At 44.3% G+C, this 57,671-nt stretch carries 60 protein-coding genes and 2 other annotated features (2 of these 62 cut by a window edge); of the genes, 10 read left to right on the forward strand and 50 right to left on the reverse strand.

From position 1 onward, the window contains the following. Positions 1–233 carry the beginning of a TrmH family RNA methyltransferase gene (locus ABHN01_RS18270; protein WP_429876701.1) on the reverse strand. The gene continues 532 nt to the left of window position 1, outside the view, so the window shows 233 of its 765 coding nt (coding positions 1–233); its start codon is at positions 231–233; its stop codon lies off the left edge, out of view. Positions 234–368: 135 nt separating this feature from the next. On the opposite strand from ABHN01_RS18270, the gene sspI reads away from it, so the two are divergent. Further along, positions 369–575 (forward strand): small acid-soluble spore protein SspI, encoded by a 207-nt coding sequence (sspI, locus tag ABHN01_RS18275; RefSeq protein WP_290399065.1) that lies wholly within the window; start codon positions 369–371, stop codon positions 573–575. A gap of 85 nt (positions 576–660) precedes the next feature. Here the strand turns inward: sspI and ABHN01_RS18280 are convergent, their stop codons facing one another. After that, positions 661–1,146, reverse strand: a complete 486-nt coding sequence (locus tag ABHN01_RS18280; protein ID WP_429876702.1) for a dUTP diphosphatase — start codon at positions 1,144–1,146, stop codon at positions 661–663. 69 nt (positions 1,147–1,215) lie between these two features. Beyond that, complete coding sequence (locus tag ABHN01_RS18285) at positions 1,216–1,812, reverse strand: TVP38/TMEM64 family protein (RefSeq protein ID WP_429876703.1); 597 nt, start codon at positions 1,810–1,812, stop codon at positions 1,216–1,218. Positions 1,813–1,972: 160 nt separating this feature from the next. Between ABHN01_RS18285 and ABHN01_RS18290 the strand changes: the two genes are divergently transcribed. Both ABHN01_RS18290 and ABHN01_RS18295 read left to right on the forward strand, forming a co-directional pair. Continuing rightward, positions 1,973–3,319, forward strand: a complete 1,347-nt coding sequence (locus tag ABHN01_RS18290; protein ID WP_290398757.1) for a cytochrome ubiquinol oxidase subunit I — start codon at positions 1,973–1,975, stop codon at positions 3,317–3,319. A 20-nt stretch (positions 3,320–3,339) separates the two neighbouring features. Next, positions 3,340–4,365, forward strand: coding sequence for a cytochrome d ubiquinol oxidase subunit II (locus ABHN01_RS18295; protein WP_429876704.1), 1,026 nt, complete (start codon positions 3,340–3,342; stop codon positions 4,363–4,365). A gap of 7 nt (positions 4,366–4,372) precedes the next feature. Here ABHN01_RS18295 and ABHN01_RS18300 read toward each other — a convergent pair whose 3' ends face one another. The 28 genes from ABHN01_RS18300 to ABHN01_RS18435 all read right to left on the reverse strand — a co-directional run bounded on the left by ABHN01_RS18300 (position 4,373) and on the right by ABHN01_RS18435 (position 31,842). Then, the gene (locus ABHN01_RS18300) at positions 4,373–4,627 is read right to left on the reverse strand and encodes a DUF1294 domain-containing protein (protein WP_429876705.1); all 255 of its coding nucleotides are present in this window, start codon (positions 4,625–4,627) and stop codon (positions 4,373–4,375) included. Positions 4,628–4,715: 88 nt separating this feature from the next. Then, the gene (rplT, locus tag ABHN01_RS18305; protein ID WP_290398754.1) at positions 4,716–5,075 is read right to left on the reverse strand and encodes a 50S ribosomal protein L20; all 360 of its coding nucleotides are present in this window, start codon (positions 5,073–5,075) and stop codon (positions 4,716–4,718) included. A gap of 34 nt (positions 5,076–5,109) precedes the next feature. Next, complete coding sequence (rpmI, locus tag ABHN01_RS18310) at positions 5,110–5,313, reverse strand: 50S ribosomal protein L35 (protein ID WP_290398753.1); 204 nt, start codon at positions 5,311–5,313, stop codon at positions 5,110–5,112. Positions 5,314–5,337: 24 nt separating this feature from the next. After that, positions 5,338–5,841 (reverse strand): translation initiation factor IF-3, encoded by a 504-nt coding sequence (infC, locus tag ABHN01_RS18315; RefSeq protein WP_290398752.1) that lies wholly within the window; start codon positions 5,839–5,841, stop codon positions 5,338–5,340. Positions 5,842–5,906: 65 nt separating this feature from the next. Then, positions 5,907–6,031 (reverse strand) — a sequence feature (ribosomal protein L20 leader region). A 158-nt stretch (positions 6,032–6,189) separates the two neighbouring features. After that, positions 6,190–8,121: a threonine--tRNA ligase gene (gene thrS, locus ABHN01_RS18320; RefSeq protein ID WP_429876706.1), complete on the reverse strand. Its 1,932-nt coding sequence runs from the start codon at positions 8,119–8,121 to the stop codon at positions 6,190–6,192. 56 nt (positions 8,122–8,177) lie between these two features. After that, positions 8,178–8,402, reverse strand: a binding site (T-box leader). Positions 8,403–8,461: 59 nt separating this feature from the next. Beyond that, a complete protein-coding gene (ytxC, locus tag ABHN01_RS18325; protein ID WP_429876707.1) occupies positions 8,462–9,319 on the reverse strand; it encodes a sporulation protein YtxC in 858 nt (285 codons plus the stop codon). Between the two features lie 108 nt (positions 9,320–9,427). Next, a complete protein-coding gene (locus ABHN01_RS18330; protein ID WP_290398749.1) occupies positions 9,428–10,084 on the reverse strand; it encodes an amino acid ABC transporter permease in 657 nt (218 codons plus the stop codon). A gap of 25 nt (positions 10,085–10,109) precedes the next feature. Next, positions 10,110–10,904, reverse strand: a complete 795-nt coding sequence (locus ABHN01_RS18335) for a basic amino acid ABC transporter substrate-binding protein (protein ID WP_429876708.1) — start codon at positions 10,902–10,904, stop codon at positions 10,110–10,112. A gap of 128 nt (positions 10,905–11,032) precedes the next feature. Next, on the reverse strand, positions 11,033–12,139 hold the full coding sequence (gene mqnC / locus ABHN01_RS18340; protein ID WP_429876709.1) for a cyclic dehypoxanthinyl futalosine synthase: 1,107 nt from the start codon (positions 12,137–12,139) through the stop codon (positions 11,033–11,035). 160 nt (positions 12,140–12,299) lie between these two features. Then, positions 12,300–13,088 carry a glucose-1-dehydrogenase gene (locus ABHN01_RS18345; RefSeq protein WP_429876710.1) on the reverse strand — a complete coding sequence of 263 codons (789 nt, stop codon included), beginning with the start codon at positions 13,086–13,088 and terminating at the stop codon, positions 12,300–12,302. Between the two features lie 15 nt (positions 13,089–13,103). Then, positions 13,104–13,958, reverse strand: coding sequence for a GRP family sugar transporter (locus ABHN01_RS18350; protein ID WP_429876711.1), 855 nt, complete (start codon positions 13,956–13,958; stop codon positions 13,104–13,106). Between the two features lie 119 nt (positions 13,959–14,077). After that, positions 14,078–15,016 (reverse strand): primosomal protein DnaI, encoded by a 939-nt coding sequence (gene dnaI, locus ABHN01_RS18355; RefSeq protein WP_290398744.1) that lies wholly within the window; start codon positions 15,014–15,016, stop codon positions 14,078–14,080. A 15-nt stretch (positions 15,017–15,031) separates the two neighbouring features. Then, positions 15,032–16,411, reverse strand: a complete 1,380-nt coding sequence (locus ABHN01_RS18360; RefSeq protein ID WP_290398743.1) for a replication initiation and membrane attachment family protein — start codon at positions 16,409–16,411, stop codon at positions 15,032–15,034. A gap of 68 nt (positions 16,412–16,479) precedes the next feature. Next, entirely contained in the window at positions 16,480–16,941 is a 462-nt protein-coding gene (nrdR, locus tag ABHN01_RS18365) for a transcriptional regulator NrdR (RefSeq protein ID WP_290398742.1), read from the reverse strand. Positions 16,942–17,016: 75 nt separating this feature from the next. After that, complete coding sequence (locus ABHN01_RS18370) at positions 17,017–17,412, reverse strand: cytosolic protein (protein ID WP_290398741.1); 396 nt, start codon at positions 17,410–17,412, stop codon at positions 17,017–17,019. Positions 17,413–17,502: 90 nt separating this feature from the next. After that, positions 17,503–17,883, reverse strand: coding sequence for an adenosylmethionine decarboxylase (gene speD, locus ABHN01_RS18375; protein ID WP_290398740.1), 381 nt, complete (start codon positions 17,881–17,883; stop codon positions 17,503–17,505). A gap of 310 nt (positions 17,884–18,193) precedes the next feature. Then, complete coding sequence (locus ABHN01_RS18380; RefSeq protein WP_429876712.1) at positions 18,194–19,234, reverse strand: glyceraldehyde-3-phosphate dehydrogenase; 1,041 nt, start codon at positions 19,232–19,234, stop codon at positions 18,194–18,196. 129 nt (positions 19,235–19,363) lie between these two features. Then, the gene (gene coaE, locus ABHN01_RS18385; RefSeq protein ID WP_429876713.1) at positions 19,364–19,957 is read right to left on the reverse strand and encodes a dephospho-CoA kinase; all 594 of its coding nucleotides are present in this window, start codon (positions 19,955–19,957) and stop codon (positions 19,364–19,366) included. An 18-nt stretch (positions 19,958–19,975) separates the two neighbouring features. Then, positions 19,976–20,608 carry a sporulation membrane protein YtaF gene (gene ytaF, locus ABHN01_RS18390; RefSeq protein WP_429876714.1) on the reverse strand — a complete coding sequence of 211 codons (633 nt, stop codon included), beginning with the start codon at positions 20,606–20,608 and terminating at the stop codon, positions 19,976–19,978. A 59-nt stretch (positions 20,609–20,667) separates the two neighbouring features. Next, on the reverse strand, positions 20,668–21,489 hold the full coding sequence (mutM, locus tag ABHN01_RS18395) for a DNA-formamidopyrimidine glycosylase (RefSeq protein WP_429876715.1): 822 nt from the start codon (positions 21,487–21,489) through the stop codon (positions 20,668–20,670). Between the two features lie 52 nt (positions 21,490–21,541). After that, positions 21,542–24,184, reverse strand: coding sequence for a DNA polymerase I (gene polA, locus ABHN01_RS18400; RefSeq protein ID WP_429876740.1), 2,643 nt, complete (start codon positions 24,182–24,184; stop codon positions 21,542–21,544). Between the two features lie 204 nt (positions 24,185–24,388). After that, complete coding sequence (pnpS, locus tag ABHN01_RS18405) at positions 24,389–26,128, reverse strand: two-component system histidine kinase PnpS (protein ID WP_429876716.1); 1,740 nt, start codon at positions 26,126–26,128, stop codon at positions 24,389–24,391. After that, entirely contained in the window at positions 26,128–26,838 is a 711-nt protein-coding gene (locus ABHN01_RS18410; protein WP_290398735.1) for a response regulator transcription factor, read from the reverse strand. The genes pnpS and ABHN01_RS18410 overlap by 1 nt, the downstream gene beginning before the upstream one ends. A 284-nt stretch (positions 26,839–27,122) precedes the next feature. Further along, a complete protein-coding gene (locus ABHN01_RS18415; RefSeq protein ID WP_429876717.1) occupies positions 27,123–27,599 on the reverse strand; it encodes a MaoC/PaaZ C-terminal domain-containing protein in 477 nt (158 codons plus the stop codon). A gap of 93 nt (positions 27,600–27,692) precedes the next feature. After that, entirely contained in the window at positions 27,693–28,634 is a 942-nt protein-coding gene (gene mdh / locus ABHN01_RS18420) for a malate dehydrogenase (RefSeq protein WP_290398733.1), read from the reverse strand. 77 nt (positions 28,635–28,711) lie between these two features. Next, the gene (gene icd / locus ABHN01_RS18425; protein ID WP_429876718.1) at positions 28,712–29,980 is read right to left on the reverse strand and encodes an NADP-dependent isocitrate dehydrogenase; all 1,269 of its coding nucleotides are present in this window, start codon (positions 29,978–29,980) and stop codon (positions 28,712–28,714) included. A gap of 98 nt (positions 29,981–30,078) precedes the next feature. Next, positions 30,079–31,194, reverse strand: coding sequence for a citrate synthase (gene citZ / locus ABHN01_RS18430; RefSeq protein ID WP_429876719.1), 1,116 nt, complete (start codon positions 31,192–31,194; stop codon positions 30,079–30,081). A gap of 189 nt (positions 31,195–31,383) precedes the next feature. Then, the gene (locus ABHN01_RS18435; RefSeq protein ID WP_429876720.1) at positions 31,384–31,842 is read right to left on the reverse strand and encodes a DUF441 domain-containing protein; all 459 of its coding nucleotides are present in this window, start codon (positions 31,840–31,842) and stop codon (positions 31,384–31,386) included. 53 nt (positions 31,843–31,895) lie between these two features. Here ABHN01_RS18435 and ytvI point away from each other — a divergent pair, with 53 nt between their 5' ends. Further along, complete coding sequence (gene ytvI, locus ABHN01_RS18440) at positions 31,896–33,008, forward strand: sporulation integral membrane protein YtvI (protein ID WP_429876721.1); 1,113 nt, start codon at positions 31,896–31,898, stop codon at positions 33,006–33,008. A 42-nt stretch (positions 33,009–33,050) separates the two neighbouring features. Here ytvI and ABHN01_RS18445 read toward each other — a convergent pair whose 3' ends face one another. The 8 genes from ABHN01_RS18445 to ABHN01_RS18480 all read right to left on the reverse strand — a co-directional run bounded on the left by ABHN01_RS18445 (position 33,051) and on the right by ABHN01_RS18480 (position 43,719). Beyond that, entirely contained in the window at positions 33,051–33,446 is a 396-nt protein-coding gene (locus ABHN01_RS18445; RefSeq protein ID WP_290398728.1) for an FxsA family protein, read from the reverse strand. Positions 33,447–33,521: 75 nt separating this feature from the next. Beyond that, on the reverse strand, positions 33,522–35,273 hold the full coding sequence (gene pyk / locus ABHN01_RS18450; protein WP_429876722.1) for a pyruvate kinase: 1,752 nt from the start codon (positions 35,271–35,273) through the stop codon (positions 33,522–33,524). A gap of 47 nt (positions 35,274–35,320) precedes the next feature. Then, entirely contained in the window at positions 35,321–36,280 is a 960-nt protein-coding gene (gene pfkA / locus ABHN01_RS18455) for a 6-phosphofructokinase (protein WP_429876723.1), read from the reverse strand. 116 nt (positions 36,281–36,396) lie between these two features. After that, positions 36,397–37,374 carry an acetyl-CoA carboxylase carboxyltransferase subunit alpha gene (locus ABHN01_RS18460; RefSeq protein WP_429876724.1) on the reverse strand — a complete coding sequence of 326 codons (978 nt, stop codon included), beginning with the start codon at positions 37,372–37,374 and terminating at the stop codon, positions 36,397–36,399. 2 nt (positions 37,375–37,376) lie between these two features. Continuing rightward, positions 37,377–38,231 (reverse strand): acetyl-CoA carboxylase, carboxyltransferase subunit beta, encoded by an 855-nt coding sequence (accD, locus tag ABHN01_RS18465; protein WP_290398724.1) that lies wholly within the window; start codon positions 38,229–38,231, stop codon positions 37,377–37,379. 30 nt (positions 38,232–38,261) lie between these two features. Next, positions 38,262–38,891, reverse strand: coding sequence for a FadR/GntR family transcriptional regulator (locus tag ABHN01_RS18470; protein ID WP_429876725.1), 630 nt, complete (start codon positions 38,889–38,891; stop codon positions 38,262–38,264). 25 nt (positions 38,892–38,916) lie between these two features. After that, a complete protein-coding gene (locus ABHN01_RS18475) occupies positions 38,917–40,155 on the reverse strand; it encodes an NAD(P)-dependent malic enzyme (RefSeq protein ID WP_429876726.1) in 1,239 nt (412 codons plus the stop codon). 171 nt (positions 40,156–40,326) lie between these two features. Beyond that, positions 40,327–43,719: a DNA polymerase III subunit alpha gene (locus tag ABHN01_RS18480; protein WP_429876727.1), complete on the reverse strand. Its 3,393-nt coding sequence runs from the start codon at positions 43,717–43,719 to the stop codon at positions 40,327–40,329. Positions 43,720–43,836: 117 nt separating this feature from the next. Between ABHN01_RS18480 and ABHN01_RS18485 the strand changes: the two genes are divergently transcribed. From ABHN01_RS18485 to ABHN01_RS18495, 3 genes are all read left to right on the forward strand, one after another. Next, the gene (locus ABHN01_RS18485; protein ID WP_053357578.1) at positions 43,837–44,166 is read left to right on the forward strand and encodes a YtrH family sporulation protein; all 330 of its coding nucleotides are present in this window, start codon (positions 43,837–43,839) and stop codon (positions 44,164–44,166) included. 1 nt (position 44,167) lies between these two features. Further along, on the forward strand, positions 44,168–44,671 hold the full coding sequence (gene ytrI / locus ABHN01_RS18490; protein ID WP_290398720.1) for a sporulation membrane protein YtrI: 504 nt from the start codon (positions 44,168–44,170) through the stop codon (positions 44,669–44,671). A gap of 113 nt (positions 44,672–44,784) precedes the next feature. Next, positions 44,785–44,967: a hypothetical protein gene (locus ABHN01_RS18495; protein ID WP_290398719.1), complete on the forward strand. Its 183-nt coding sequence runs from the start codon at positions 44,785–44,787 to the stop codon at positions 44,965–44,967. A gap of 40 nt (positions 44,968–45,007) precedes the next feature. Here ABHN01_RS18495 and ABHN01_RS18500 read toward each other — a convergent pair whose 3' ends face one another. After that, positions 45,008–45,958 carry a DHH family phosphoesterase gene (locus ABHN01_RS18500; RefSeq protein ID WP_429876728.1) on the reverse strand — a complete coding sequence of 317 codons (951 nt, stop codon included), beginning with the start codon at positions 45,956–45,958 and terminating at the stop codon, positions 45,008–45,010. A 96-nt stretch (positions 45,959–46,054) separates the two neighbouring features. On the opposite strand from ABHN01_RS18500, the gene ABHN01_RS18505 reads away from it, so the two are divergent. Next, positions 46,055–46,363: a YtpI family protein gene (locus tag ABHN01_RS18505; protein WP_290398717.1), complete on the forward strand. Its 309-nt coding sequence runs from the start codon at positions 46,055–46,057 to the stop codon at positions 46,361–46,363. 50 nt (positions 46,364–46,413) lie between these two features. Here the strand turns inward: ABHN01_RS18505 and ABHN01_RS18510 are convergent, their stop codons facing one another. From ABHN01_RS18510 to ABHN01_RS18520, 3 genes are all read right to left on the reverse strand, one after another. Continuing rightward, a complete protein-coding gene (locus ABHN01_RS18510) occupies positions 46,414–47,730 on the reverse strand; it encodes a DRTGG domain-containing protein (protein ID WP_429876729.1) in 1,317 nt (438 codons plus the stop codon). 84 nt (positions 47,731–47,814) lie between these two features. Next, the gene (locus ABHN01_RS18515; RefSeq protein WP_429876730.1) at positions 47,815–48,069 is read right to left on the reverse strand and encodes a hypothetical protein; all 255 of its coding nucleotides are present in this window, start codon (positions 48,067–48,069) and stop codon (positions 47,815–47,817) included. A 60-nt stretch (positions 48,070–48,129) separates the two neighbouring features. Next, positions 48,130–48,807: a metal-dependent hydrolase gene (locus ABHN01_RS18520; RefSeq protein WP_429876731.1), complete on the reverse strand. Its 678-nt coding sequence runs from the start codon at positions 48,805–48,807 to the stop codon at positions 48,130–48,132. Positions 48,808–49,011: 204 nt separating this feature from the next. On the opposite strand from ABHN01_RS18520, the gene ABHN01_RS18525 reads away from it, so the two are divergent. Beyond that, entirely contained in the window at positions 49,012–50,112 is a 1,101-nt protein-coding gene (locus ABHN01_RS18525; protein ID WP_429876741.1) for a M24 family metallopeptidase, read from the forward strand. A gap of 42 nt (positions 50,113–50,154) precedes the next feature. Here the strand turns inward: ABHN01_RS18525 and ald are convergent, their stop codons facing one another. From ald to ABHN01_RS18550, 5 genes are all read right to left on the reverse strand, one after another. Next, positions 50,155–51,273, reverse strand: coding sequence for an alanine dehydrogenase (gene ald, locus ABHN01_RS18530; RefSeq protein ID WP_290398713.1), 1,119 nt, complete (start codon positions 51,271–51,273; stop codon positions 50,155–50,157). Positions 51,274–51,366: 93 nt separating this feature from the next. Beyond that, a complete protein-coding gene (locus ABHN01_RS18535) occupies positions 51,367–52,128 on the reverse strand; it encodes an SDR family oxidoreductase (RefSeq protein WP_429876732.1) in 762 nt (253 codons plus the stop codon). Positions 52,129–52,289: 161 nt separating this feature from the next. After that, positions 52,290–52,448 (reverse strand): hypothetical protein, encoded by a 159-nt coding sequence (locus ABHN01_RS18540; protein WP_290398711.1) that lies wholly within the window; start codon positions 52,446–52,448, stop codon positions 52,290–52,292. Positions 52,449–52,524: 76 nt separating this feature from the next. Then, positions 52,525–53,898 carry an argininosuccinate lyase gene (argH, locus tag ABHN01_RS18545; protein ID WP_429876733.1) on the reverse strand — a complete coding sequence of 458 codons (1,374 nt, stop codon included), beginning with the start codon at positions 53,896–53,898 and terminating at the stop codon, positions 52,525–52,527. Beyond that, a complete protein-coding gene (locus ABHN01_RS18550) occupies positions 53,895–55,100 on the reverse strand; it encodes an argininosuccinate synthase (RefSeq protein WP_429876734.1) in 1,206 nt (401 codons plus the stop codon). The genes argH and ABHN01_RS18550 overlap by 4 nt, the downstream gene beginning before the upstream one ends. A 225-nt stretch (positions 55,101–55,325) precedes the next feature. On the opposite strand from ABHN01_RS18550, the gene ABHN01_RS18555 reads away from it, so the two are divergent. Further along, complete coding sequence (locus tag ABHN01_RS18555; RefSeq protein WP_290398708.1) at positions 55,326–55,640, forward strand: hypothetical protein; 315 nt, start codon at positions 55,326–55,328, stop codon at positions 55,638–55,640. Between the two features lie 53 nt (positions 55,641–55,693). Here the strand turns inward: ABHN01_RS18555 and ABHN01_RS18560 are convergent, their stop codons facing one another. Next, a complete protein-coding gene (locus tag ABHN01_RS18560; protein WP_429876735.1) occupies positions 55,694–56,527 on the reverse strand; it encodes an EcsC family protein in 834 nt (277 codons plus the stop codon). Positions 56,528–56,728: 201 nt separating this feature from the next. After that, positions 56,729–57,671, reverse strand: the 3' portion of a protein-coding gene (locus ABHN01_RS18565; protein WP_429876736.1) for an acetate kinase. The gene runs 245 nt beyond the window's last position; the window shows 943 of its 1,188 coding nt (coding positions 246–1,188); the start codon falls outside the window, past its right edge; the stop codon is at positions 56,729–56,731.

Here is a 57,671-nt window from a genome sequence, read left to right on the forward strand (position 1 = left end):
ATTATTTTTTTAGTAACGATCCATGGATCAAGGCGCATCTGTTCCCATTCAGCAGGAAGGCGATATGATTCCTCTACTATCAAATGGGCGATCTGGACATTATGATTGATCGCTTCTTCAATAAGATGCGGCCCCTCAATGATAAATTGCCCGGATTTATCCCGTTCTTTTCTTGTGTATAGCTTTTTCCATTGTTTAATGGAAGCATTTTGTTCTGATTCAATCCGTTTCATCCGATCTAACCATCCTTTAATCTCTCTCAACTTTTTTTATTATATCTTCAAAATGATACATAATCCATCGGCCCTTAATAAAAACTAGGAAATAGGCACAAACTTTATGAAATAAATCTGTTTGAGGTGATAATGATGGATATCGATATCCGTAAAGCAGTTCTGGCCAACGTGTCTGGAAACAACAAAGAACAATTGGAGAGTACGATCATTGACGCGATCCAGAGCGGTGAAGAAAAAATGCTTCCTGGTCTCGGCGTACTGTTTGAAGTGATCTGGAAAGAATCAGACAACCAGAAAAAGGAAGAGATGCTTTCTACCTTATCCAACGGTTTAAAATAACAAGAATCCCGGGTGTCGCTTCCCGGGATTTTTGTTATTGTTTAGCTACAGCTCCGAGGGCTGAAAACGAACTTCAGTTTTCAGCCTAATAACCTTCATCCTGCCTTTGGTGGTTGACTTGGTTTTTGGAATAATACCCTTTGAAGATTGTTTCTTCCGTAAAACCGAGGAGATGTCCAAGCCCGAGGTATTCAGAAAATAATCGGCTGAACAGTTGGGTATCTTTTTTACCTTGAAGCTCGCTGATTGTGCGGTAAAGGCACAGGAACTGGGACGTCAGATCTTCGCTGACAACTGTTCCTTCCTTTATCGCATCCTGCAGGCCGTGATCGAGTCCGACAGACAGCACAAAGTGCAGCCCGTCCACATATTCCTCTAAAATGACGCTGTCCGAAGACGGTGGCTTTACACTCCAATATTTAAAACACCGGGTTTCGTTCGCCAACTCCCCAAGCTCGACAAGCAAGGCGAGAAGTCTCTTATCGTATAAATCTTCGTTATGTAGAGCGTGCTCCTGAACAATTCGTTCATTCAGCTGATTCTGCATTTCAAATAATTCTTTAAAACCCACGTTATCCACTCCTTTCGCTCATTATAACAAAAACCCCAGGTGAGTGTCCCTGAGGCTGTTTCCACATGATCATGCACTTTTGGCTGGAGTTTTTCCTTTTTCTTTTTCAAAGAAATCCTCCCATTTTACGATCCATTCTTTCGTTCTCAAGAGATGAAAGAAGACGAGCATCATGGCAGCAATTCCGATTCCCCACACGACGGAGAGATGAAAGATGTAATGACCGAACGTAGAGTACATGAAGGCAAGCGGAACGTTGGACACCACGCTTGCTTTAGTATATTCCTTAAAACCTTTTGTTATCTCCAGAACCAAAAGGGAAAGCAGAGAAAAATGGATGAAAGGGATAAGCTTTAATATAGCAATCTGGCCGATCGAGAACGGCATTCGTTTGCCTACGATTTTCCGCTTGATTTTCATAAACCGGTTGAGTGAATTCGGCATTCTTTTCAGCAGTCCGTAGAACAGCAGGCTGGACAGGGTGATGCCGATGATGGAATAGAGCGTTCCATAGACCGATCCGAACAGAACCCCGCCTGCCATACAGATCAAACCTACAGGCAGAAAAAGAAACTGCCTCATCATATGGAGCAGAATAAAAAAGACAGGAGCAAAAATACCTGCAAACTTCAGAATATTAAGGATTTCTGCGAGCTCATGCTGCATGTTTCAACCCCCCTTTATCGCCATCTTATGACATAAGACGAGCAGTTATTCTCTTCCTACTCCCAAATCCATGAATATTTACATGTCTTTTATGACAAGTTAAAGATTAGAAAAGATGGTTTTATTTTACATGAAACCATTTGTTTGAGGAGTGGTTTATTTGGATACAGTTGTGCTGGCTCGTGCTTTTTTCGGTACGTCTCTTGCCTTTCATATCATTTTTGCAACTCTTGGCGTTGGAATTCCCCTGATGATCGTAATCGCGGAAATCCTTCATCATGTAAAAAAAGACAATGATTATGCCATTATGGCCAAGCGCTGGACAAAAGCTTTTGCTGTGCTGCTCGGTGTCGCTATTCCCTCAGGTACGATCGTCGGTGTACAGCTGTCCTTGCTTTGGCCGGGATTTATGGAGATTGTAGGAAAGGTCATCTCCCTCCCCTTCCAAATTGAACTGTTTGCCTTCTTTATCGAAGCCTTGTTCATGTCCATCTACGTTTACGCAGCGGACAGGCTGCCGAAGTATTTCAGGATCATCTCTGTGATCCTTGTAGCATTTGGCGCAGTAGCATCTGCCATTCTGATCACCGCCGTTAACACGTGGATGAATACCCCTGACGGCTTTAAGATCACGAAGGACGGCACGATTTTTGATGTTCATCCCTGGGACGCCTTTTTCAATCCAAGCTTCCTTTCATCTGCCTTCCACGTATCGGTGACCGCCTATATGACCGGTGGTTTTGCCGTAGCATCTGTAGGAGCTTATAAGCTTCTGAGAGGAAAACTCTCCAAGAATGAATCCGCTTATCATAAAAAGGGATTTTTACTCGCCCTTATTGTAGGTTTGACTTTTTCATTGATTTCAAGTTTTTCAGGCCACCACTCTGCACAGATTCTGCATGAGCATTCACCTGAGAAGCTTGCTGCCGCTGAAGGATTATTTAAAACCCAGCGGTATGCACCGCTTGCGATCGGAGGGTTCACTGATCCGAAGACGGAGGAAGTAAAATATGGTATAGAACTTCCATGGATGCTCAGCTGGCTCGCGGCCGGCAAGTTCGATACAGAGGTTAAAGGACTCTATGAATTCCCGCGTGAGACCTGGCCGCCTTTTTATGTTCACACCCTCTTTAATGTTATGGTAGGCATCGGTTTTCTTTTGCTGGCCCTGGCTGCTGTCGCCCTGTTTTTCTGGTGGTATTACGGCAAGAGAAAACAGAAGCCATTTCCTAAATGGCTTCTGTTCATCTTAATCTTTTCAGGTCCCCTATCCATGCTGGGCATCGAATTCGGGTGGATATTCAGCTGCAGCGGAAGACAGCCGTGGACGATCTACAGAGTTCAGACCACTGCAGAGGCGGCTACACAATCTGAAAACCTTGCCCCACTGTTTCTCCTGTTCATCGGTCTCTACCTGCTGCTCAGCGTCCTGACCATCCTGATTCTTACAAGCTACTTTAAAAGACACCCGGTTTCCAAAGACTTTGAAAAATACCCTGGCTATTAATTGATGAAAGAGGGAGCATTATGAACGAAGAAGTCATTGCCATATTGGTCTTATGGACCTTTATCTTTATCTATAGCATTTTTGGATCCATTGATTTCGGAGCAGGGTTCTGGGCGATGGTTTACAACGAGCACCGGTCTTTTGCCGGAAAAATTGCGAACCGGTTCCTTTCACCGACCTGGGAGATTACAAACGTCTTTCTCGTCCTTCTCGTCGTCGCCTTCGTTGGCTTCTTTCCGAAGGGAGCATTTACACTTGGAACCGTTCTCTTGATTCCGATTTCTCTGATCTTATTTTTGCTTTCTATTCGGAGTGCTTTTATGGTATTTTCCTTTTCCGTTCAAGGATACCGCAAAACGATGTTTATTATCTCCGGTTTGTGCGGTGTTTTGATTCCCGCCTTGCTAATAACGGTACTGCCTGTTAGCCAGGGCGGATTTATTGAAGGAATGAACGGAAGAGATACACTTCTCCTTGGAAAGCTGTTTTCGAGTCCTTCTTTATATATGTACATTTTGTTTGGACTCACGTCTGAGCTGTTCCTCTCTTCCTTGTTTCTTGCGGATTACTCAAGGGTTTCAAAGCAGGAAGATGCCTATAGGCTCTACAGGAGAAATGCATTGCTGCTCGGCCCTTCTACCCTTCTGGCGGCCGTGATCACCCTGCTGGTGATACAGCCTGAAGCCGGCTGGCTGCTCGATAATCTGTATGATCAACGAATTTGGTTCATCCTCTCCCTCATAGCATTTGTCGTCGGCTATTGTTCTCTTTGGCTGAGGAACAAAGACGGACAAACAAGGGGTAAACCGCGTGTTACCCTCCTGGCCATTGTTGCTCAATACGGCTTTGCCAGCTATGGATACGGCATGGCCCACCTGCCTTATATTGTTTATCCGAACCTGACCATTTACGATGCGTTTACGGCAAAGGAAACGTTCTATTCACTCATGATCATGTATGCGGTCGGTTTAGCCATCCTGACACCTGGCTTCTATGTATTCTGGAGGCTTTTCCTTAAAGATAAACGTTATCTGCAGCAGGATTGAAATATCGTTAGATGAAGTACCTGGCAACGATGAAAAAATCGGCCAGCACGAGCAGGGGCACCCCGATCTGAAAGCTTGGATGCTTGGTTTTATGCCGGAATTGTGCCATACCGGCCCAGATGCCGCAGGCACCTCCAATGATCGCCACCAGCCAAAGCCGGCGTTCTGGCGTCCGCCACTTTCCTGCCTTTGCCGCTTCTTTATCATGATGCATCAGCCAGAAGGCAATGATATTAATAAGTACCAGATAAATGTAGATCATACCAATCAATTCTCCTTTATTCTATGAAAGCTGAATCTAATTAAAAAAGCCATTTCCTTCATGGAAAATGGCTTTTTGGGTGCTTAACTTATGCTTTTAGGCTGTCTTTTGCTTTAGAAGCAAGTTCAGCGAATGCTTTTTCATCAGAAACAGCGATTTCAGCAAGCATTTTACGGTTGATGTCAATGCCTGCAACTTTTAGGCCATGCATTAAACGGCTGTAAGAAAGACCGTTTGTGCGAGCCGCTGCGTTGATACGAGTGATCCAAAGTTTACGGAAATCACGTTTCTTTTGACGGCGGTCACGGTATGCATACATAAGAGATTTGAAAACTTGCTGTTGAGCAACTTTAAATAACTTATGTTTGGATCCGAAATAACCTTTAGCTAACTTCAATACTTTTTTACGACGACGACGTGACACATAGCCACCTTTTACTCTTGGCATTTTAAAACCCTCCTAGATATATGTGAATCGATTCTTATTTTTTCTTGTAAGTCAATAGTGTACGGATACGTTTGAAGTCTCCGCTTGTAACAATCTTAGCTTTACGAAGTTTACGCTTAGCTTTTGTAGATTTGTTAGCGAACAAATGGCTTGTAAACGCACGAGCACGCTTAAGTTTACCTGTACCAGTCTTTCTGAAGCGCTTTGCAGCACCTTTATGTGTTTTCATTTTAGGCATGATTGGATTCCTCCCTGATAATGATTATTTTTCGGTTGTTGGTGCTAAAATGAGGAACATGCTCCGGCCTTCCATCTTAGGTCGAACTTCAACCGTAGCAACGTCTTCACATTCTTTAGCCAATTTTTCAAGCACAGTTTTTCCGATTGAGGAGTGCGTGATCGCACGGCCACGGAAACGAATGCTTGCTTTCACTTTATCGCCTTTTTCAAGGAACTTGCGGGCATTTCTAAGCTTTGTGTTAAAATCATGTTCCTCAATTGTAGGGCTCAAGCGAATTTCTTTCGTTGTAACAATCTTTTGATTCTTACGCGCTTCTCTGTCTTTCTTTTGCTGCTCAAACTTAAACTTACCGTAGTCCATGATTCGGCATACCGGCGGTTTTGCGTTAGGAGCAACAAGCACAAGATCAAGATTGGCATTTGCCGCAATATCAAGAGCTTCATGACGTGTTTTAATCCCTAGCTGGCTGCCATCAGCCCCGATAAGTCTTACTTCACGAGCACGGATGCCCTCATTGACAGACATGTCCTTACTAATAGTAAGTCACCTCCAAGAATTTATGTGAGTCAGTTCCACTCAGCATTTTGTAAACAAATAAAAAAGCGTCGGCGCATACTGCACCCACACTACCTCATCATCATTTCTGAAAGTTCGGTCGACCAGCCAACTGCGTACGCGTTGGACAGGTGAGAAGCGGGTGCTTCTGCTTTGGTTCGAAACTCAACTATTTAATTACCTAAGTTAATATACCATTGTCAAGAACACCTTGTCAACTACTGTTCTTATTTTTCACAACAGAGTTTATTTTACATGAACCTTTTGAACATTGCAAGTAAAAAAAGAACTGCGAATGGACTTCGCAGTTCTGCTGAACTATCCTCTTTTATTCACTTGCTCAAGTATACTTGATTTGAACGCTTCAAAAGAAACAGTTTCTGATTTTTGCTCACCATACTTGCGGACGTTTACAGCTTGATCTGCGATTTCCTGATCGCCAAGTACGAGCATGTACGGTATTTTTTGCATTTGAGCTTCACGGATTTTATATCCAAGCTTTTCGTCACGATTGTCGACTTCCACGCGAATGCCTTCTTCCAGCAATTCATCGCTGATCTTTCTCGCATACTCTTCATGAACAGCGGATACAGGGATAATCTGAACCTGTACAGGTGCAAGCCATACCGGGAATGCGCCTTTGTATTCTTCAATCAGGAAGGCAACAAAGCGTTCCATTGTTGAAACGACACCGCGGTGAATGACAACAGGGCGGTGATCTTTGCCGTCGCTGCCTTTATACGTTAAATCGAAGCGCTCCGGCAAATGGAAGTCAAGCTGAACGGTAGAGAGCGTCTCTTCTTTTCCGAGAGCTGTTTTTACCTGAACATCAAGCTTCGGACCATAGAATGCCGCCTCTCCTTCTGCTTCTACATAATCCAAATCCATATCTTCCATTGTTTCTTTAAGGAGAGCCTGTGCTTTTTCCCACATCTCATCGTTGTTTACATATTTTTCCTTATCTTCAGGATCGCGGTATGAAAGACGGAACTTATATTCAGTAATGCCGAAGTCTTTGTACACGCGCTGAATAAGCTTTACTACGCGGATGAACTCATCTTTTAATTGGTCAGGACGCGCAAAGATATGAGCATCGTTCAATGTCATGGAACGAACACGCTGTAAGCCAGCCAATGCTCCAGACATCTCATGGCGGTGCATCGTGCCAAGCTCCGCTATCCGGATCGGAAGGTCACGATAGCTGTGCATGCTGTTCTTGAACACCATCATATGGTGCGGACAGTTCATCGGGCGCAGAACGAGCTGCTCGTTGTCCATCTCAATGGCAGGATACATGTCTTCTTTATAGTGATCCCAGTGGCCTGATGTTTTATAAAGCTCTACGCTTCCCAGGTGAGGTGTGTATACATGGTCATAGCCAAGTCTTACTTCTGTATCTACAATATAGCGCTCGATGATACGGCGGATGGTCGCACCCTTGGGAAGCCAAACGGGCAGGCCTTGTCCAATTTTTTGGGAAACGGTGAAAAGATCGAGCTCTTTCCCGAGTTTACGGTGATCGCGCTCTTTTGCCTCCTGAAGGTAGACAAGATGCTGATCCAGCTCTTTTTGGTTAAGGAACGCAGCCCCATAAATACGCTGAAGCATCTGGTTGTCGCTGTCCCCTCTCCAATATGCCCCTGAAATGCTCATCAGCTTAAAGGATTTGATCTTCCCTGTGGAAGGAACATGTGGCCCGCGGCAAAGGTCAAAAAATTCGCCTTGCTCGTAGATTGTAATTACGGCATCCTCCGGAAGGTCACGAATAAGCTCCAGTTTCAGGTGATCGTTAATGCCTTCAAAGATGGCGATCGCTTCTTCCCTGCTGACTTCTTTACGAACAATCGGAAGGTTTTCGCTTACGATCTTTTTCATTTCCTTCTCAATCTTCGGAAGATCTTCGGGTGTCAGCGCTTCTGCGAGATCGATATCATAGTAAAACCCGTTTTCAATAACAGGCCCAATACCTAGTTTTACATCCTTATAGATGCGTTTAATCGCTTGTGCCATTAAGTGTGCTGTACTGTGGCGTGTCATCTCAAGCCCTTCCGGTGAATCTTGAGGAACGATCTCAATGGATGCATCCACCTCAATCGGACGGGTGAAATCATACAATTCCCCGTTTACTTTACCGGCAACCGATTTTTTCTTCAGACTGGAACTGATGGACTCCGCTACTTGTTCTGCAGTGATTCCTTTCGGGTACTCACGGACAGAGCCATCAGGAAATGTAAGCTTAATGTCTGTCATTGTTTATCTCTCCTTGGTCAAAAATTAAAATAAAATACAAAAAACACCCGTCCACAAAAAGGGACGAGTGTTGTACTCGTGGTTCCACCCTTGTTCCACCGCACTATTGTGCAATGGCACTCGGTCAAGAATTAACGGCTTTGGGCCGTCAGCGATTACTTTGCTTCACCGCTGAAGTTCAAAGGGGGTAAGAAATTTTTCCGTGTTAAGATGCTTTCAGCCTCAGGCATCTCTCTCTATAAACCGTAAAAAATATCCGTTGTCCTTATCTTTACTGATTCTGGTATCCAATTGATACAATTATTATATTCATACTGTCTTGCAAAATCAAGAGCAATCCTTATCTTCCGTCCATCTTTTCGAGAAATTTATTCCGGAAGGCATAAAACAGTTTCAAGGGCTTTTTAATCAGTCTTTCCTGAAAGACGTTCTGCAATGTATGTATCATGCCATGATTTTCCTCTTCCAGGTACAAATACAGCACTTCCGGAGCTAAACCCATGATCGGACCCAGTACTTTTTCGTCAAGGTCAAACTCTTTCGTCAGAACCAATGCTCGCTCATGCATGAGCTGCAGGACCTTTTCACTATACCGCCTGAATTGATCATCGTACAGCTTAAATTTTCCATCGAACGCCACATGAATTTCTGAAGTAAGAAATGGCTGATCAGCCGCACATTTTCTCAATTGTTCGATGAAAGATTGATACTCGAGCTCGAGTTTATATTCATCAATCGCACATTCGACGTAAACTTGAAGAAGATCAAGGTACTCCTTCAAACGGAACTGTACAAACGATTCAAAGGTAAACGACAGCTCTTTTTCGGATAATATTTTCCTCCATGCTTCCTTTACATGATAATCGCAAGTATCCAGTTCTTTTACCGCGGGCACTTCCTCTCGCTCCTGCTCGATAAATTGCTTGGCGATCGCAGCAATCTCTGCCTGCTCTTGTTTATCAGTAAAACAAAAAAAATGTTCAATAAAATAAAGGATGCGCGATTCCTCCAGCTTTTTTCGAGTATAACAAGCCAGCACCTGAACAATAGAATCCAGATGCTCTGCGGTATTTACCAGTAACGAGCGGCTTTTTACTTCTACAAAGGAAGGTTTTATATGAAGTGATCGAGCAATCTGCGTCAGTTCCTTTTGTAATTGGTTATTTTCTTCATAATCTGCAAAAATAAGTTCGGCCAACCCTGTCCCTCCCCCAAACACTCGATGTTACACTATATGGGACAAAGCCATGAAAAATGAACTCTTTTCAAAGATTAATTAAAAAACAGCAGGTTTCCCTGCTGCGGTTTAATCCAGTGCATATTTGCGTTCAAGAAAGTTTAGAAGCTGTGTCAAAGTCAGAGTAAGAATCAGGTAGATCAGCGCTACCGTTAAAAACGGCTCCCATGGACGGTAATATTCACCCATCATCGCTCTTCCCCAATACATCAGTTCTTCCGTTGCGATAATGGCTGCCAGTGAAGAGTCCTTAATAAGAACGATAAACTCGTTGCCTAGTGGAGGAATCATGCGTTTGGAAGCCTGGGGAATGATGATATGCTTCATGGTCTGCCCATGTGTCATCCCCAATGAACGTGCCGCTTCTGTCTGTCCTTTATCAATGGATTGAATACCTGCCCGGAATATTTCCGCGATATATGCAGCAGCATTCAGAGAAAGTGCTGTTATCGCGGATATAAGCGCTACAGGAGGTTTCATAAACAATGGCATCACAGCAAAATGGATCAGCAGGATTTGCACGAGAAGCGGTGTTCCCCGGAAAAAGTTGATGTACCATATGAAAGGCTGCCGAATGATCTGAACAGAAGACATTTTCCCGAGGGCAATCAACAGGCCGAGCACAGTGCCCAAAATAATGCTCGCGACTGAAATTTCAATCGTAATCCATGTCCCTCTGATAAAAAAAGGCATGTATTTTTCGATAAGGTCAAATTTAAAATCCATGTGTTCCTCCGGTCATCATGCAGGTTTATTTTTTGAGTGCATCAAGGTTTGGTTCAACTTTAAACCATTTCTTATAAATTTTTGTGTATGTTCCATCTTCAATGACCTTTTTCAAAGCTTTATCCACTGTTGCTTTGTCTTTACTTCCTTTCGGAAGCGCTATCCCGTAATATTCGGATTCAAAGTTCGTTTTGTCATTTACAACGACAAGTTTTTTATCAGGATTGTTTTTTGCATATTCGTCTACTACTGTGTTATCTGCAACCACTGCATCCACTTCTCCATTCAGCAATGCTTGAATGGCTAATACGTTGGATTCATATTTTTTTACCGAGGCATTGTCTTTCCCGAACTTCTTCTCTAACGCCTCCTGCCCTGTTGTACCGTTTTGGACACTGACTTTTTTCCCTTTTAAATCGTCTACACTTTTTATATTTGATTCTTGTTTCGTGAGGATTTTATTGATGGATTCAAAGTAAGGTGTGGAGAAATCATAAGATTGTTTTCTTTTGTCATTGATCGTGATGGCTGAGATCCCAGCCTGCACTTGTTCATCTCGCAGTGATGCAAACAGTGGTTCCCATCCCGTGTTTTTTAGTTTATAATCCAGCTTGGCTTCTTTCATTACAGCCTTGAGCAAATCAACATCAAATCCGACAATTTTCCCGTCCTTTAAGTACTCAAACGGTGCATATGCCGCATCTGTTCCAACTACGAATTCCTCACCCGACGCACTTCCTGGTGTCGATGTCGACTTGCCCCCGCATGCCGCCAGTGCCAGCAAACTCATCAGCGTTAATAATAACACCACTTTTTTCATTCTTTTTCCCCCTTAATTTATGTAATCCCCCCTATTATAACAAAATTATTAAAAATAAAAATATTCCAATAATTAATTTTATGATAAAAAAAATCCTCACCCAGCGGGCGGGGATTTTAAATGTTTAGTTAGTTCTGCATGACGAAATCTTTTTCGGCAGTTTCTTCTTCATTGAACACACGAAGTATTTCGTATTTGGTATTACGCTGGGCAGGAATTTTGCCCGCTTCACGGATGAGGCGCAGTGTCAGGTTCGTGTTGACCTTATGCGTCGTTCCTGCCGCCGAAACCACATTCTCTTCCATCATTGTGCTTCCAAAATCATTGCAGCCATAATGCAGAGATTTCTTTCCGACTTCTGGACCCATTGTCACCCATGAAGACTGGAAGTTAGGGATATTATCCAGGAACAGGCGTGAGATCGCAACATTTTTAAGATATTCACCCGGTGTTGTTTTCTCACCCTTTAAGTTCGTGTTATCGGGCTGGAACGTCCAGGAGATGAAGGCAAGAAAACAGTTCGTTTCATCCTGGGCATCACGAACACGCTGCAGATGCAGCGCTCTCTCTTCAAATGTCTCGCCGAAACCGATAACCATCGTTGCCGTGGAATGAAGGCCGACTTTCTTCGCGGTTTTCATGCAGTCGATCCACTCAGTCCATGACCCTTTCAGACGGCTGATTTTTTTCCTCGTACGGTCATCCAGGATTTCAGCTCCTCCGCCAGGCAGCGAATCTAGCCCTGCTTCCTTCAGCTCTTTCAGGACTTCTTCCAACGAAAGGCCTGAGACTTCAACCATCTTCCAGATCTCTGCCGGAGAGAAAGAGTGCATCGTAATATCAAAGCGCTTTTTAATATTGCGAAGCAGATCCGTGTAATAGGAGAATGGAAGATTTGGATTTGTTCCACCCTGCATCAAGATCTCTGTTCCTCCAACATCGATCGTTTCCTGGATTTTTTGGAAGATCACTTCATCATCCAAAACATAACCTTCCTTGCTTCCAGGCGGGCGATAGAAGGCACAGAAACGGCAGTATGTATCACAAAAATTCGTGTAGTTTACGTTTCGACCAATGACAAACGTTGTGATCGGCTCTGGATGCCAGCGCTTCATGATCACATCGGCTGCCTCACCCATTTTTTCAACTTCATCACTCTCATATAGTGCAACCGCATCCTCGACAGTTAATCGTCTGCCATCAAGGGCTTTCTGCAAAATCGCATCAATGCTCATCTATATTACCTCCAGTTACGGACATCTTATGTAGCATTCTATTATCCTATCACATTTTAATAAAATTTGCGAAGCGGGGCTGCAGCGGAAAGATGCTGCCACAAAAAAGGACAAACCGTCGAACAGACGGTTTGTCCTGGGATGATTATTCATTTTATCCTTAACCCCGGCCTGCCTGAAACGATGGATATAACGTCATTCCACCGTCAGCGACGAGTGTATGGCCCGTAACATACCTTGACTCCCTGGAAGCGAGCCATACAGCGACCGACGAAATTTCCTCCGGTTCAGCGATATATCCCATTGGAATTAACTTTTCAACATCCGCTTTTTTACCGGGATCTGAAAACTTTTCGGCATTGATCGGTGTGTTGATCGCCCCTGGGGCAATGGCATTGACCCTGATTTTCTTCGGTGCGTACTCCATCGCCAACGTTTCGGTCATAAGTTTCACACCGCCTTTGCTTGCTGCATAGTGCACAAAGTGCGGCCAAGGAATGATCTCGTGTACACTCGACATGTTAATGATGCAGCCCTCAATGTTATTCTTCAGAAAATAGGAGATCGCTTCGCGGCAGCCAAGAAACTGTCCGGTAAGATTGGTTGCGATTACTTTATTCCAATCCTCAAGAGAAAGCTCGTGAGAGGGAACCTCGTTTTCGATACCTGCGTTATTAATCATGATATCCAGTCTTCCGAAGTTCTCCACTGTGCGTTCGACCATATTTTTAATATCTTCCTCTTTCGTTACATCTCCCTGAACCGCGATCGCTTCTCCACCGAGATCTCTCAGCTCTTGAAGCAGTTCTTCCACTTCATTGCCCTTTTCAGTAAAATAATTGACAGTGATCTTTGCTTTTTCTTTTGCAAAACGCTGAGCACATGCCTTTCCGATTCCTGTACTCGCTCCTGTAATAACAACTGCTTTTCCTTCTAGATCTGTAAACATGAACTTATCCGCTCCTTAGCTTTTTGTGAAACCGAGCATTACGCCGCCTGCAATGATAAGTAAACACCCTGCTATAACGAAGATGATCTGGCGCTTCGATTTCTTCTCCTTCAGGATGAAGATGCCGCCGAGTGTGGAAATGATAATCCCTGTCTGTGACAGAGAGAAGCTCGTTGCCACCCCGATTTTCGGCAAAGAAAGCAACAGGGTGATATTCCCGGTACTCCAAATAACACCCGTAAGTATATTTCTGACCGCAAATTTATTAAAAGGCTTCCCAGTAAACGTCAGGAGCAAACCGCCGATAAACATCCCCGCTGCCTGCGGTAAGATCGCTTCCCATCCTCCAACCTTAAACCAATTCACAATAACCACATAGCCGACATAGCCTGCGGTAGACAACAGCAGAATAAGAAAACCTTTTTTATAGCTCTTCCCACTGTCCTCCTGGCTGCCTTTATCTCTGAGCGAAGTGAATACTGCCCCCAAAATAATAACAGAGATCGAGATGATCCCGATGATGATTTCCGTTTTTGTTTTCCACTCATGGAAGACGAGGACACCAAAAAGTGTGGTCCCGAACAGCTGCATTCCTGTTGACAATGGAACTATTTTGGATACGCCCAGGTGATCAACGCTGGCAAATTGAAAACGCTGGCCAACCACCCAGAATGCCCCTGATACGGCACCTACGATTAAAACCAGGGTGTTGATCTCCGGGTGGACGATAAAAAATGTGATCACTGAAAAGACAAGAGCACCAATGGTCATACCCAGTGTTTGGCTGTATGAATCTCCTCCAAGTTTTTGGCTGACCAGTACGATGCTTCCCCAGCAAACTGCTGTAATGACTGCTAGAATGATTCCCATATTCATTTCCTTTCTGTCTGCTGATTCTCTAGGTAGTATTTGCATCTTCCCGAAGATTCATGAGATTAAACAAAAAACCCCTATCTTTTTTTTTAGATAGGGGTTTCTCGGAAACAGGATTACTGCTGAGTCCTGAAGTTTTTATCTCCACCGATAAAGATCGGCACAGCAAGATGACGTATGCGTTCCATGATCCGTTTCGCTTTTGCCTGCTCCAGGCCGCCTTTCTGCGAGTAGGAAAAATGCTCTTCAAGCAATGTAAAATCATAATTGGACGAGTACAGTGTCGGCAGCCTCTCCATCATTCGGTATTGAAGAATGACGCCTATGATCTCATCTCTGACCCAGTTCGTCATGTTTTCAGCACCGAGGTCATCCAGCATAAGGACTGGCACGGTTTTCAGAAGCTCCATTTTTTCATTGAAGCTGCCGTCCGAAAGGCTGTTTTTCATCTCCCGCAAAAACTCTGGAGTGTGAACGAGCAGCGAAGGGATCTGCCGCTCAGCTAATGCATTAGCGATGGCACCGAGCAGATAGGTCTTTCCAACACCGAATTTGCCGTAAAAATAGATTCCTTTTGCTGCTTCTCCGGAAGAGGCTGACTTTACAAAATCCCATGCCGCGCCAATCGCTTCTTTTCTGTCCTGATCAATGCTGTGAAGGCGGTCAAACGACGCTTGAAGTATATCTTTTGGAATAAAATAGCTTCTGATAAGGGCACTCATCGACTTTTGTTTTTCATCCTGTTTCTTCAGCATGCATTTTTCATAAAATATATCGATCTGGTTTCTGTCGGCAGCCAGCTCAGGCTGATAGCCTTGCATCAGGTTCGGGCAAAGGTCAAGCCCCGGGCAGCTGGAACAATGGTTTTTTTCCTTAGAATACTCATAGAGCTTGGTCAACCCTTTTTCAACGCTTGACTGATTTAGTTCAGGGTTCTGCTCAAGGAACGAGCGAACATAAGGATCCTCGAGTACATGCTGCTTGATTCGGTCATACTCCTTTTTAAGCTGATCATACCCCTCCATTTTTTTAACGGCGTCCATCATCGATTCCATGTCTGTTCCCCCCTTTTACATTTCTTTCAGCAGGTTTTCAAGCCATTGCTGGTTTTGCTCTTCCAGATCATTATTGCTGTTCTTTTCTTTTTTCCCTGTTCCAGATTCTTCATCCTTCAGCCAGTCCGGAAGGCGGGCGCCTTTCTTCTGCTTTCCATTTTGTTTATATGAATTGGTCTGCTTACGCTCTTGCCATTCCTTGTACTTTTGCTGTTCTGCACGGGCAAGCGCCATCGCTTCCGGTACAGATTGCACTTTTTTCCTGGCCCAGTGGCTTGCAATTTTCTCGACGAATGAACGGTTAAGCCTAAGATCGTTGGTCTTCAGCACATAATCGATCAAAACATTGACCACACCTGGCGTCATTTTCTGCTCCAGCATCAGGTAGGTAACAATATTCAAATCGACTTCTGCCGGCTTCGTTCCGGAATGAAGCTCAAGTAATTGATAAGGCGATATTTCCTCAAAGAATTTTATCACTTTTTCTTCTTCTGTAACAGGCTCCGTGCCTGCCGAAGATTTTAAGGCCTGCGGCTGGGTCCGGAGAGCCATCTGCGGAAGCTGGTTATTGTTTTCAATCCTGTACCATTTTTGTACTTCTTTCCGAAGGTTTTCAATGGTCAGCTCTCCATGAAGGTGGTAAGCGTTTTGTATTTGCCTGCTCATTTCAATAGGTCCCATCTGGTATACATATGCCAGCTTCAGTATCGATTCCCTTATAGACGGTGTTATGACCTCCTTTGGAAGGATGAAGCTTGAAATGCTTGAGATCAACAATTCAAAATCAAAGTCGTCAAAGGCGATGGAGAGCGGATTGCCCAATTTCCTATCAGCCAGATTCGCCTGCGAACCCTCCTGGATTTCCGAATATGTTCCTGCGGTCATTTCCGAGGGATGGAGCGAGACAAAGATATCATTGAATGCTGAGGTGATCTCCTCGTACTCGTCCATCTTCGTTTTTTCTTGTATAAAATGGTCACGCATCTCACCATATTTTGTTTTGCCCAACCGGTTGTACAGATAAATGTTTAAAACCCCGTCATTGAAAAATTCAGCGGGAGATAAAGGAGTTTGCAGCTCATAGAGGTAGGCTCTTGATTCGTCCGTCTCCCTCTTAAAAGTCTTCAGCAGTCCGATTGCTTCCAGCTTTTTCCGGGATGAGATAATATCCTTTAATGAAAATTGGGTGACATTCATAAGTCTTTGATGCGATTGTTGTTTTGGTGCCTCCATATCGGCATCACACCAAAAGGTCATATATAAACTATAGGCAAATGCGCCTATTAACGGCTGGTACAGCATGGTCAATACTTTGCGGTCGATATGATGAAGATAACCGCTAAATTGAACCTCATATGTATCCACCGGGACAATTTCTTTCCAGTGTACACTCATGGTTCTCACCTTTCGAAAAAAAGTTTTTGCTTGATAAAAAAAAGCGTAAAACCGGTGTCTTACGCAGGTTATTGCTCGTCTTTTTTTATTAATTCTTTCAGTTCTTGTATAAATACATTAATGTCCTTAAATTGCCGGTATACCGAAGCAAATCGGACATAAGCTACTTCGTCCGTGTCCGCTAGATAATCCATGACTTTTTCGCCGACTTCTTTGCTGTTTATCTCTGAAATCCCTTGGTTCCTTAAGTCTTTTTCAATATGATCTACGATATTTTCAAGAACTTCTAAAGGTACGGGGCGTTTTTCACAAGCTTTTATGAGTCCGCGAAGAATTTTTTCTCTGCTGAACTCCTCCCGGGTACCCTCTTTTTTCACAACAATCAGCGGTATTTCTTCAACTGTTTCAAAGGTTGTAAATCGATAGGTGCATGACTCGCATTCCCGTCTGCGGCGAATCGATCTTCCCGAATGGACCGGTCTAGAATCAAGCACTTTTGTACCGTTAAACTGACAGGACGGACAACGCAAAGCAGATCAACTCCAAAAATTAATTAACCTCTATTATAATTCTATCTTAGACAAAAGGAGGGCATGTGACAAGAATTAATTGTTTTCCAGCAAGGAGGTACCAATAAATTCAAGTCTCCCCTTCAACCCTTCATTTATAGATAGGATTACCTTCCTGCTGTATCCAAAGTCAATAGGAAGCGGGGATTCAGATGTCACGTTAATATCTACGGCCGTTTTAAAAGGTCTGAGAGAGGTTGCAGTGATAACAGCAAAAGCCTTCCTTGGAGAAGTCACTTCAAAAGATAGTTCTCCGCGCTCCTTGGATGATCCAAGCAGTTTATAATTGCTTTGCTGCTTAACGAGCTCTTCGACCGCTTCCATAACTTTCGTGCGGTTCGCTTTAAAATAATGGGTTTGGAGTAAAGGGTCCTGATGGTTCTCGGAAGTTTCTGAATTATTTTTCAAGATATTTTGCAGCCTTTTTAGCATGTTTCTCCTCCTCTTGACTCTTCTATTTAAACAGAAAGTAAAAAAAGAGGTGCTAAAACACACCTCTTTTTCGACTTAGCTTTCATTTTATTAATTAGCGGCAACTTTATTTTTAACTTTAACAGGACCCATTCCACGTGGAACCTCTAGATTTTCACGGCTGTTTGCTTCCAAAGCCTGTGAAATATAATCAGCAGCCACATTTGGATCAATACGATCCCCACAAGTGTATACATCGATGCTTGCATAACCATGCTCTGGAAAACTGTGAATTGTTAAATGTGATTCAGAAATAATAACAACCCCGCTCACGCCATGCGGCGCAAACTTATGAAAAGCAACCTCACGAATTTCTGCACCTGCTCTAAGGGCAGCGTCAACAAACGTCTCTTCAATAAATCTCATGTCATTCAGCTTTTCACTGTTGCATCCCCAAAGTTCAGCAATTACGTGTCTTCCCATTGTATCCATATTAGCATAGTCCCCCTTAAAAATTTTTCATGCCTTCAAGCATGCGGTATTGAACACCTACCACGGGGGAAAGTTAGTCCTAAGAGGTCCTAACCCTTTAAGTAGAATCCAACGCCTTGGTTTGCTTTATTTGAAGTTCACGAATCATAGTATACTTGTTTTATTTTTCATTTGCAATAATTAGTTTGAAATTTCCCTTTAAATTTTTATGTAAAAAGTAAACGCTTTACAAGGTGGAATTTGTTCGGAAAATGAGAAAAAACGGATTGAGCCGCAAGCCGGCGCCATCCGTTTTTCCATTCAAGGTTTTTTATAAGGAAGCAATCTTCATGTCTGCTTTTTGAGCTAAACCCGAAGCCACAAGGCCTGCAAGATCAACAACGCGGCAAGAATAGCCCCATTCGTTGTCATACCAGGCGAGTACTTTTACTTTTTTATTTTCAATCACCATGGTAGAAAGACCGTCAATGATCGAAGAATTCTCATTGCCATTATAGTCAATAGAAACGAGCGGCTGTTCGCTGTATCCAAGAATACCGTTTAATGATCCTTCAGACGCGGCCTTTAATGCGTCATTGATCATCTCTTCTGTCACATCCGTTTTTAGATCTACAACTAAATCCACAAGGGATACATTGGGAGTGGGCACGCGCAGCGCCATCCCGTTCAATTTTCCAGTGAGATGAGGCAGAACCTTGGAAATGGCTTTTGCTGCACCGGTAGACGTTGGAATAATCGATTGTCCGCACGCCCTTGCACGTCTGAGATCCTTATGCGGGTTATCAATATTCCTTTGATCATTGGTATACGCATGAATCGTCGTCATCATCCCTGATTCAATACCGAACTGTTCATCAAGCACTTTCACAACAGGGGCCAGGCAGTTCGTCGTGCATGATGCATTGGATATAATATGGTGTTCGTCCGCTTTGTAATCGCTGTCATTTACACCCATAACAATCGTAATATCTTCGTCTTTTCCAGGTGCCGTGATGATGACTTTTTTCGCTCCTGCCTGCAGATGGTAGCCAGCTGTTTCTTTTGTCTTAAATTTCCCGGTAGCTTCGATTACGATGTCAATACCGAGGCCTTTCCATGGCAGTTCTCTTGGATCACGAGAATTTAATAGAAGGACTTTTTGCCCGCTCACCATTAAGTAGCCTTCATGGGCAGTTACTTCACCATCAAACCTGCCGTGAATTGAGTCATACTTAATCATATGTGCTAACGTTTCAGGAGGATAGCTTGCGTTGATTGCTACGACCTCAAACTCGTTATTTTCCTCCATCATCTTACGAAAAACCATTCTTCCGATCCGCCCGAGTCCATTAATCGCTACTTTTGCTTTCATGGTGTGCTCCCTCCATTTATGTTATACTTTTTAATCTCTTTTTCTACAATTAGTATAGCATATTTAGATAAAAAAAGAACATCATTTTATTAAAATGGGCAAAAAATAAACCTCTGACTAATCAGAGGTTTAAATGATCTTCCATTCTCTCAATTGTTCATCCAATTTTACTTTTAGCTCCTCGAGTGAACCATTGTTTGTAATCACAGCATCCGCCAGCTCCACTTTATCCTTTAAAGGCATCTGTGAAGCAATCCTGCTCCTTGCCTCCTCCTCAGTGAAGTTGTCTCTCTTCACTAACCGGCTGAATTGAGTTTTCTCATCCACATAGATCAGCAGTGTGCGATCTACCATATGAGTCAATCTGCTCTCAAACAACAAGGGAATATCCATGACCACATGAGAGAATCCTTCCATCAGGTAGTGTTCCGCTTGCTTTTTCATTTCTAGCCTTACTGCCGGATGAACAATTCCATTCAGCGCTTTCCGCTTCCGGGCATCTGTAAAAATGATGCCTCCGAGTTTTTTCCTGTCAATGTTCTCCTCTTCGTCCAATACTTCTTTTCCAAAGTGCTCTACGATTTTAACGTAGGCAGACTGGCCTTGCTCCACAACCTGGCGCGCGATAAGATCTGCATCAACAACAGGGATATTATAGCTTCGCAAAAGATTGGAAACCGCGCTTTTTCCGCTGGCAATTCCGCCGGTCAGGCCAATAATCATGATTGTATAAGCCTCCTATTACATTTTCAGCAATCCAATAATAATCAGTAAGATCCCGGGAAGAAAGGTAAGCTTCTTCATCCATGTAATTCTGGACAATGAAAAGCCTAACTTCATCCCTCCAATGACAAAGATTGAGCTCATTGCCGCTACCGTAAATGCCGTAAGAAAAGGAGGCATATTCACCATCGCAGCACCAATCCCCGCTCCAAAAGCGTCGAGAGAAAGGGCGATGCCCAGCAGGACCGCCTCCCACCCATTAATGGAGCCGGATTTATCAAGATCTGCGATCGTCGGCTTGCTTAGGATTTGGATCATGATTCCCAGTGATTTTATTTCTAATTTTACAATAATCTTCTCTTCAGGTATAGCCGATACCTTTTTTTCAGGCTTGGCTACTTGGTACAAAAAATACGAACCGAGACTTAAAAGGATCAAGCCGCCGGTTACCTGCCCGGCATGCGGGGATAAAAAACGTTCTAAAAAGTGACCGAACCCCATGGCAGCAAAAAAAGTGATGGCTGAACAGATGGAAATGATGATGACCGACTTTAACGGAATCTTTATTTCCTTCATGCCATACGTCAGCCCCGTACCAAAGCTGTCAAGGCTTACTGCAAACGCCAGTAAGAGCATCGAAAAGGACACCATAACGGCAAAAGCTCCTTTCATACCACGTGCTGTAGTATATGAAAGGAGCTTGGGAACTGTTATTTTTGGCAGCTGCTGCAAAAATGAGTGCCTCTTCCGGCCACAACGATTCTTGCTATTTCACGTCCGCACTTTTTGCAAGGTTCGCCTTTTTTTCCATAAACAAAAAGCTCCAGTTGAAAGTTCCCGGATCTCCCTTCGGAGTTCACATAAGACCGAATCGTACTTCCGCCTTTTTCGACCGACTCTTTCAGAATGGAAACCATGTTTTCCTGAAGCCGTTTTAACCGATACAGCGATAGTCCGCTCGCTTTTTGTTCCGGATGAATACCCGATGCAAAAAGAATCTCATCCACATAAATATTTCCGAGGCCTGCAATTAAAGACTGATCAAGCAATACCGCCTTCACCGACCGGCCTGTCTTTGAGAACATCTTCTTTAAAAAAGCTGGGGTAAGTTCTGCAGAAAAAGGTTCATATCCAAGTTTGGATAACGGCGGCTGTTGTTCTTCTTCACCTATAGGATACAAGTGCATCGTACCGAATTTCCGTACATCCCGATACCTGAGCTCACTGCCGTCAGTAAACTCAAAAAGAACATGCGTATGTTTATCAATCGGTTCTTCTTTTTGATTTAATGCATACTTCCCCTCCATCCTCAGATGGGAGACCAGCACGTCATCATCAAGAAAGATCTTCAGGAACTTGCCCCTTCGCTCGACATGTTGAATCGTCTGGCCGCTGAGCCGGATTTTGAATTCATCGAGCTCAGGATGTTTAATAATATTGCTCCATAAGACGTTCACTTCTTTAATCGTTTTCCCGCCAACCAGTCTGTTGAGCGTGTTTTTTACGTTTTCTACCTCTGGCAATTCAGGCATATCTTTCACCTCAAATGAAACGGAAAACAGCCGAAACGGCTTTTTCTCCACTCTATTTCGCGTCGTACCATGTATCTCCGTAATCTAAATCAACTTTTAATGGGACATCCAGGCCGAGTGCAGATTCCATCACCTTAGGGACCAGGGAGCAAAGCTTATCAATTTCGTTTTCCGGCACCTCAAAGATCAGCTCATCATGCACCTGAAGCAGCATTGATGCTTCGAGTTTTTCTTCTTTCAGCACCCGATCCATTTCAACCATCGCTTTTTTAATGATGTCGGCCGCTGTACCCTGAATCGGAGTATTCATGGCCGTCCGTTCGGCAAAGCTTCTTAAATTAAAATTCCGGCTCGTGATCTCCGGCAAGTAACGGCGGCGGTGCATGAGCGTTGAAACATAGCCATCCTGTTTCGCCTGGCGGACGACGGATTCCATATATTCCTTAACGCCAGGGAACGTTCTTAAATACTTCTCAATAAATTCTCCGGCTTCTTTCCTTGTAATGTTCAAGCTTTGCGAAAGGCCATAATCACTGATTCCATATACAATTCCAAAGTTAACCGCCTTCGCATGCCTTCTCATTTCCGAGGTCACTTCATCCGTGCCCACGTGGAAGACATCCATCGCAGTCTTCGTATGAACGTCCATTTCTTTTTTGAAGGCTTCCATCAAATTTTCATCCTGAGAAATATGTGCAAGGACACGAAGTTCAATTTGAGAATAGTCCGCGGCGAGGATTTTCCAGCCCGGTTTTGAAGCGACGAAGGCTTGCCTGATCTTTCTTCCTGCTTCAAGCCTGATCGGAATATTTTGCAGGTTGGGTTCTGTCGAACTCAATCTTCCTGTTTGAGTGAGTGCCTGGTTAAATCGTGTATGGATCTTATGCGTATCTTCATCAACTACCTTCAATAGGCCTTCAATGTAGGTCGAGCTTAATTTTCCAAGCTGGCGATAAACAAGGATTTTCCTGATGATTTCATGCTTGCCTTCCAATTTTTCAAGCACATCCACCGAGGTGCTGTAACCGGTCTTTGTCTTTTTGATCGCCGGCAGATTCAGTTTCTCAAACAGGATCTCCCCTAACTGCTTCGGCGAATTGATGTTGAAAGATACACCGGCCAGTTCATGAATCTCTTCTTCCAGCGTTTTCAGCTGTTCTGTGAGTTCTTGTCCCATCGCCTGCAGCCTTCCTGCGTCCACTTTTACTCCTGTCGTTTCCATTTCACCAAGCACCAGTGATAATGGAAGCTCCAGGTCCGCAAAAAGTTCATACTGTTCGTTTTCCTTCAGCAGTCCAGCCAGCTTGTCCTGAAGAGCAAAAATCGCATTCGCTTTACGGACAAGATGTTCCGCTAATACCTCTTCTTCCGGAACCTTGCGTTTGGCGCCTTTTCCGTATACCGCTTCTTCCGTGTCCGTGTCATGTATACCGTAGCGTTTAGCAATGCCCGCTACGTCTTCTCCTGACTCAGACGGATCCAAAAGATAAGAAGCGATCATAAGATCAAACTCCACACCCTTTAGTGAAATTCCGTTCCAGTCCAATGCCACGTAAGCTCTCTTGGCGTCGAACACGTACTTCGTTTTGGTGTCATTCTCCGCCCATTCTTTAAACACTGCGGAAGACAGCGCTTTTTCAGCAGGGATATAATACTTTCCATTGCTGTTCACGATCGCCAGCCCGTTGACCGGAGCTTTATGGTACGTTTCCGGGGTTGTTTCTACGATAAGTGCGGCAGGTGTTGATAAGATCTCATCATTAAGCTCTTCAGCCTTCTCAAAGGATATCTCTTCTTTTTCCTGTTCGCTCAGCTGTTCAGCTCCGCTGTCACCGCCGATTCGTTCCAGCAGCGAGTTGAACCCAAGATCTTTAAAGAGTGGAATCAGCTGTTCTGATTTGTAACCTTCATACACCGAGTCGTTTAAGGAGATTTCGATCGGTGCTTCATGCGTTATGGTAGCCAGTTGTTTACTCATCAAGGCCTGTTCCTTATTGTCAGCCAGTTTCTCCTTCAGCTTTGCCCCAGAAACCTGATCAATGGATTCCAGTGTTTCTTCCAGTGTGCCGAACTGTTTGATCAGTTTAATGGCTGTTTTTTCCCCGACTCCTGGAACTCCCGGGATGTTATCGGATGGATCGCCCATCAGACCCTTCATGTCGATAATCTGGTTTGGGTTTATGCCATACCTCTCTTCCACCTGTTTTAGGTCGTAAGCTTCCACTTCCGAGATCCCTTTACGGGTCAGTGCAACTTCAACGTTTTCTGTTACGAGCTGAAGCAAATCTTTATCACCAGTAAAAACTTTAACGTCCCAGTCCCCTTTTTCAGCCTGGCTGGAAAGCGTCCCGATAATATCATCTGCTTCATAGTTTTCGAGCTCGTACCGCTTAATCCCAAAACCGTCCAAAAGCTGGCGGATGAGCGGGAACTGTTCGGAAAGCTCTGAAGGAGTCTTCTGCCGTCCGCCTTTATATTCGGTAAACGTTTTATGCCTGAAGGTTGTTTTCCCCGCATCAAATGCTACAAGCACATGGCTGGGCTTTTCATCTTCCAAAATTTTAAGAAGCATCGTCGTAAATCCGTAAACGGCATTTGTGTATACACCTTTATCATTGTTGAGCAGAGGAAGCGCGAAAAACGCACGGTATGCGATACTGTTTCCATCGATCAATATTAATTTATTTGCCAAAATGATACCCCCTGATCAGTTGTTTTCCTGTTCCCATTGTACCATCCTGCTCTAAGAAAAGAAAATTGCCGGTTCCTGTTTAAAAAGAAGACAAAAAAAGAGAGAACCCGGAACGGATTCTCTTAAAGGGGGTACTGAAAAAGGATAATTATAGCATAACGATAAACTGTTAAGCCTGAACAAATGCAGTGTTAATATTTTGTAAATTCACGCATTAAAATCTTTTTTAAAGACCAGTGTAAACGTTGAACCTTCCCCCGGCTTGCTTTTTACATGAATACGCCCTCTGTGGGCTTCTACCAAGTGCTTGACAATCGCGAGGCCGAGGCCTGTACCGCCGGAGTTTCTGCTTCTCGCCTTGTCTACTCTGTAAAACCGTTCGAAGATCCGTGATATTTCCTCTTTATGAATGCCGATTCCTGTATCGGATACACTGAAGGTCACTTTTTCACTGCTTTCCTTCAAACGGATGGTTACCCTGCCGCCTTTTGGCGTATAGTTTAGGCTGTTATTGATTAGATTGATGAACACTTGCTTTAACCTCGGCGAATCCCCTTCAATCACGGTATTCCCTTCTGCAGAATACTTGATCTTTATCTCTTTCTCCTGTGTTTTTGTTTCCAGCATGAGCATCACTTCTTCAACGATCGTCGCGAGATTCACTTTTTGCAGGTTCAAGGAAAAGCCTTGTTCCACTTTTGACAGATCAAGCAGATCCTGGATAAGATGCTGCAGCCGGTCACTCTCTTTCCACATGATCGTAAGAAACTTTTTGCGGATTTCCGGATTGCCGTCTGCCCCGTCCAATAAGGTTTCAGCAAAACCCTTTAGTGAAGTAACCGGTGTTTTTAATTCATGAGAAACGTTTGCAACAAAATCCTTTCTCATTTGTTCCAGTTTTTTCAATTCAGTAATGTCATGAAACACAAGAACAATGCCGCGAAGTTTTCCAAGACTATTGAGGACCGGAGCGCTGTAAATATCAAAGTTCTTTCTCTCAATATGAATAGGAAGCACGACTTGCTTCCGGATGTTGGTTTCCATAATAAACGTATCTTCAACGATCTTTGTAATCTCTTTATATGGAAATACCTCATGAAACAAGTGGCCGGTCCATGAATCGGTATACTCTTTAAAAATTTCTTTGAATGCCCGGTTAACAATCGTTATATAGCCGTCAGAATCGATCAAAATCAATCCGCTGCCCATGTTTTCAATCAGGGTCTTTAAACGGTCTTGCTGTGATTCATAGGATTTTGTCATCTTCTCGAGATTTCGGGCGAGTACATTTAAGGAGAAGTTCAGTTCCCCTACATCGCCTTTATATTCATAGGTTCTCGCCTTAAAATTCCCTCTTGCCAGCTCCTTCGCGGTGCTTGTCGCCTCCTCGACTGGCTTCACGATCCGATTCAGTACACGGATCGATACGAAGAGAACAATAATTAAGCTGATGATAAAACCAAGAGACATGGCAAGCCATATGGACCGCTCAGTGCCGTTGGCTGTCTTTTCAGGAATAACAAGCTGGACATACCCCTTAATTGATTCAGACGCTTGATTTTTTACAGGAAGAGTATAAATCATGCGGTCGATATCTTTTGTAGCAGCCAGAGAGTTTCCTTTATAATCGGCCAATCCTCTTAACGGCTCATCGGGAACAGCTTCTTTCTCATTTTGTGACTGCGCCAAAACCTTTCCTTTAGGAGATAGATAAAGAACCTTACCTCCTAAATCCTTCTCCGCTCGGTTCAGCAGCTTTTCCAGAAAAACCGGATCACGGTTTAGAGCCGCAAGGGAAACCAGCTGGAGTTCACGCTGGTAGGATTGCAGACGTTTTTCCTTAACAGTATAGTGCACCAGACCCCCGACAATCAGAGCGAGCAGGATGAACACAAGCATAATTCCAACCAGGAAAAAAGAAAGTACCCGGTTTTTAAAATCTGGCATTATTGCGGAACCTCAAGCTTATAGCCCATCCCCCTGATGGTTTTGATATAAATCGGCTTTCGGGTATTTTCTTCGATTTTTTCCCGCAAGTGGCTGATGTGCACATCCACAATCCTAGTATCTCCGACAAAGTCATAGTTCCAAACAGCAGACAGGAGCTGTTCACGGGTGAGCACCCGGTTTTTGTTCTTTGAAAGGTAGACGAGCAGCTCGAACTCTTTCGGGGTCAGTTCAAGTGCAGTGCCTTTGTAGAAAGCTTCATAGTTCTCGGGATAGACTTCTACCTCACCGATCGTCAGCTTCTCTGGTTCCTCTGGTGGAGCAGGCTCTTCAATTGCTGCCTGCTTTGTCCGACGGAGGATCGCTTTCACACGGGCAACTACTTCACGGGGGCTGAACGGCTTTGTCATATAGTCATCTGCGCCTAATTCCAACCCTAGTACTTTATCAAATTCATCATCTTTTGCAGTCAGCATGAGAATGGGAATAAAAAGCTGCTTTTGTCTCAGATTTTTACAGACCTCGAGACCATCCATTTCAGGAAGCATAAGATCAAGAACGATTAAATCCGGCTTTTCCATTTCTGCTAATTCAAGGCCCTTTCGTCCATCCATAGCGGTGATCACTTCAAAACCAGCTTGTTCTAAATTAAATTGTAATAATGTTGAGATCGATAATTCGTCCTCGACTACCATGATTTTCTGGCTCATCTTTTCCCACCCTTTTTTATTTACGTTTCACCATTTTCAATACAATCATACTATTTTTTTCTTCGAAGCACAAAAGGGCTAGATTAAAGATTTCGTAAAGTTTGTAAATTTTAAAAGAAAAACCGAAGCACCTGTTTAAGCCGACACGCGCTGGAGTTTCTGAATTCAGACATTTAAGTCGAAAATAGATTTCAATTTTCGTCCTCGGGTTCTGAAGCAAGATACCACTTTATGCCAACAAAATCTTTTGCTTGTTTAAAATAAAAAAAGACCGGTTGCCCGGTCTAAAAGTTTTCCAGCGTATTTGATGTAATAGATTTAGGCGGATAAGGAGGACATATTTCCAGGTCCCCTTTAATGACCAGCTCGTTTTTCTCATTTTTTCCTTCTACTTTCATTATGATGGAATGTGCCGACTGGTCGATTTCTGTCACTTCAAACAGGAAATTCACTTTGCCGTAATGATAAACAGGTTTCGGGAATGACAGTGATTGTTTTTTAATGCTGCTTCCGGGACCAGGCAAATATTTGGACACCGCCGCTGTTATCATCCCGGTCAGCAGAATCTGCGGAACAATTGGTCTTTTGAATGGAGTCATGGATGCATAATCATGCTGGATGAATAATGGGTTGTTATCGTTGGTAAGTCCAAGGTATAAGAGCAGATCTTTATCTTCAATCGTTTCGGACATTTCTAGTTTTTCCCCTGCTTGGATCTCTTCTATATTTCTGCCCAGTTTACGTTTTTTTCCTAATAACATAAATGGCCACCCCTTATTACTCCTTAAGTAAACGCTTACATTTCTTTTTTGATTAAAAGATTCGGGATCGCCCGAACCTTTTAATCAAAGGATTTATGCTAAAACATTCATTACACTTTTAACAGATTCTGCAGAACGATCCAGCGCTGCCTTTTCATCAGCTGTTAATTCAAGTTCAATGATTTCTTCAAGTCCGTTGCCGCCTACGATTGTTGGAACACCTAGACAAATTCCGTTATAGCCGTATTCGCCTTCGAGATAAGCGATCGTTGGAAGAACACGTCTTTGGTCTTTAAGCACCGCTTCTACCATTTCTACCAAGGAAGCAGCAGGAGCATAATAAGCGCTTCCGTTTCCTAGGAGGTTGACAATTTCTCCGCCGCCTTTGCGAGTACGTTCAACAATCGCATCCAGACGATCTTGAGGAATTAATTTTTCCAATGGGATTCCGCCTGCATAGGAGTATCGTACGAGCGGCACCATGTCATCTCCATGTCCGCCAAGAACAAAACCGGTGATGTCTTTGACAGAAAGGTTCAATTCTTGGGAGATAAACGTACGGAAACGAGCAGAATCAAGGATTCCAGACTGTCCGATCACTCGGCTTTTCGGGAAACCGGATTCTTTAAGAACCGTGTAAGTCATCGCATCAACAGGATTTGTCAGAACGATGATTACTGTGTTGGGAGAATACTTCACGATTTCTTGTGTAACGCTTTTCATGACTTTCGCATTTGTGTTCACAAGATCATCACGGCTCATGCCTGGTTTACGTGCGATTCCTGCAGTAATAACGACCACATCGGAATCTTTTGTATCTTCATAATTGGAAGTACCAATGATATTCGCATCAAATCCTTGTACAGGGCTTGCTTCCAGCATGTCCAGCGCTTTCCCTTTAGTAGGATTCTCTGCTTGAGGAATGTCAACAAGCACTACATCCCCAAGTTCTTTTTGAGCTGCGATAAATGCGGTTGTTGCTCCAGTAAAACCTGCACCAATGACTGAAATCTTTTTGCGTGAGTTTACTGCCATAAGGAATCCCTCCAATAATCTTGGTTCTTTTTTTCAAAATTTAGGAATTGGCCCCGGAGGACCGGGGCCAATTTTAATTACATATTGCTGATGAGTTCGTCAGCAAACTCAGAACATTTTACTTCTGTAGCACCGTCCATCAAACGTGCGAAGTCATAAGTAACAACTTTGCCGGCAATAGCTTTTTCCATAGCAGAAGTAATGAGTTTAGCTGCTTCATGCCATCCGAGGTGCTCCAGCATTAAAACACCAGATAGAATAACAGAAGAAGGGTTAACTTTATCCAGGCCTGCATATTTAGGAGCTGTACCATGAGTAGCTTCGAAGATCGCATGGCCAGTTTCATAGTTGATATTAGCTCCAGGCGCGATGCCGATTCCGCCTACTTGTGCCGCAAGCGCATCAGAAATGTAGTCACCATTCAGGTTCATTGTCGCAACAACATCAAATTCTGCAGGACGAGTAAGGATCTGCTGAAGGAAAATATCAGCGATAGAGTCTTTAACGATAATTTTGCCTGCAGCCTCTGCGTCAGCTTGTGCTTTGTTAGCTGCGTCTTTTCCTTGTTCTTCTGCAATGCGGTCGTATTGAGCCCAAGTGAATACTTTATCGCCGAATTCTTGTTCAGCAAGCTCATAACCCCAGTTTTTGAATGCACCTTCTGTAAATTTCATGATGTTTCCTTTGTGGACAAGCGTTAAGCTCTTGCGCCCTTCGCTGATCGCGTACTGAAGGGCAGCACGAACCAAACGTTTTGTTCCTTCAGAAGAAACTGGCTTGATTCCGATACCGGAAGTTTCAGGGAAGCGGATTTTCTTTACTCCCATTTCTTCCTGCAGGAAAGAAATAACCTTCTTCACTTCATCAGATCCGCTTGCATACTCGATACCCGCGTAAATATCTTCAGTGTTTTCACGGAAGATCACCATATCCGTATCTTCCGGACGTTTTACAGGTGAAGGTACACCTTGGAAATAACGAACTGGACGAAGACAAGTGAACAAGTCCAATTCTTGGCGAAGTGCCACGTTTAATGAACGGATTCCTCCGCCAACAGGCGTGGTAAGAGGTCCTTTAATAGCGATTATGTAATCGCGGATCACATCAAGTGTTTCGGATGGAAGCCATTCGCCTGTCTCGTTGAATGCTTTCTCCCCGGCAAGAACTTCCTTCCAGACGATTTTCTTTTCGCCATTGTATGCTTTATCTACTGCTGCCTCCAAGACACGTGACGCTGCCGCCCAAATATCAGGGCCAGTCCCGTCTCCCTCAATAAAAGGGATGATCGGTTGGTTAGGTACGTTTAATACCCCGTTATCTACTGTAATACGCTCTCCATTTGACATGTTGCTCGTCCTCCTATCTAAAATCTCTTACTTTTCTATCCTACTAAAATAACCTTCAAAAGAGAAGAGGAACCCCTCTTCTCTTTTCTTACTAACCATTAGCGTTCAGAAACTGGAATGTAGTTTTGCATGGAAGGTCCGGTATAATCTGCACGCGGACGAATCAAGCGATTGTTTTCATACTGCTCAAGAATATGGGCAATCCAACCGGATACACGGCTCACCGCAAAGATCGGTGTAAAGATATCGTGAGGAATGCCAAGGCTGTGGTATACGCTGGCAGAATAGAAGTCTACGTTTGGAAGCAGTCCTTTTTCTTCTTTTAGCAGCTCTTCTAATTTGACAGACATTTTATACCATTTCTCTTCGCCTGTTGTGGTTGTAAGCTGTTTGCTCATTTCACGAAGATGTTTGGCGCGCGGGTCGCCATTTTTGTATACACGGTGTCCGAAGCCCATGATTTTTTGTTTGTTGTCAATGGCCTTTCTCAGGTAAGTTTCCACGTTCTCTTCACTGTTGATTTCGCTGAGCATCTTCATCACCTGCTCGTTTGCTCCTCCGTGAAGAGGCCCTTTTAACGCACTGATCGCAGCAGTTACACCGGAGTACATATCAGAAAGCGTTGCTACAGCAACACGTGCAGTAAACGTTGAAGCATTCAGTTCATGGTCTGCATGAAGAACCAATGCTTTATTAAATGCTTCCAATGCCACTTCGTCTGGTTCTTTGCCTGTCAGCATGTAAAGGAAGTTAGCTGCAAGGCCTAAATCTTTGCGTGGAGAAACAGGCTCTTGGCCTTCACGGATCCTTGCAAACGCTGTAACCACTGTTGAAATCTGTGCCTGTAGTTTAACCGCTTTTTTGTAATTTCCTTCTTTAGTCATGTCTTCTGCATCTTCATCGTACATTCCAAGCAAGGAAACCGCTGTACGAAGAATCGCCATTGGGTGAACTCCTTTTAAAGGAAGCGATTTCAATTGTTTGATTAAATCATCAGATACAGCCGCTTGTTCAGCAAGCTCTGCTTTAAACTGCTCCAATTCCTTTTCGTTAGGAAGTTTTCCATTCCACAATAAATATACTACTTCTTCAAATGTTGCGTGGTCTGCCAAGTCGTCAATGCTGTACCCTCTGTATGTCAGTACATCATCAATGATTGAGCTGACAGATGAGGTTGTAGCCACTACACCTTCTAATCCTCTTGTTGCTGTCATGGTTATCTCTCCCTTTCTAGAATCTCTTTCTCCTTTAATAGAAAAGCACAAAACCATAAAACTCTTATACGTAAGAGCTTACATTTCTAGCCTTTTAAGAAATGTAGACTATTTAAAGGAAATCGTACATATAAGTCAATTATAAACAATAAACAGGGCTTTGTGAATGGAAATGCCTTTTTTCGTTGTTTAAGCACTGAAAAATTCGACAATTTTCATAGCGATATACGCAATTCCTGCCCCGATAAGAGGACCTACCGCTACGCCGTTTAAGAAAGCTACAGCTAGAATGGTGCCGAAAACAAGAGCTGCTGTAATATGAGGATCGTTCTGCAGAAGCGTTATTCCTTTTGATGCGATAAGCGCAACAAAAATTCCGGAAAGTAAAGCAATCCAAGCAAATGATGATTTTAAGGCTTCCTGCAGCTGTTTAAATCCGATGTCCCCTGTAGCGATTGGAATCAACACAGCAATCGTGATGATGGTTACGCCCCAGTTGATGCCTTTCTGCTGAATCAGAGGAAAGACCTTATCCCCGATCCCTGTGAATTTAAGGACAAGCAATACGGCAAGAGCAATGATTAACGACTGGTTCTTCGCTATGATTCCAATGGCCAGCAGGATGACCAAAAACAATGTTGACTGCATGATAGGCAACCTTCTTTCTATTTATGTAGTGATCTGAACGGATGGTGAAGGATATGAACAATGACTATTTGCACCGTATTCTGCGCTTTTTTCTCATAGTATGTTTATTTTCCATTGTCTTACTTGCCTGTTTTTTTCTTTCCAAAGTAACTTACCCTTTTATCCTTGGCGGAATCATCGCCATGTCGATCAATCCATTCGTTAACTTTTTAGAAGAAAAGGGGAGAATGCATCGAGGCTTCGCTGTTTTTACGGCTCTGCTTCTGCTTATCGCAACATTGGCAGGAGCTGTGTTGCTCCTGATGCGGGAAATTTTCTCCGGATTTGCTTATCTGGCACACGTTCTTCCTACGTACAGTAAAATACTGGTACAATACATGGAAATCTGTTTCAAGGAGAAAATCCTCCCCCTCTATAATGACATCAACCGTATGTTTAATAACTTGGATGACGGGCATCAGCAAACGATCATGAAAAATATTGATACGGTCGGAACACACATTACAACAACCGTAAGCAATTTGGCTCAACAAACGGTCAACTGGATCTCCACTGTGCTTGTCAGTCTGCCGAGCATTGTTACCGTACTTGTATTTTCCATTCTTGCGGCCTTTTTTATTTGCAAAGACTGGTATCGTTTTTCTGGATACCTGCGAAAGGTCTCTTCTGATAAATGGATGGCGAGCACCCGAACCGTTTACATTGAACTGCGCAAGGCATTATTTGGTTTTGCCAAAGCGCAGCTGACACTTATCTCAATAACAGCCTTTATTGTATTGATCGGCCTATTGCTGCTTCGGATAGAATATGCCATCACAATTGCGTTGTTAATCGGCGCTGTGGATCTTCTGCCCTATTTGGGAACCGGAGCCGTCTTCATGCCCTGGATTGCCTATACCTTTGTTTCCGGAGATTATCCGTTAACGGTCGGGCTCTCTGTTCTCTATGGCGTGGTCATTATACAGCGGCAGCTGGCCGAACCAAAAATTCTTTCCTCGACCATCGGGCTTGATCCTCTCGCGACGCTCATTGCCCTGTTTGTCGGGTTCCAATGGTTTGGATTTCTCGGCCTGTTGATCGGACCTGCCTTTCTTGTCATCATCCGTGCTCTCCATCAGGCTCAATTCTTCCACGAAATTTACTATTTTATTAAAGGAAAAAGCTGAAATTTCCAAATAAAGAGAGAGCCTCCAACTGGAGGCTCGTTTTTATCGTTTCCAATAGAAATTATATTGTCCGGATCTTATTTTCCGTTGAAAATAACGTAATAACTGCACTTTAGCTACAGAACGTGTCGGAGGAAAAAGCAGCAGTAATCCGGCAAAATCGGAAATAAATCCTGGAGTGAACAAGAACACGCCCCCCGCCAGAATACAGATTCCATCAATGAGTACATTCCCCGGAACCTGGCCGTTTTGCAGCTGGGCCTGTGCATTTCTGAGTGCGTTCATACCTTCTCTTTTGGCCAGCCAAGCGCCCAACAGACCGGTAAACATAATGAGTGCTACGGTAGGGACCGGACCGATCAGGTTACCCGTCCAGACCAATAATCCGATTTCTGCAGCTGGTACGACAAGCAGCAATACAAACAAAATCCTGAACATAAAGACTGCTCCTTTAGTAAGGTTTCTAATCGATGAAAAAAGAGAAGGATCAGCTCCTTCTCTTCTTATTATAGATTATAAAACGTTTTTGCGCCCGTCATAGATATCGCCTTTAGAAGCGTCCACCGTGATTTCCTGTCCGTCTTTTAGAAGCTTTGTAGCATCTTGAAGACCCACGATAACCGGTTTTCCCAAGCTGATGCCGACTACTGCAGCATGGCTAGTTAATCCGCCCTCTTCAGTAATGATGGCTGCTGCCTTTTCAATCGCTGACATCATTTCACGGTCGGTTCCGATCGTAACAAGGATATCACCTTCATTTACTTTTGTGGCTTCTTCTGCATTGCGTGCAACAACCACTTTACCAGTCGCTGACTGCTGTCCAATCCCTTGCCCTTTTGCAAGAACATCACCGATCACGTGAACTTTCAGAAGGTTGGTTGAACCTGTTTTACCGACAGGAACTCCAGCCGTAATTACGACGATGTTTCCATGTGCGACCAAGTTGCTCTCGAGTGAAGAATCGATCGCGATTTGGAACATTTCATCTGTTGTATCGGCTTTCTTGCCCTTTACAGGATATACTCCCCATACAAGAGATAGTTTTCTCATCACGTCTTCATGGCTTGTTACAGCAATGAGAGGTGCTTTAGGGCGGTATTTAGAGATCATCCGTGCTGTCATTCCTCGTTCAGTCGCAGTGATGACTGCATCCGCTTCAAGATTTAACGCTGTAAAGGAAACCGATTGAGAAATAGCGTCTGTGATCGTTGTTTTGCTTTCCTTGCTTCGCTGAGACAGGATGTTACGATAATCTAAAGCAGATTCTGCACGTTCTGCAATCTTGTGCATCGTTTGGACCGCTTCAACCGGATACGTTCCTGCAGCTGTTTCACCTGAAAGCATGATGGCATCCGTACCGTCAAAGATGGCGTTCGCCACGTCACTCGCTTCCGCACGTGTCGGACGAGGGTTGCGCTGCATGGAATCAAGCATTTGAGTAGCTGTAATGACAGGCTTCCCAAGTTCATTACATTTTTTGATCAGCATTTTTTGTACAAGCGGCACTTCCTCAGCGGGAATCTCAACGCCTAAGTCACCGCGGGCTACCATCAAGCCATCAGATACCGCAAGGATTTCGTCGATGTTCTCGACACCTTCCTGGTTTTCAATCTTAGGAATGATCTGGATGCTTTGTGCATTGTGTTTTTCAAGAATCTCACGGATCTCAAGAACATCCGTTGCACGGCGCACAAAGGAAGCAGCGATGAAATCGATTCCCTGCTCAATCCCAAACTCAATGTCCTTCGCGTCCTTATCAGTGATTCCAGGAAGCTTTACACTTACGCCCGGAACGTTTACGCCTTTTTTGTTCTTTAATGTTCCGCTGTTCAAAATCTTTGTTGTGATTTCTTTGGAACCAATGTTCGTAACTTCAAGCTCGATCAAGCCATCGTCCAGCAGGATTTTAGATCCGACGTGCACATCATCAACAAGACCTGGATAGGTTACAGAAATCTTCTTGCTTGTTCCCATAACTTCTTCCATCGAGATAACAAGCTCTTCCCCGGCTTGCAGTTCTGCAACGCCGCCTTCAAGTGTTTGTGTACGGATTTCAGGGCCTTTCGTATCCAAAAGTATCGCAACAGTCTTGCCAAGCTTGGCCGCTGCTTCTCGAATGTTTTTGATACGCGCTCCATGTTCTTCAAAATCTCCGTGTGAAAAGTTTAGACGAGCTACATTCATACCTGTTTCGATGAGCTGTGTCAACTTTTCTACACTTTCACTTGCAGGTCCGATCGTACAGACTATTTTTGTTTTACGCATGGGTGTTCCTCCTGTATTTTGCATTTCGCTAACATGCATTTATTGAATTAGATAGATAGTTCTTGAGATAAACGGTACATGCCCCGGTCAATTTGGTGTTTGCTTGCAAGAACTTCGGTTATGTCATGATCTACCAATACGTTTTTTTGCATACCAACCGTACGCCCGGCTTTGCCTTCGAGCAGCAATTCTACAGCTCTGGCACCAAGACGGCTTGCAAGCACGCGGTCAAATGCCGTAGGAGAACCTCCGCGCTGGATGTGCCCCAATACGGTTACCCGTGTCTCCAAGTTTGTTTTTTCCTCGATCTGCTTGCCGATTTCAACTCCGCTGCAAACACCTTCTGCAACAATGATAATACTGTGCTTCTTGCCGCGCTCGATCCCTAATTTCAACCGGTTGATGATCTGTTCCATCTCATGTTTTTCTTCAGGAATAAGAATGGATTCTGCACCATCGGCAAGGCCTGCCCAAAGAGCAAGGTCGCCCGCATCCCGGCCCATGACTTCAATAACATAAGTTCTGTCATGGGAAGTAGCCGTATCTCGAATCTTATCGATGGCTTCAATGATTGTATTTAATGCTGTGTCAAATCCGATGGTAAAGTCAGTTCCCGGAATATCATTGTCAATTGTTCCCGGAAGCCCGATCGTAGGAAAACCGTGCTCAGTGAGCTTCTTCGCTCCCTGGAACGAACCGTCGCCTCCGATGACGACAAGGCCTTCGATTCCATATTTCCTCAGCTGTTCAATCCCTTTGGCTTGTCCTTCTGGTGTTTTGAACTCCTCACATCGCGCAGTGCGAAGCATTGTTCCGCCTCTATGAATGATATCCCCTACAGAACCAACCTCAAGCTTTGTAATATTACCCGAGATCAATCCTGAATAGCCATTGTATATGCCATAAACTTCAAGATCATGAAAAATCCCCTTACGAACTACAGCACGAATGGCAGCGTTCATACCTGGTGAATCTCCTCCACTTGTAAGAACCCCAATTCGCTTCATCTTATTTCCACCTCTCAAGTATTCTCATCTTATTAAAATATCATGTTCAAAACTTCAGCACAATAGACAACAAAAGACAAAAAATGCGCTCTCTCACTAGGGAGAAAGCACATTCCTTAATTCATCGCAATGGAACCGTTTACAAACGTAAATTGTCCCATTTTTTTGTACTTTTCATATCGCTGTTCAACAAGCTCCTGTTCTGACATTTTTTCGAGCTGGGCCAGGGATTCCTGTAAACACGCGTCTATGCGCCTTGATTGTTCAGCGGCATCATGATGGGCGCCGCCTTTCACTTCTTCGATGACTTCATCGATTACTCCGAGCTCTTTTAAATCCGGAGCTGTAATTTTCATTGATTCTGCAGCTAGTTTCGCTTTTGTGGAATCTTTCCAAAGGATAGAAGCAGCACCTTCCGGAGATATAACCGAGTACCAGGAGTTTTCCAGCATGTGAACATGGTTTCCCACTCCTAAAGCAAGGGCGCCGCCGCTGGCTCCTTCACCGATAATAATACAGATAACCGGTACTGTTAGCCCTGCCATCTCCACAAGGTTCCTTGCGATAGCTTCGCTCTGACCGCGTTCTTCCGCTGACTTCCCGGGAAATGCTCCTTTTGTATCAAGAAGGCAGATGATCGGGCGGGAAAACTTTTCAGCCTGTTTCATCAATCGAAGAGCTTTGCGGTAACCTTCTGGATGAGGCATCCCAAAGTTTCTGCGGATGTTTTCTTTTGTGTCTCTTCCCCGCTGCTGGCCGATGACAGTTACCGGCTGGCCATGGAACATTCCAATACCGCCTACTATCGCTTGGTCTTCTCCAAAAAGACGGTCTCCATGAAGTTCTATAAAGTCTGTAAACAAGTAAGGAATGTAGTCAAGCGTTGTAGGACGCTCGGGATGGCGGGCAACAAGAACACGGTCCCAAGGAGTCATATTCTCATACGTATCATTTTGAAGTGCACTCAGCCGTTCTTCCAAAGAACTGATCTCGTCTGTTAAATCAATTCCTTTTTCCTTCATGAATGACTCTAACTCAGCAATCTTCTTTTTAAGCTCCGTAATCGGACGTTCAAACTCTAATTCACCGACCATGTCTATTCCCTCCTTCCCGAATGTATTTTTAATACCGTAGTTAATGTTTCTTTCATTTCGTCTCTTGGAATGACTTTATCAAGCTGACCATGCTTAAGCAAAAACTCCGACGTCTGAAAATCTTCAGGCAGATCTTCACGGATCGTCTGCTCAATTACCCTGCGTCCGGCAAAGCCGATCAAGGCTCTTGGCTCTGCAAAATTAAAATCTCCAACCGATGCAAAGCTTGCAGAAACGCCGCCGGTTGTAGGGTGCGTCATCACCGAAATGAATAACAGCCCGCGGTCGCTCAGCTTTTTAAGTGCCACACTTGTTTTTGCCATCTGCATTAAGCTGAGTATTCCTTCCTGCATTCGTGCTCCGCCAGAAGCAGTAAAAATAAGAAATGGCGTCTCTTTTTCGATGGCTTTTTCGATCGCTCTTGTAATTTTTTCTCCAACGACCGAGCCCATGCTGCCCATCCTGAAGCGTGAATCCATGACAGCGATAACGACCGGGTGGCTGTTTATGGTGCCATCACCGGTAACAACCGCTTCGTTGATCCTTGTTTTTTTTCTGTCGCTGTCTAATTTTTCGAGATACCCCGGAAATTCAAGCGGGTTTTCTGATATCATATCCTGATCATATTCTGTAAAACTGCCTTCATCTATAAGGCTTCCAATTCTCTCATACGACGACATTGGATAATGATAGCTGCAAGACTGGCATACGAGCAGATTCTTCTTCAGCTCTTTTGTGTACATGATGTGTTTGCACTCAGGACATTTAGTCATGAGCCCCTCAGGTACATCCTGTTTCATTCTTTCGGTTGGAATCGTGGCATATTTCTTCTTCTTGGCGAAAAAATCTTTTAACAAAATTACACCACCCATACTATAAAATTAATGTCACAGTTCACGAGACATTAGCTGAATAACTTTCATGCTGTCCCCGTTTTTTAAATGCTCCATAATTTGCGAGCAGTCCCCTGGGTCAGGAAAAAACGTTTTCCCGTGAAGCGATGAACCATAACCGGACAGTTCAATCCATAGCCTGTACAGCAAATGATTATCGCACAATCGAATAACAGCATCCTTAAACTGATAGGAGAGCTTCTGAAGCTGACCTGAATCATCTTCTTCATGCATTTGTTGAAGCAGGACATTTAAGAACTCAACATCCTTATCTTTTATCCGTTTTACCGCAAGTTCAATGCAGTCACGGAGAATGATGGATTTTGTCTCCAAAAGGTTCTGCTTCGCTTTTTTGTCATGCAAAATGAATGAAGCAAGCACCTCAACAAGCCGGTGCCCAGTAGCAGGTTTGATGAACGTACCCTCTCCCCGTCTGGTTTCAATCAGTCCAAGAAGCTCCAGTGACCGGAGCGCTTCTCTTACGGAAGACCGTCCAACATGCAGACGGTCCGTGAGTTCACGTTCTGATGGGAGCTTGTCACCGGCCTGAAGATTGTCTTCTTCTATAATTGTTTTAATCTTTTTTAAGATCTCAACATAGACTTTTTCAGATGTGCCTGACAACTGTCCAGCCTCCCTTGAGAACCTATTATTCTTTTCCAATCAATGAAAGCTGCATCGTTTTTTCAGCGATTTTCTCAGGATCCACTTTAATTCTCGCAACTCCTGTTTCCATAGCTGCTTTCGCAACCGCAGCTGCCACAGCAGGTGCCACACGAGGATCAAATGGAGCCGGAATCACATAATCCGGATTTAATTCACTTTCGGCAACAAGATTAGCAATCGCGTTAACCGCAGCGATTTTCATCTCTTCGTTAATGTGTGTTGCCCTTACATCAAGAGCACCGCGGAAAATCCCCGGGAAGGCAAGTACGTTATTTACCTGGTTAGGAAAATCTGAACGGCCTGTCCCAATGACCATCGCGCCTGCTTCTCTGGCATTTTGCGGCATAATTTCAGGATTCGGGTTAGCCATTGCAAAAATAATCGGATTCTCGCTCATCGAACGGATCATCTCTTCCGTTAATGCCCCTTCTACGGATACACCGATGAATAGATCAGTTCCGGCGATTACCTCTTTCAGGGAGCCTTCTTTTTTCGAACGGTTCGTAAACTTGGCAACCTCGCTTTTCACGCTGTTCATACCAAACGGACGGCCTTCGTAGATCGCACCCTTAGTATCACACATCACGATGTCTTTTACACCGAAACGGTCCAGCAGTTTGATGATAGCAATCCCAGCTGCGCCCGCGCCATTAACAACCACTTTGATTTCGGACATCGTACGTTTTGTAAGTTTCAATGCGTTAACGAGGCCTGACAGCGTCACAATCGCTGTACCATGCTGATCATCATGGAAGATTGGAATATTGGTTTCTTTTTTCAGGCGCTCTTCAACAAGGAAGCAATTAGGGGCTGCGATATCCTCAAGATTCACACCTCCGAATGTTGGCTCAAGAAGCTTAACTGTCTCAACTATCTTATCCACGTCGGTTGTGTTCAGACAAATAGGAAACGCATCAACGCCTGCAAAACTTTTAAAAAGAACAGCCTTCCCTTCCATTACCGGCAACGCGGCTTCCGGGCCGATATTTCCTAGCCCAAGAACTGCAGTACCATCGGAAACTACAGCAACAGTATTGCCCTTCATCGTATATTCATAGACCTTGGACTTGTCATCATAGATATCTTTGCACGGCTCTGCCACTCCCGGAGAGTAAGCAAGACTCAAATCCTTCGCATTTCTGACAGGAACTTTAGGAGTCGATTCCAGCTTTCCTTTGTTCACTCTGTGCATATGCAGGGCTTCTTCTCGTAAAATAGACATCATTTCATCTCCTAATTTTATTAAATTAAGTATATCAAAGGGTTGGGTGAAGCAATGTCCAACACTGGCAATGCTGTGCTCTTGCAATAATGATACAATCTGCTTGGTGGTCAGACCACCATTGACTTATGACTTATTTATTATAACAGATGCATGCAAGCTGTAAAGACATTACTTCCCTTTCAGAACCACGTTATCTGCCCCTATGAGCTCTTTAATTTTCGTGAGAAGGCCAGCGGTCGGGGCGATCAATTGGGACAGCTTTACACTTTTCCTGTCCTGTTCATAATAAAGAATAACCTCGGCATTTCCGTTGCTTGATCCCAGCAGATCCTTGAGATGGTTCAAACGGGAGGAAGACAGGTTCTCCTGTATTTTAAGATAGAGAACTTGCTTTCGTACTTGAACCTCTTCCCGATGGCTCAGCGATGTGAGCTCGCCTGCTTTATTGAGCAGTACCTGTCTGGCTCCGTCTTTCTCCTCAATCGTTCCTTCTACCAGTAAAAATTGCCCCTTCTGCAGAAGTTCATGATAGGCTTTGTAAGCCTTGGGAAAGGCAACAAACTCTATTTCCCCAGACTCATCGCTTCCAGATAAGAAAGCCATGAGCTCCCCTTTTTTCGTCTTGATGGTTCTCGCTTTCGTGACCATGATGCCTAAACGCACAGCAGATCTGGCGCTTTGTTTAATTGCCTGACCGATTGTAACAGCATCAAAACTGTCGAGTACAGACTGGAATTTTTTCAGCGGATGGCCGGACAAATAAAAACCGAGCGCCTCTTGTTCAAACTTCAAACGTTCTGCCTCTTTAAAAGGAGGCACTTCCACATATTCCGGCTTCCTCAAGCTGTCCTTTTCTTCAAACAGCTGAAATTGGTTTTCTTCACGGTAAGCCTGCACCTTGTGCCCATATTCCATCGCGCGGTCCAGAGTGGCGAGGAGACAAGCTCTGTCCTGGCCAAAGTCGTCCAGCGCTCCAGCGAAGATCAAGGATTCCAGCGTTCGCTTGTTAACTGCTTTGGCAGAAGCATTAGCACAAACATCAAACAGATCTTGATACGGACGCTGCTCTCTTGCAGCAATAATGTGCTTGATGGCTTGATAACCCGCATTTTTTATGCACAACAGACCAAATCTAACACAATCTCCTTCAACAGTAAAATGGAGAAAACTGCTAATAATTGAAGGAGGCTTTACGGTAATGTTTTTCTCAGCACACTCTTTAATGTATTGTTCGATCTTCTCCGGGCTGCCTGTCACACTGGACAGCAGAGCAGCCATAAAGTACAGAGGATAATTGGCTTTTAGATAAGCAAGCTGATACGCAATGATACTGTACGCTGCAGCATGGCTTCTATTAAACCCGTAATCAGCAAACCTCACGATCAAGTCATAGAGACCGTTTGCGGTTTGCTCATCATGTCCTTTTTTCAAGCAGCCGCGCACAAAGTGCTCACGCTCCCGATCGAGCACATCCCTCTTCTTTTTACTGACCGCACGCCGTAGAAGATCCGCTTCTCCAAGAGAAAAACCAGCCATCTCTGATGCAATTTTCATAATCTGTTCCTGATAGACGATGACGCCATAAGTGGATTTCAGGATGGGTTCGAGGTCGGGATGGCGGTACTCTACTCTGCGCTGCTTATGTTTTCCCGCAATATAATCCGGGATGTTCTGCATCGGGCCGGGCCGATAGAGTGCATTGACAGCAACGATGTCTTCAAATTCCGTCGGCTGCAATTGCTGGAGCACCCTTCTCATCCCATCGGATTCCAGCTGAAATATGCCGGTCGTATCTCCTCTGCTCAGCATTTCAAAGGTATCCGCATCATTAAAAGGGATTTCGCTTAGGTTTATGGTTCTTCCAGTCCCCCTCTTCACAAGCGAGCAGATCTCCTCCAGCAGCGTCAGGTTTCTCAGACCAAGGAAATCCATTTTTAACAGCCCGATCTCTTCCAGCCATTCCATGCTGAACTGGGTCAGTGGAATTCCCTCGTTTCCAGCCTGAAGCGGTGCGTAATCCGTTAACGGGCGTCCGCTTATAATCACGCCGGCCGCATGTGTTGAAGCATGCCGCGGGAGGCCTTCCAATGTTCCTGCAACTTCAAGAAGCTTTTGGACCTTAGGTGATTCTTTGATCAGCCTCTGCAGACCGAATGACTCTTCTGCTGCCTTAGTGAGCGTCATGCCAGGACGGGAAGGGATTTGTTTGGATACAGAATCTATAAGGTTTCCCGGCAGATTCAGAACTCGAGCGGTATCACGAATCGCAGCTTTAGCCGCGAGCGTTCCAAATGTAATGATCTGTGCCACCCGTTCATCCCCGTACTTCCCCTTAACATATTGAAGCACTTCATCTCTTCTTATATCCGGAAAGTCAATATCAATATCTGGCATCGTCACCCGTTCTGGATTTAAAAAACGTTCAAACAGAAGATCATGCTTGATTGGGTCAACATCTGTAATTTGCAGTACATAGGCTACGAGAGATCCCGCGGCCGATCCCCTCCCTGGGCCGGTAATCATTCCTGACTCATGTGCAAATTTCATAAAGTCCCACACGATCAAAAAATAATCATCGAACCTCATTCTGTGGATGATATCCAGCTCATATTCGAGCCTATTATGTACTTTTTCATCCTGTTCACCGTATCGTGAATCCGCTCCCTTTAAACAAAGTTTCCTTAGATAGGTTGAAGAATCAACACCTGCTGGAAGAGGAAACTCTGGTATGAGCTGCTGGTTGAACGCCAATTGAACATTGCACTCCGCCGCGATCTTCCCAGTGGCTTCAATGGCACCGGTCAGGTGATGAAAACGCTGATTCATTTCTTCTGGGGAGGTCAGGTAGTACTCCTCCGTCGGCAGCACTTCCCTGTCTGGATCATTGAGCTTCTGGCCGTTCTTTATACAGAGCAGCACTTCGTGTGATTCCGCTTCATCAGGATGAATGTAGTACGTCTCATGGGTGGCAGCGAGCGTTATATTCTCTTCTTTTGATAATTGTTCCACCTCGAGGTTGATCGTTTTTTCTTTACCTGTTCCATGGTCCTCTACCCCAAGATAAAAATGAGGGCCGAACCAGCTTTTATATAGTCTGCAAGCCTCTTTCGCCCGATCACCTTCACCTCTTGAGAGAAACTGCTGGATCTCTCCTTCAGGACCCGCAGAAATAACAAGAAGTCCGGCTGCATTGCTCTTCATTACATCTTTTTGCAAAGAAGGCATCGCAGTAGGCTCCTGCATGAGTTTTGTGCTGATTTTCAATAAGTTCTGATAGCCTTCATTATTTCTGGAATATAGAAGAAGCTTTCCAATCTCCGGTTTTTGGCGTTTGTCAAATACCGGACCAAGCAAAAGATTCACCTCGAGCCCGATAATGGGCTTAATGCCTTCTTTCAAGCATTCCTTATAAAAGGGGATCACTCCGTACATGTTGAGCTTGTCCGTGATGGCAAGAGCTGGGTATCCGAGTTCTTTTGCCCGATGAATAAGAGGCCTTAGCCTGCAAGAGCTCTCAAGCAAACTGTACTCTGTATGTATATGCAACGGAACAAATGTCATTGCAGCACTTCCTAACATCTCTTTTGATTCTTATTATAATACACCATCCTGACGTATAGAAAACAAGCATATTCCCTTGAGCGTGTCCATAAAAATGATACAGAGGGGGGATGGCGTATGAGGGATTTTCTGTCCACGATCATTATTACCTTTTTCATCGCTTTCGGCGTCATTCTTGGAGGAGCGATCATCGGGGGTCTTGCCTCTTTTCTTGTTGGAAAAGCACCATTGATGGAAACGGTGGATCTTGCTAAAAAGCTGAAGATCTGGGCGATTGTTGCGGCAATGGGAGGAACGTTTGATACCATTACAAACTTTGAACGCAGTTTTTTAAACGGCGCCACCTATGAAATTGTGAAACAGCTGGTTATTATATTTATCGCGATGGCAGGAGCCAATACAGCGATGCTTCTTCTTCAATGGCTGACACAGGAGAATTTAAACTAACATGAGAATTCCTCCTTTCTTCAACCGAAAAGGCTATCAGCGCTTCTTTTCCGGGATCATGCTGGGGTTCATCATCGGATGGCTCTTTTTTCTGATGCAATACGGCATGACCGTCGAACATTATGTCAGCACCATAGACAAACAAGCCCAGCATGTGGCTGATCTTAAAGAACAGATCGCCCAATGGAAGAGCACCTATGAAAAGAGCAACGAAGACAATGAAAAGAAACTGCGCGTCCAAAAAATAAAAGTGTTTGTGACCAACAACCAGACGCTTAAGCTTTCACAGCTAACCATTTACGAAATCTCTGAATCTGTGCAGGATCAGCTCGAAAACCTGTTGGGAGAAGATATCGAATCCATCCATAAAACAAGGATGCTTCTCTATAAAGCCATTGAAAATAAAAACTATGAAGTGGACGGAGAAAAATACAAGGTGACGGTTGATCAGTTATTTTTATATACGACCGTGGAAGTCCATGTGAAAATTATTCCCGAAGGATAAGCACGTTCGCCCTCAATTTACTGTTTTGTGACAATTCAAACAATCTGATAGCAATTTTATGCAAGATTGTTTAAAATGTTAGAAGAGAACGCAAGACAGAGGGGGTATTTTGCTTGATTATTAATCGTAAAGAAATCGCGCGTGAACAGGTCAAAAAAATACAGAACGGTTTTTCTGCCTTTGCCGAAACAAAAGAAGTAGCCGAACTCATCAAAAAAGAACTGATAAAGCTGAATATTCCTGTTCATGAAGATGTGACGGATATCGGTTCATGGTTCATTCCTGAAAAATCATAAAACGAAAAGACCCTGATCCGCAGGGTCTTTTTGTTTGCTGTTAATTCGAGCTCTGATAATCTTTACAAAGCTTCACAAGGTCTTGTACGAGACGCTTTGACTCTTCTTCACTATAGATGGTCGCCCCTGAAGCCATAGGGTGCCCTCCTCCGTTGTATCGCATTGCAAGCTTGTTGATGACAGGCCCTTTAGAGCGCAGACGCACTCTGACCTGTCCGGGCTCGTCGACGAAAAACACCCACGCCAGCATCCCTTCCACATTGGCAAACGCGTTAACAAGCAATGAAGCTTCGCTAACTGTCACGCCATACTCTTTTAAAATCCCTGCCGGCAGATGAATATACCCCGCGCAGCCATCGACAATTTTAAAGTTCTGAAGGACATATCCATTCAGCCTGGCCGTATTCTCATGTACTTTATAGAGATTATCAAAGATTTCCTGAGGGTTGATTCCCATATCCACCAGTTCTCCTGCGGCATGATAGGTTTTCACTGTCGTACTGCTGTACAAAAATCGGCCGGTATCGCTCACAATTCCCGCGTACAGCAATCGGGCAGCTGCCTTGTTTAAAACGAGCCCTTTATCCTTCCCTTGTTCGTACCATTCATAAATCATCTCGCTCACAGAGCTGGCACCCGTATCCACCCATACCACATCCCCGTATGGGTCTTCATTCGGATGGTGATCGATCTTAATCAGTTTCTCTCCCAGTTTATACCGTTCATCACTAATGCGGGGAGAATTGGCCGTATCACAGACAATGACCAATGCTCCGTTATACGTTTCCTCAGTGATGTCATCCATTTCCACAAGAAAAGTCAGTGAAGGGTCCTCCTCGCCTGTCAGATAAACTTCTTTTTCAGGAAAACTTGCCTTGATGATTTCGGCAAGCCCTCCCTGGGAACCGAGTGCATCGGGATCCGGACGTATATGGCGGTGAATAATAATTTTATCGTACGCTTTTATCCAATCGAGTATCTTATCTTTCATTTCATATCTCTCCCTTTTCTTTCCGAAGCTTCTGGCAATTCTTTTCTTCAACGATTACAATGGAGTTGGATTACTTTCATGGAGGTCAGAAGAAATATGCCGTTATTTGTGATTTTAATTGTGGTTTCTCTTTCATTTTACATCTTTTATAAAGTAAAAGAAGTGCGATCTAAAGCTGCTTATGAAAAAAGCTGGATTGCTTCAAAAGCAAAAGCAGCTTTGGGCTTATTTTTACTTTCATTCGGCCTGAACGAATTTACGATGGTGGATGACAAGATCCAGCTTTGGATCGCGATCATTTTTACAGTTTACGGATTGTTTATGATGGTTGCCGGTTATAAAATGTACAAGCATTTTCTGCCTCTGGCCATTGAAGAAGCGGAGAGGTCTCGTTCCGCACAATGAATAAAAAAAGGGTGACTCAGGTAATATCCATCTGAGCCATCCTTTTTTATTTATGACCGGTGACCGATCAATTGAGCCAGCAGCAGTGCTTTGCCGACGACCGCTCCTTCATGATAGAGCTCTACATCGATTTTTCCGAACTTTCTGCTCACTTCAAGCACACGGGGAACAATCTCAATCGTACTTTCCATCTGCACGGGTTTAATAAAATAGAACGTCAGGTTCTCGACGACAATGTCGCCTTTTTTAATTTTTCTAAGCACCCGGCTTGCCCCTTCTATTACGAGCGTTGTCATCACGCCATAGGATACGGTTCCCAGGTAATTCGTCATCTGCGGAGTAACTTCAAACTTATATTTAGGACCTTGTCCATCTTTCACTTCGGTAATGCTAGAAGTGATCAGATCATCAAACGTTTCTCCCACCTGGGGCTGTTTTTGAATCATCTGCAACGACTTCAGAACGTCTTGCCTTGTCAAAATACCTAGGAGCTTCTGGCTGTTATTCACGACTGGCAAAAGCTCGATCCCTTCCCAGATCATAATGTGAGCACAGGAGGCTACTGACGTTTTGTGATTGACTGTGATCGGCGAACGGGTCATCACTTTATCGATGGATGTGGACCTTTCCATTCCAATAATATCCTTGGAAGTCACAATGCCGACGACCTTCATCTGGCTGTCGATGACAGGATAACGGCTATGTTGGGTTTTGTGATTCAGCTCGTACCACTTTTCGACGTCATCTGAAGTGGTCAATAAATGAGTGTTTTCAGCAGGTATCAAAATGTCAGAAGCCAAAACAATTTCCTTTTTGATCAATTGGTCATAGATGGCTCTGTTGATCATCGTTGCCACGGTAAACGAGTCATAACTTGAAGATATGACCGGAAGTTTAAGGGAATCGGCAAGCCTTTTCACCTCTTCTGTCGTATCAAACCCACCAGTGATCAGTACGGCTGCACCAGAGTTGAGTGCGAGCTCATGGGCATTCTCCCGGTTCCCGACAATCAGGAGACTGCCAGGGTCGACATACCTCATCATTGCATCAAGCTTCATCGCTCCGATGACAAATTTGTTCAGGGTTTTATGTAGACCTTCTCTGCCGCCCAGCACTTGGCCGTCAACGATATTAACGACCTCGGCAAAGGTCAGCTTTTCAATGTTTTCTTTTAATTTACGCTCAATTCGTATCGTCCCTACACGTTCGATCGTGCTGACGACGCCTTGGTTTTCAGCTTCTTTAATCGCCCGGTAAGCTGTACCTTCACTCACCGATAAAGCTTTGGCAATCTGCCGGACAGAAATTTTAGAGCCGATTTCAAGTGACTCAATATATTCAATAATCTGTTCATGTTTGGTAGCCACGTTTTCCACCGTTCCTTTGGCATCTGTTTTATCTGTTCTACTAAGAATGATTAATACAGATTATACAGACAATAAATCAGAAACTCAATGATTCTTAAGCCAGGTTTCTTTGGAATCCTCATGAAGTTCACTTTTGTGGAGTTTAGGGTCTTCTGATAACGCTCCCAATGCCAGCCACAAACGTTTCGTCTGTCCTATAAATGCAACCAACGCAAAAGCCAGCCAAAGGAGTGAAAAAATAAAAGATGGACTGCCTAATTTTGAAAAATTCAGGTGTGGAATCCCGTAAACAAGAAGCGCCAACAGACATAAAGCTTTTAACGTACGGTTACTGGACATTATAAAACCTCCTTATCCCATGCTTATGCATCATGACAAGAAGGCAGACTATCCAGACAGCTATCTTTCGATGGATTCACCCGGTTTAAGGACTTTTCCTTCCACTTTTAATGAGGATACAAACAGATCCGCATCCTGCTCGATGACAGGGAAGGTATTATAATGGATCGGCACTGTAAGTTTGGCGTTCAACCATTCAGCTGCCGTGGCAGCATCTTCCGGACCCATTGTAAAGTTGTCACCGATCGGCAGGAACGCGACGTCGATGTTGTTTCTTTCACCAATCATTTTCATATCAGAGAACAGGGCAGTGTCCCCTGCATGATAGATGGTCTTTCCTTCTGCGGTAAACAGAACCCCTGCAGGCATCCCCGTATACACGACCGTTCCATCTTCTTCAGTAAAGCTGGAACCATGGAAGGCTTGCGTCCATTTGACATGGCCCCACTCGAATTCACGGCCGCCCCCAATATGCATCGGATGGACATTGAGCCCCTTTGACCCAAAGTACTCGGCCAGCTCGAAGGGGGCAACAATTAAACTGTTATTCTTTCTAGCGATTTCCTCCGCGTCGCCCGCATGGTCATTGTGTCCATGTGTCAGCAGGATCACATCGGGTTTTACATCTTTGATATCCACCACAGCAGTACTATTGCCTTTAATAAAAGGATCAATCCAGATGGAATGTTTTTCTGTCTGAATCTCTAGTGCAGATTGTCCGTGAAAAGTCAGCTTCATGTTCAACATCTCCTTTTACTTACTATCTTCTTCAATTCGCAATTATACCTTCATTTCCTTCTCATTTCCGTTTTTTCTGATTCTTAAACGCGCCATTTCGATTGATGCTTCGTTTACATCCCTCATCCATAGTGATACATTGAAGGCATAAGTTAACTCTATTGCAATCAAAGAATCCGTCATACATAAGAAAGGAAGATACCGATCATGCAAAAAATCGAAGCACTCACAACTTGGATGAAAGAACAAAATATTCAGGGAGCCTTTGTAACCTCAACAGCCAATGTTTACTACTTGACTGGTTTCCGTTGTTTTCCCCACGAGCGCCTTCTTGGTGTCTTTGTTTTCCAGGACAAAGAACCGATTCTTGTCTGTCCTGGGATGGAAGAACTGCAGGCAAGAAACGCCGGTTGGAAGCACGAGATCATCGGTTTCTCAGATACCGACAACCCATGGGAATTGCTCTCTGAACGAATCACCGACCGCGGCATTACTTCGGTGGATTCCATTGCCGTTGAAAAGGAACATCTTTCATATCACCGCGGTATGCAGCTGTTGAACCTGTTTCCTAATGCTTCTCTCGTTTCAGTGGAACATGAACTGAACGCCATGAGACTGATCAAAAGCGAAGACGAAATCTCCATTCTTCGTGAAGCCGCCCGCCTTGCAGACTTTGGCGTAGAAACAGGTATTGCAGCGATCGGAAATGGGGTGACCGAACTTGAGCTCGTTGCTGCGGTGGAATACGCCCTTAAGAAAAAGGGAGCCGCAGAGATGTCGTTCTCCACAACGGTCCTTGCTGGCGATAAATCGGCCATGCCTCATGGGAATCCTGGACTGAAAGAGATTCAGCCAGGTGATTTTGTCTTGTTTGACCTAGGCGTAGTCGTGGACGGCTATTGTTCCGATATTACAAGAACAGTCGCTTTTCAATCTGTTTCTGAAAAGCAAAAAGAAATCTATGAGATCGTCAAGAAAGCGCAGCAGGCTTCTCTTGATCTCAGTAAACCCGGAACCCGCGTGGGCGATCTTGACCTTGCAGCAAGAAAAATGATAGAAGATGCCGGCTACGGCCGATACTTCCCTCACCGCATCGGCCACGGTCTCGGCCTCGATGTTCATGAACACCCATCCATGAACGAGAAAAATAACGATAAGCTGACTAAAGGCATGGTCTATACGGTCGAACCCGGCATCTACCTGCCGGAAGTAGGCGGCGTGCGGATTGAAGATGATGTGTACATCACAGAAAATGGCCACGAGTGCCTCACTCAGTTTACGAAAGAACTAGTGATCGTTAAATAACAGCAGAAATAGAAAAGCGGATCCAGTGCGGATCCGCTTTTCTTATTGATCAATAAATTCGTGCACAGATTTAAATTCCAGTCCATGGGCGTCCGCCACCGCCTCGTACGTAACATACCCTTCCAACGTATTGATTCCTTTGAGAAGCGCTTCATTTTTCCGGCAGGCTTCTTTATATCCCTGATTGGCGATCTGCACCGCATAAGGAACGGTTACATTCGTAAGGGCGATCGTTGATGTTCTTGGCACCGCCCCCGGCATATTGGCTACAGCATAGTGAAGCACACCATGCTTTTCATAGGTCGGATTGTCATGCGTTGTGATTTTATCTACCGTTTCAAAAATTCCCCCTTGGTCGATCGCCACGTCAACGACCACGGATCCCGGTTTCATGGATTTGATCATTTCTTCAGTGACCAGCTTTGGCGCTCGTGCTCCAGGAATGAGAACTGCACCGATCACAAGGTCTGATTCACTGACTGCCAGTGCGATATTCAAAGGATTGGAGATCAGGGTATTGATTTCATTACCAAAGATGTCATCAAGCTGCCTCAGTCTCTCCGGGCTTAAATCAATGATGGTAACATCCGCACCGAGACCCATTGCAATTTTTGCTGCATTCGTCCCGACGACACCTCCGCCAATGATGGTTACTTTTCCCCTTTTCACTCCCGGTACTCCGCCAAGAAGGATCCCTTTTCCTCCTTTAGGTTTTTCAAGGAATTGTGCACCGATCTGCGCAGACATCCTTCCCGCGACCTCGCTCATTGGTGTCAGAAGCGGCAGCGAACGGTTCGGCAGCTGTACGGTTTCATACGCAATGCCAACAACTTTGCTGTCAATCAATGCTTTCGTTAATTCGGGCTCAGGAGCAAGGTGCAGATAAGTGAATAGAACGAGTCCTTCCCTGAAATACCCGTATTCCTCCGGAAGCGGCTCCTTTACTTTCATGACCATATCCATGGACCATGCCTGATCAGCGGTCTGAACAATCGTTCCTCCCGCTTTTTCATACTCGCTGTCATGGAAACCTGAACCCTCGCCCGCACCCGATTGAATAAACACTTCATGGCCGGAAGCAACTAAGTTAAGAACACCCGCCGGAGTCATTGCCACACGATTTTCATTATTTTTCACTTCTGTCGGAACACCGATCTTCATTTTTCATCCTCCTCATTGTGGACCAATGATCATTTATGTAAAAACGTGTCAATGTTTATACTTACCATACCACTAATAATAAAAACTAATACATTATTTGCGGTGGCGGTTGATGACATCTAAACCTCCGGTCGCTGAAATGATACTGCCAGTGATCATGTCTGAGTTCTCTTCACACAGAAACGCGATCAGCCGGGCGATATCCTCCCCTGTACCGGAACGTCCGATCGGTGTATCCTTATCTTTTAAAATTCTTGCTTCTTCGATGCCCGCTTCCTTCATGTCACCGATAATGTTTCCGGGACAGACCATATTGGCGGTAATGCCATGCTCCGCCTCTTCCAGGGCCACCGTCTTCGTTAACGAGACGAGACCGACTTTTGCCGCACTGAAGGCTGAACGGTAAACCCAGCCCGGAGTATATTCTGCGTCCTGAAAACCATACGTGATGATCCGCCCAAAGCCGTTTTTTCTCATTACCGGGATCGTCATTTTCAGAAAATGATAAACAGAGCTTAGATTCCCATCGATCATTTCGTACCATTCATGATCTTCGTAATCGGCCAGTTTTTTCCGTTCAAACACATATGGGCCTGCATTATTTATAAGATAGTCGATACGCCCAAAGCGGTCGATCGCAGATTCACAAATATGCCGGATATCTTCTTTTTTTGTCACATCTCCTTTTACAAAATGAATTCGGCTCCCGAAGCATTCCCAATCCCGCTTAAGCCGGCTCACCGCGTTTTCATCGCTACGATAGTTTACAGTGATGGAACACCCCTGCTTGATTAGCTGTTCTGACACCTTTTTGCCAAGCCCTTTAGATCCTGCTGTAACAATGGCATGCCTCACCGTTCCACCTCCAAAAAATCTGCTTTCCTTTCTTCATTATCATTGTAACCATTTCCCCATAACTAAGTCTATTCAGGACCACAGCGATGCGCCATTAATACAGACAAAAGGCAGACAAAAAAGCAGAACGACTTGGTCATCCTGCTTTCTGTCTGCCTGGCTTATTGCAGGCTTTCTTCATCTTCGGCTTTTGATTTCGACTTTCCCTGATCGAGATAGTCAGCTACCCCGCTTTGATAAGATTCGTTGATCTGCTGCTGTATGGTAATTTCATTTTCCTGATCAAAATCCACAAATGATACTGGTTTCTTTTCGGTCAAGTTCATCATCCTCCTTCATCTTTTAACCCTATTGTTCACTAATGAAGGAGAAAATTATGTGCCACAATCTGGGTAATCAGATCTTAGTTTTAGCGGTCTCTAGAGCAGCACGGACGGCTTCAAATCCGGTTCCGCCCGCTGAATTCCGTCTGGAGACGGCCGTCTTGGCCTGAAGAACTTCAAACACATCCTGTTCAAAACAGGGTGAAGCTGCCAAATACTCTTCAAAAGGAAGATCAAGTAGGAAGATGTTCTTCTGGATGCAATTGAGCACCAGTTTACCGACAATTTCATGAGATTCACGGAATGGAATGCCTTTGCTGACAAGATAGTCAGCAAGCTCTGTCGCATTGGAAAAATCAGATGACACTGCTTTCTGCATATTTTCCTTGCGGACCGTAAGACTTTCAAGCATGCCGGTAAAGATGGACAAGGAACCTCTTAATGTGGTCACTGCATCAAAAAGCGGCTCTTTATCCTCCTGCATATCTTTGTTGTAAGCTAGTGGCAGCCCCTTCAGCACGGTAAGAAGCGAGATTAGGCTGCCGTATACACGTCCTGTTTTCCCTCTGATCAGTTCTGCCATATCAGGGTTCTTTTTTTGCGGCATCATGCTGCTACCTGTGGCGAATGAGTCGCTGATTTCCACAAACTGAAACTCCTGAGAAGACCAAAGGATCAGCTCTTCACAAAAACGTGAAAGATGCATCATCACGAGCGATGCATTGCTGCAGAACTCAACCAAAAAGTCACGGTCACTCACTGCGTCAAGACTGTTTTGATAAATATCTCCAAAGCCGAGAAGCTGAGCTGTATAGGTTCTGTCGATCGGAAAGGTTGTACCTGCAAGGGCGCCTGCACCGAGTGGACATAGATCAATACGCTTCAAGCTGTCAGTAAGCCTTTCTTTATCCCGCTGAAACATCCAGAAATACGCCATCAGATGATGCGCAAAGGATACCGGCTGTGCTCTTTGAAGGTGGGTATAACCAGGAAGGATGGTTTCCACATGCTCTTCAGCAAGAGACACCAATACCGTTTGAAGCTGGTTGATCTGCTGAATGAACGAAGATACCTGCTTTTTCATGTACAGATGGATATCTGTAGCTACCTGGTCATTCCTGCTTCTTGCCGTATGAAGTTTTCCTCCGACCGGTCCTACTTCGTCGGTCAAAAGCTTTTCCAGGTTCAAGTGGATGTCTTCATAGTCGACTTTATACTCCAGTTCACCATGCTGGGCTTTTTTCAGCAGCGTCTTGAGACCTCCTCTGATGGTCTCTGCTTCTTCCTCTGTTATGATGCCGCATTTCGAAAGCATCGTCACATGAGCGATGCTTCCTGCAAGATCTTCTTCTACCAATTCTTTATCAAATGAAATGGAAGCACCGAATTCATCGACCCATTGTTCAGCCGCTTCGGTAAATCTTCCCCCCCATAATTTAGAAGTCATGCTTTCACCCCGTTATGCTGCACCTTGCTGCTCACTTTTGTCGGCAATCCCCACAATGAAATGAATCCAACAGCATCCTGATGATTGAACGTGTCCTCCGTGCTGTATGTCGCAAGTTTTTCATCATAAAGGGAGAACGGTGATTTTCGGCCTTCTACGATCGCATGCCCTTTGAACAGCTTTACACGCACAACGCCGGTAACATATTTTTGGGTTTCCTGCAAAAAGGCTTGAAGCGCCAGGCGTATAGGAGAGAACCAAAGACCTTCATAAATCACTTCTGTAAGCTTTTTCTCAACGACAGGTTTAAAATGGGCGACTTCTTTCACAAGTGTAATGTCTTCCAGTTCACGATGTGCCTTCAATAATGTTACCGCAGCAGGACATTCGTAGATTTCTCTTGATTTAATACCCACCAAACGATTTTCCACATGATCGATTCGCCCAATGCCATGTGCACCGGCCACTTTATTCAAATACTGGATCAGCTGCTCCAAGCTGTAAGGAATGCCGTTTAGCTCTACAGGTACACCCTCTTTAAATGTGATCTCGATGATTTCTGCTGTATCTGGCGTAAATTCGAGAGGAGCGGTCAGGTCATACGCTTCTTCTGGAGGCGCCGCCCATGGGTCTTCCAATATTCCGCATTCGTTGGCTCTGCCCCATAGGTTTTGATCAACAGAATAAGGACTGTCCAGTGTAGCAGGAATCGGGATATTATGTTTTTTTGCATATTCAATTTCTTCATCGCGCGACCATCCCCACTCGCGGACGGGGGCAATGACTTCAAGATGCGGGTTCAATGCAGAGATGGAAACTTCAAATCGAACCTGATCGTTGCCTTTCCCCGTACACCCATGAGCCACCGCATGAGCTCCGTACTGTTCTGCGACCTCGACGAGTTTTTTTGCGATCAGCGGTCGGGAAAGAGCTGAAAGCACGGGGTATTTCCCTTCGTACATGGCATGGCTTTGGAGAGCCGGCAATACAAACTCTTCAGCAAACTCTTTTTTAACATCTAAGCTGATGGATTCAATCGCTCCTACCATGAGCGCTTTCTCTTTAACAAAGTCCAAGTCCTTGCCTTCTCCCACATCAAGCCCAAGTGCAATGACATCGTACCCCTTTTCCTGGAGCCACTTAATCGCTACTGAAGTATCCAATCCGCCTGAATACGCTAATACCACTTTTTTATTCGCCATCTATAAAACCCCTTTGCATTAAAATACTAAACTATAAATTTTTATACATCCACAAGTAAAAATAAAAGAAGCTGCCTTTTGCAACTTCAAATTATTTCTTCTGAATACACTATAACAACATTTTGAGCGATTTTCAATAATTATTTATCAAGATGTATAAATATTAGTTTTTATTCATTCGCAACTTCATGTCTTTTCATGTAAAATAAGGGTGAGGTGATACACATGGCATCTGATTTTGTTTATAACGAACGGTTAGGCATCGAACTTCCTTTGTTGCAAAAGTCTTGGGAAGAATACTCTCCTGCCAGGCAGGAGGGAATATTGGCCCAATGGGAATCCGTGAGGGGCACCATTCCTGACCGGATCCATTCAATAGAACAGATCATCAACACGAAACAGGATCAGCTCAGTGTGGAAGAAAACTTTGAACGCTCCTGCACTCTGAATTGGGAGATCGCTGAACTGGCATCTGTGATCAATGACTTATGGCTTTGGTACAGAACACATCAGGATATCAGCCTGAAACTTCACATATAAATACAAAACACCCGAAATCATTTCGGGTGTTTTGTATGGTCTATGCATAAACATTATAACTGTTTTTCAATAAGAAAGCGTTTTTGATAAAATTTATGAGCAAACTCCGTCACTTCTCTGGACTTTTGGTAGTTCATGGTCGCTCCAAAAAGAACACCGAGCAAAGGAATGCCCTGAACCATCTTTTTCTTTAGCATGGTAATGATGATTCCCTTTATTCCTTGTTTTAGCGGCATCGACAGCCAGGAAACATCGGCCACAGATTCGTCGCCCACATAAAAGAATGCATCTCGTTCTCCGTTTGAGATCTCATCAAGAAGCTCGTTCCAGCTTTCATGCTGATAGCGTTTTGGCAAAGTGGACGCATGAAATACCTTTAAGGACATCATCATTTCAGACGGTCTCTGAATATCATATCCATAATTCATTGCAATGTATTGTATGGAACGCACTTGCAGAGCAATCATTGCCGGGATATCCATCCCCAGCAGCAGTCCGCCAGTACCGGAAAGCCCGCCCTGTGCCAATGAAATAATTCTGCTTCTGGCAATCTGCTGCTGTGCAATATATGTAAGCTGTTCGATTGTACATGTTTGTAGATCTTCAATATCCTCTATTTCGGAATTAAAAATACGTGCTTCGGACAACAGCCTCTCTCTCACATCTGTTTGGTACCTGGAATTTTGAATCAATGCGTGAACATGAAACAGTGCAGAATCAATAAAATCATTCATTTTTTCAATGAGTGCCGGGTTCAATTGATTCAACTGATTTTTAATCCACCGTTCATAGGTTGCTTCAAAATCTGTCGGCTCATAGTCAAAATAACTGGATTCCCACTGGGTGATGGATTGCCATACTTTTTCCTCTCTTGAAGTTAAGCTCACAATTCAACCTCCTGCCTTTAGCACATTTGTTATACATATTATACATTCTTTTCAACGATAAAAACAAAAAACCCGAGGAAATCTCTTTTAACAGAGGTATACAACCTGAGGAGGCACCCTTAACGTGTACAGTCCGGGAAACGAAACCCGTCCATAAAAACAAAGACAGCTTTGTTGGAAAAGCTGTCTTTATCCTAACCATTATTTAGATAGTCTTACAGTATCCCTGGCGATCATAACTTCTTCATTCGTAGGGATGATGATAACCTTAACCGGTGAATGAGGATAGCTGATGAATGCTTCTTTTCCGCGTACTTTGTTTAGTGCAGGATCCCAGTAAACGCCCATGAATTCCAATCCTCTAAGAACACGTGCACGGACTGTATCACTGTTTTCACCGATGCCTGCTGTAAAGATAATCGCATCAAATCCTGCCATACGCGCCGCATATGAACCGATATATTTATGGATACGAGACGCAAAAACTTCTAGAGCAAGCTCTGCTCTTTCGTTTCCTTCTTTTGCTTTTTGCTCAATGTCCCGGAGGTCGGAAGAGAATCCGGATACACCAAGCATACCGCTCTTATTATTTAATACGTTTAGTACTTCTTCCGCAGTTTGTCCTGTTTTTTGCATGATATAAGGGATCAATGCCGGATCAATGTTACCGGAACGTGTTCCCATCGTCACACCTGCCAACGGAGTGAAGCCCATAGAGGTATCAATGGATTTCCCGCCCTCAATGGCCGCAATACTCGCACCATTGCCTAAATGGCAGGATAAAAGGCGAAGCTGCTCGACCGGACGTCCAAGCAGTTCGGCTGCACGCTCAGAAACATACTTATGGGAAGTACCATGGAATCCGTATTTTCGGATGCCGTACTTTTCATAATATTCATATGGTAAACTATACAAAAAAGATTGCTCAGGCATGGATTGGTGGAACGCCGTATCGAACACTGCCACAGCAGGCACGTTTGGCAAAATTTCTTTGAACGCTCTGATACCGACAACATTAGCCGGGTTATGAAGAGGGGCCAAGAAAGAAAGCTCCTCGATTTCTTCAAGGACCCTGTCAGTGATTACAGCTGAATCATGGAACTTTTCACCGCCGTGAACGACACGGTGGCCAATCCCTTCAATC

It is taken from the genome of Fictibacillus sp. NRS-1165, assembly GCF_050468105.1.
GTDB classification, from domain to species: Bacteria; Bacillota; Bacilli; order Bacillales; family Fictibacillaceae; genus Fictibacillus_C; species Fictibacillus_C terrinigri.

What these genes read in the sequence shown, in the direction of transcription:
- ytaF (WP_429876714.1), bottom strand. Translation starts at nt 20,608, where the DNA reads ATGGTGTCCTTTTCGATGCTCTTACTGGCGTTTGCAGTAAGCCTTGAC.
- ABHN01_RS18480 (WP_429876727.1), bottom strand. Translation starts at nt 43,719, where the DNA reads ATGACATTTGTTCCGTTGCATATACATACAGAGTACAGTTTGCTTGAG.
- ABHN01_RS18295 (WP_429876704.1), top strand. Translation starts at nt 3,340, where the DNA reads ATGAACGAAGAAGTCATTGCCATATTGGTCTTATGGACCTTTATCTTT.
- speD (WP_290398740.1), bottom strand. Translation starts at nt 17,883, where the DNA reads ATGGATACAATGGGAAGACACGTAATTGCTGAACTTTGGGGATGCAAC.
- ABHN01_RS18550 (WP_429876734.1), bottom strand. Translation starts at nt 55,100, where the DNA reads ATGGCGAATAAAAAAGTGGTATTAGCGTATTCAGGCGGATTGGATACT.
- rpmI (WP_290398753.1), bottom strand. Translation starts at nt 5,313, where the DNA reads ATGCCTAAAATGAAAACACATAAAGGTGCTGCAAAGCGCTTCAGAAAG.
- ABHN01_RS18300 (WP_429876705.1), bottom strand. Translation starts at nt 4,627, where the DNA reads ATGATCTACATTTATCTGGTACTTATTAATATCATTGCCTTCTGGCTG.
- mutM (WP_429876715.1), bottom strand. Translation starts at nt 21,489, where the DNA reads ATGCCTGAATTGCCAGAGGTAGAAAACGTAAAAAACACGCTCAACAGA.
- pyk (WP_429876722.1), bottom strand. Translation starts at nt 35,273, where the DNA reads ATGCGTAAAACAAAAATAGTCTGTACGATCGGACCTGCAAGTGAAAGT.
- ABHN01_RS18515 (WP_429876730.1), bottom strand. Translation starts at nt 48,069, where the DNA reads ATGTCCAGTAACCGTACGTTAAAAGCTTTATGTCTGTTGGCGCTTCTT.
- argH (WP_429876733.1), bottom strand. Translation starts at nt 53,898, where the DNA reads ATGACTTCTAAATTATGGGGGGGAAGATTTACCGAAGCGGCTGAACAA.
- ABHN01_RS18555 (WP_290398708.1), top strand. Translation starts at nt 55,326, where the DNA reads ATGGCATCTGATTTTGTTTATAACGAACGGTTAGGCATCGAACTTCCT.
- dnaI (WP_290398744.1), bottom strand. Translation starts at nt 15,016, where the DNA reads ATGGAATCGATGATGGACGCCGTTAAAAAAATGGAGGGGTATGATCAG.
- rplT (WP_290398754.1), bottom strand. Translation starts at nt 5,075, where the DNA reads ATGCCAAGAGTAAAAGGTGGCTATGTGTCACGTCGTCGTCGTAAAAAA.
- thrS (WP_429876706.1), bottom strand. Translation starts at nt 8,121, where the DNA reads ATGACAGACATTAAGCTTACATTTCCTGATGGCTCTGTCCGTGAGTAC.
- infC (WP_290398752.1), bottom strand. Translation starts at nt 5,841, where the DNA reads ATGTCTGTCAATGAGGGCATCCGTGCTCGTGAAGTAAGACTTATCGGG.
- ABHN01_RS18520 (WP_429876731.1), bottom strand. Translation starts at nt 48,807, where the DNA reads ATGAAGCTGACTTTTCACGGACAATCTGCACTAGAGATTCAGACAGAA.
- mqnC (WP_429876709.1), bottom strand. Translation starts at nt 12,139, where the DNA reads ATGAGCATTGATGCGATTTTGCAGAAAGCCCTTGATGGCAGACGATTA.
- ABHN01_RS18505 (WP_290398717.1), top strand. Translation starts at nt 46,055, where the DNA reads ATGCCGTTATTTGTGATTTTAATTGTGGTTTCTCTTTCATTTTACATC.
- ABHN01_RS18500 (WP_429876728.1), bottom strand. Translation starts at nt 45,958, where the DNA reads ATGAAAGATAAGATACTCGATTGGATAAAAGCGTACGATAAAATTATT.
- ABHN01_RS18345 (WP_429876710.1), bottom strand. Translation starts at nt 13,088, where the DNA reads ATGTTTACAGATCTAGAAGGAAAAGCAGTTGTTATTACAGGAGCGAGT.
- ABHN01_RS18370 (WP_290398741.1), bottom strand. Translation starts at nt 17,412, where the DNA reads ATGCTAAAAAGGCTGCAAAATATCTTGAAAAATAATTCAGAAACTTCC.
- mdh (WP_290398733.1), bottom strand. Translation starts at nt 28,634, where the DNA reads ATGGCAGTAAACTCACGCAAAAAGATTTCAGTCATTGGTGCAGGTTTT.
- ABHN01_RS18360 (WP_290398743.1), bottom strand. Translation starts at nt 16,411, where the DNA reads ATGAGTGTACACTGGAAAGAAATTGTCCCGGTGGATACATATGAGGTT.
- ytvI (WP_429876721.1), top strand. Translation starts at nt 31,896, where the DNA reads ATGAACAATGACTATTTGCACCGTATTCTGCGCTTTTTTCTCATAGTA.
- ytrI (WP_290398720.1), top strand. Translation starts at nt 44,168, where the DNA reads ATGAGAATTCCTCCTTTCTTCAACCGAAAAGGCTATCAGCGCTTCTTT.
- icd (WP_429876718.1), bottom strand. Translation starts at nt 29,980, where the DNA reads ATGTCAAATGGAGAGCGTATTACAGTAGATAACGGGGTATTAAACGTA.
- ABHN01_RS18335 (WP_429876708.1), bottom strand. Translation starts at nt 10,904, where the DNA reads ATGAAAAAAGTGGTGTTATTATTAACGCTGATGAGTTTGCTGGCACTG.
- ABHN01_RS18410 (WP_290398735.1), bottom strand. Translation starts at nt 26,838, where the DNA reads ATGAGCCAGAAAATCATGGTAGTCGAGGACGAATTATCGATCTCAACA.
- citZ (WP_429876719.1), bottom strand. Translation starts at nt 31,194, where the DNA reads ATGACAGCAACAAGAGGATTAGAAGGTGTAGTGGCTACAACCTCATCT.
- ABHN01_RS18380 (WP_429876712.1), bottom strand. Translation starts at nt 19,234, where the DNA reads ATGAAAGCAAAAGTAGCGATTAATGGACTCGGGCGGATCGGAAGAATG.
- ABHN01_RS18415 (WP_429876717.1), bottom strand. Translation starts at nt 27,599, where the DNA reads ATGTTATTAGGAAAAAAACGTAAACTGGGCAGAAATATAGAAGAGATC.
- ald (WP_290398713.1), bottom strand. Translation starts at nt 51,273, where the DNA reads ATGAAGATCGGTGTTCCGACAGAAGTGAAAAATAATGAAAATCGTGTG.
- ABHN01_RS18475 (WP_429876726.1), bottom strand. Translation starts at nt 40,155, where the DNA reads ATGTCTATTTTACGAGAAGAAGCCCTGCATATGCACAGAGTGAACAAA.
- ABHN01_RS18460 (WP_429876724.1), bottom strand. Translation starts at nt 37,374, where the DNA reads ATGGTCGGTGAATTAGAGTTTGAACGTCCGATTACGGAGCTTAAAAAG.
- ABHN01_RS18285 (WP_429876703.1), bottom strand. Translation starts at nt 1,812, where the DNA reads ATGCAGCATGAGCTCGCAGAAATCCTTAATATTCTGAAGTTTGCAGGT.
- ABHN01_RS18485 (WP_053357578.1), top strand. Translation starts at nt 43,837, where the DNA reads ATGAGGGATTTTCTGTCCACGATCATTATTACCTTTTTCATCGCTTTC.
- ABHN01_RS18350 (WP_429876711.1), bottom strand. Translation starts at nt 13,958, where the DNA reads ATGGGAATCATTCTAGCAGTCATTACAGCAGTTTGCTGGGGAAGCATC.
- pfkA (WP_429876723.1), bottom strand. Translation starts at nt 36,280, where the DNA reads ATGAAGCGAATTGGGGTTCTTACAAGTGGAGGAGATTCACCAGGTATG.
- pnpS (WP_429876716.1), bottom strand. Translation starts at nt 26,128, where the DNA reads ATGCCAGATTTTAAAAACCGGGTACTTTCTTTTTTCCTGGTTGGAATT.
- ABHN01_RS18330 (WP_290398749.1), bottom strand. Translation starts at nt 10,084, where the DNA reads ATGGATTTTAAATTTGACCTTATCGAAAAATACATGCCTTTTTTTATC.
- coaE (WP_429876713.1), bottom strand. Translation starts at nt 19,957, where the DNA reads ATGATTATTGGCCTGACCGGCGGAATTGCCAGCGGAAAAAGCGCGGTT.
- ABHN01_RS18445 (WP_290398728.1), bottom strand. Translation starts at nt 33,446, where the DNA reads ATGTTCAGGATTTTGTTTGTATTGCTGCTTGTCGTACCAGCTGCAGAA.
- sspI (WP_290399065.1), top strand. Translation starts at nt 369, where the DNA reads ATGGATATCGATATCCGTAAAGCAGTTCTGGCCAACGTGTCTGGAAAC.
- ABHN01_RS18435 (WP_429876720.1), bottom strand. Translation starts at nt 31,842, where the DNA reads ATGCAGTCAACATTGTTTTTGGTCATCCTGCTGGCCATTGGAATCATA.